This window comes from Pseudoalteromonas sp. NFXS39, assembly GCF_040148775.1.
In the GTDB taxonomy this organism is placed as follows: domain Bacteria; phylum Pseudomonadota; class Gammaproteobacteria; order Enterobacterales; family Alteromonadaceae; genus Pseudoalteromonas; species Pseudoalteromonas apostichopi.
Genome location: NZ_JAGDEC010000001.1, coordinates 230,687 through 288,357 on the forward strand (window position 1 = coordinate 230,687; position 57,671 = coordinate 288,357).

General features: G+C 40.0%; 55 protein-coding genes (1 of these 55 cut by a window edge). 16 read left to right on the plus strand and 39 right to left on the minus strand.

Annotated elements, in window-relative coordinates:
- The first annotated feature begins 66 nt into the window (after positions 1-66).
- Positions 67-1,011: a LysR family transcriptional regulator gene (locus tag J3455_RS00985; protein ID WP_130052466.1), complete on the plus strand. Its 945-nt coding sequence runs from the start codon at positions 67-69 to the stop codon at positions 1,009-1,011.
- A 12-nt stretch (positions 1,012-1,023) separates the two neighbouring features.
- On the opposite strand, the gene J3455_RS00990 is transcribed toward J3455_RS00985, so the two are convergent.
- From J3455_RS00990 to J3455_RS01000, 3 genes are all read right to left on the minus strand, one after another.
- Positions 1,024-2,067: a GGDEF domain-containing protein gene (locus J3455_RS00990; protein ID WP_349560785.1), complete on the minus strand. Its 1,044-nt coding sequence runs from the start codon at positions 2,065-2,067 to the stop codon at positions 1,024-1,026.
- A 118-nt stretch (positions 2,068-2,185) separates the two neighbouring features.
- Positions 2,186-4,021 (minus strand): serine hydrolase domain-containing protein, encoded by a 1,836-nt coding sequence (locus J3455_RS00995; protein WP_349560787.1) that lies wholly within the window; start codon positions 4,019-4,021, stop codon positions 2,186-2,188.
- Positions 4,022-4,132: 111 nt separating this feature from the next.
- Positions 4,133-4,984, minus strand: coding sequence for a DUF6279 family lipoprotein (locus tag J3455_RS01000; RefSeq protein ID WP_349560789.1), 852 nt, complete (start codon positions 4,982-4,984; stop codon positions 4,133-4,135).
- Positions 4,985-5,530: 546 nt separating this feature from the next.
- On the opposite strand from J3455_RS01000, the gene J3455_RS01005 reads away from it, so the two are divergent.
- Positions 5,531-6,253 (plus strand): tetratricopeptide repeat protein, encoded by a 723-nt coding sequence (locus J3455_RS01005; protein ID WP_130052469.1) that lies wholly within the window; start codon positions 5,531-5,533, stop codon positions 6,251-6,253.
- Positions 6,254-6,435: 182 nt separating this feature from the next.
- On the opposite strand, the gene J3455_RS01010 is transcribed toward J3455_RS01005, so the two are convergent.
- The 13 genes from J3455_RS01010 to J3455_RS01070 form a co-directional block, all read right to left on the minus strand.
- Positions 6,436-7,848: a coniferyl aldehyde dehydrogenase gene (locus tag J3455_RS01010; RefSeq protein ID WP_349560790.1), complete on the minus strand. Its 1,413-nt coding sequence runs from the start codon at positions 7,846-7,848 to the stop codon at positions 6,436-6,438.
- A gap of 134 nt (positions 7,849-7,982) precedes the next feature.
- The gene (locus J3455_RS01015; protein WP_256854163.1) at positions 7,983-9,413 is read right to left on the minus strand and encodes an SLC13 family permease; all 1,431 of its coding nucleotides are present in this window, start codon (positions 9,411-9,413) and stop codon (positions 7,983-7,985) included.
- A 57-nt stretch (positions 9,414-9,470) separates the two neighbouring features.
- The gene (locus J3455_RS01020; RefSeq protein ID WP_349560792.1) at positions 9,471-10,430 is read right to left on the minus strand and encodes a porin; all 960 of its coding nucleotides are present in this window, start codon (positions 10,428-10,430) and stop codon (positions 9,471-9,473) included.
- Positions 10,431-10,643: 213 nt separating this feature from the next.
- The gene (locus tag J3455_RS01025; RefSeq protein WP_130052473.1) at positions 10,644-12,014 is read right to left on the minus strand and encodes a sigma-54-dependent transcriptional regulator; all 1,371 of its coding nucleotides are present in this window, start codon (positions 12,012-12,014) and stop codon (positions 10,644-10,646) included.
- On the minus strand, positions 12,011-13,750 hold the full coding sequence (locus tag J3455_RS01030) for a sensor histidine kinase (RefSeq protein ID WP_349560793.1): 1,740 nt from the start codon (positions 13,748-13,750) through the stop codon (positions 12,011-12,013). The genes J3455_RS01025 and J3455_RS01030 overlap by 4 nt, the downstream gene beginning before the upstream one ends.
- A gap of 23 nt (positions 13,751-13,773) precedes the next feature.
- Positions 13,774-15,756, minus strand: a complete 1,983-nt coding sequence (locus J3455_RS01035; RefSeq protein ID WP_349560795.1) for a TonB-dependent receptor plug domain-containing protein — start codon at positions 15,754-15,756, stop codon at positions 13,774-13,776.
- 192 nt (positions 15,757-15,948) lie between these two features.
- Positions 15,949-16,218: a CBU_0592 family membrane protein gene (locus J3455_RS01040; RefSeq protein ID WP_054563978.1), complete on the minus strand. Its 270-nt coding sequence runs from the start codon at positions 16,216-16,218 to the stop codon at positions 15,949-15,951.
- Between the two features lie 148 nt (positions 16,219-16,366).
- Positions 16,367-16,618, minus strand: a complete 252-nt coding sequence (locus tag J3455_RS01045) for a hypothetical protein (protein ID WP_130052475.1) — start codon at positions 16,616-16,618, stop codon at positions 16,367-16,369.
- Between the two features lie 39 nt (positions 16,619-16,657).
- Positions 16,658-17,062 carry a DUF1761 domain-containing protein gene (locus tag J3455_RS01050; protein WP_130052476.1) on the minus strand — a complete coding sequence of 135 codons (405 nt, stop codon included), beginning with the start codon at positions 17,060-17,062 and terminating at the stop codon, positions 16,658-16,660.
- A 152-nt stretch (positions 17,063-17,214) separates the two neighbouring features.
- A complete protein-coding gene (locus J3455_RS01055) occupies positions 17,215-17,748 on the minus strand; it encodes a response regulator transcription factor (protein ID WP_130052477.1) in 534 nt (177 codons plus the stop codon).
- On the minus strand, positions 17,745-18,956 hold the full coding sequence (locus J3455_RS01060; protein WP_256853820.1) for an ATP-binding protein: 1,212 nt from the start codon (positions 18,954-18,956) through the stop codon (positions 17,745-17,747). The genes J3455_RS01055 and J3455_RS01060 overlap by 4 nt, the downstream gene beginning before the upstream one ends.
- Before the next feature lie 17 nt (positions 18,957-18,973).
- Positions 18,974-19,378, minus strand: coding sequence for a nuclear transport factor 2 family protein (locus J3455_RS01065; protein ID WP_348708432.1), 405 nt, complete (start codon positions 19,376-19,378; stop codon positions 18,974-18,976).
- Between the two features lie 8 nt (positions 19,379-19,386).
- The gene (locus tag J3455_RS01070; protein ID WP_502935084.1) at positions 19,387-20,697 is read right to left on the minus strand and encodes a metal-dependent hydrolase family protein; all 1,311 of its coding nucleotides are present in this window, start codon (positions 20,695-20,697) and stop codon (positions 19,387-19,389) included.
- Positions 20,698-20,848: 151 nt separating this feature from the next.
- On the opposite strand from J3455_RS01070, the gene J3455_RS01075 reads away from it, so the two are divergent.
- The gene (locus J3455_RS01075; protein ID WP_349560797.1) at positions 20,849-21,922 is read left to right on the plus strand and encodes a ketoacyl-ACP synthase III; all 1,074 of its coding nucleotides are present in this window, start codon (positions 20,849-20,851) and stop codon (positions 21,920-21,922) included.
- Positions 21,923-21,992: 70 nt separating this feature from the next.
- Positions 21,993-22,379 carry an SMU1112c/YaeR family gloxylase I-like metalloprotein gene (gene gloA2, locus J3455_RS01080; RefSeq protein ID WP_130052482.1) on the plus strand — a complete coding sequence of 129 codons (387 nt, stop codon included), beginning with the start codon at positions 21,993-21,995 and terminating at the stop codon, positions 22,377-22,379.
- A gap of 1 nt (position 22,380) precedes the next feature.
- Here the strand turns inward: gloA2 and J3455_RS01085 are convergent, their stop codons facing one another.
- Entirely contained in the window at positions 22,381-23,742 is a 1,362-nt protein-coding gene (locus tag J3455_RS01085; RefSeq protein WP_349560799.1) for a leucyl aminopeptidase family protein, read from the minus strand.
- Positions 23,743-23,830: 88 nt separating this feature from the next.
- The gene (locus J3455_RS01090) at positions 23,831-24,241 is read right to left on the minus strand and encodes a hypothetical protein (protein ID WP_167658935.1); all 411 of its coding nucleotides are present in this window, start codon (positions 24,239-24,241) and stop codon (positions 23,831-23,833) included.
- Positions 24,242-24,347: 106 nt separating this feature from the next.
- On the opposite strand from J3455_RS01090, the gene J3455_RS01095 reads away from it, so the two are divergent.
- The 3 genes from J3455_RS01095 to J3455_RS01105 all read left to right on the plus strand — a co-directional run bounded on the left by J3455_RS01095 (position 24,348) and on the right by J3455_RS01105 (position 29,012).
- On the plus strand, positions 24,348-24,503 hold the full coding sequence (locus tag J3455_RS01095) for an oxidoreductase-like domain-containing protein (RefSeq protein WP_130052485.1): 156 nt from the start codon (positions 24,348-24,350) through the stop codon (positions 24,501-24,503).
- Between the two features lie 294 nt (positions 24,504-24,797).
- The gene (locus tag J3455_RS01100; protein WP_167658937.1) at positions 24,798-27,383 is read left to right on the plus strand and encodes a TonB-dependent receptor plug domain-containing protein; all 2,586 of its coding nucleotides are present in this window, start codon (positions 24,798-24,800) and stop codon (positions 27,381-27,383) included.
- A gap of 144 nt (positions 27,384-27,527) precedes the next feature.
- Positions 27,528-29,012, plus strand: coding sequence for a tetratricopeptide repeat-containing sulfotransferase family protein (locus J3455_RS01105; protein ID WP_349560801.1), 1,485 nt, complete (start codon positions 27,528-27,530; stop codon positions 29,010-29,012).
- Here the strand turns inward: J3455_RS01105 and J3455_RS01110 are convergent.
- From J3455_RS01110 to J3455_RS01125, 4 genes are all read right to left on the minus strand, one after another.
- Positions 28,945-29,847 carry an alpha/beta fold hydrolase gene (locus J3455_RS01110; protein WP_130052488.1) on the minus strand — a complete coding sequence of 301 codons (903 nt, stop codon included), beginning with the start codon at positions 29,845-29,847 and terminating at the stop codon, positions 28,945-28,947. The genes J3455_RS01105 and J3455_RS01110 overlap by 68 nt on opposite strands.
- Before the next feature lie 265 nt (positions 29,848-30,112).
- Complete coding sequence (locus tag J3455_RS01115) at positions 30,113-30,496, minus strand: GFA family protein (RefSeq protein WP_349560803.1); 384 nt, start codon at positions 30,494-30,496, stop codon at positions 30,113-30,115.
- Positions 30,497-30,703: 207 nt separating this feature from the next.
- Entirely contained in the window at positions 30,704-31,255 is a 552-nt protein-coding gene (locus tag J3455_RS01120; protein ID WP_349560805.1) for a cytochrome b, read from the minus strand.
- Positions 31,256-31,519: 264 nt separating this feature from the next.
- Positions 31,520-31,957, minus strand: coding sequence for a GNAT family N-acetyltransferase (locus J3455_RS01125; protein WP_349561103.1), 438 nt, complete (start codon positions 31,955-31,957; stop codon positions 31,520-31,522).
- 443 nt (positions 31,958-32,400) lie between these two features.
- Here J3455_RS01125 and rlmF point away from each other — a divergent pair, with 443 nt between their 5' ends.
- Positions 32,401-33,306: a 23S rRNA (adenine(1618)-N(6))-methyltransferase RlmF gene (gene rlmF / locus J3455_RS01130; protein ID WP_349560806.1), complete on the plus strand. Its 906-nt coding sequence runs from the start codon at positions 32,401-32,403 to the stop codon at positions 33,304-33,306.
- Between the two features lie 10 nt (positions 33,307-33,316).
- Positions 33,317-34,324: a low-specificity L-threonine aldolase gene (ltaE, locus tag J3455_RS01135; RefSeq protein ID WP_349560808.1), complete on the plus strand. Its 1,008-nt coding sequence runs from the start codon at positions 33,317-33,319 to the stop codon at positions 34,322-34,324.
- Here the strand turns inward: ltaE and J3455_RS01140 are convergent.
- The 9 genes from J3455_RS01140 to J3455_RS01180 form a co-directional block, all read right to left on the minus strand.
- Positions 34,307-34,891 (minus strand): thymidine kinase, encoded by a 585-nt coding sequence (locus J3455_RS01140; RefSeq protein ID WP_058584247.1) that lies wholly within the window; start codon positions 34,889-34,891, stop codon positions 34,307-34,309. The two genes, ltaE and J3455_RS01140, sit on opposite strands and share 18 nt — an antisense overlap.
- 108 nt (positions 34,892-34,999) lie before the next feature.
- Positions 35,000-35,467 (minus strand): methylated-DNA--[protein]-cysteine S-methyltransferase, encoded by a 468-nt coding sequence (locus J3455_RS01145; RefSeq protein WP_167658914.1) that lies wholly within the window; start codon positions 35,465-35,467, stop codon positions 35,000-35,002.
- 2 nt (positions 35,468-35,469) lie between these two features.
- Entirely contained in the window at positions 35,470-36,819 is a 1,350-nt protein-coding gene (locus J3455_RS01150) for a DNA-3-methyladenine glycosylase 2 family protein (protein WP_349560810.1), read from the minus strand.
- An 87-nt stretch (positions 36,820-36,906) separates the two neighbouring features.
- Positions 36,907-37,518: a superoxide dismutase gene (locus tag J3455_RS01155; protein ID WP_286260565.1), complete on the minus strand. Its 612-nt coding sequence runs from the start codon at positions 37,516-37,518 to the stop codon at positions 36,907-36,909.
- Between the two features lie 15 nt (positions 37,519-37,533).
- A complete protein-coding gene (locus J3455_RS01160; RefSeq protein ID WP_167658906.1) occupies positions 37,534-38,040 on the minus strand; it encodes a DUF2753 family protein in 507 nt (168 codons plus the stop codon).
- Between the two features lie 120 nt (positions 38,041-38,160).
- Complete coding sequence (locus J3455_RS01165) at positions 38,161-38,646, minus strand: GNAT family N-acetyltransferase (protein WP_054552102.1); 486 nt, start codon at positions 38,644-38,646, stop codon at positions 38,161-38,163.
- A 132-nt stretch (positions 38,647-38,778) separates the two neighbouring features.
- Positions 38,779-41,889: an efflux RND transporter permease subunit gene (locus J3455_RS01170; RefSeq protein ID WP_349560813.1), complete on the minus strand. Its 3,111-nt coding sequence runs from the start codon at positions 41,887-41,889 to the stop codon at positions 38,779-38,781.
- A gap of 9 nt (positions 41,890-41,898) precedes the next feature.
- The gene (locus tag J3455_RS01175) at positions 41,899-43,026 is read right to left on the minus strand and encodes an efflux RND transporter periplasmic adaptor subunit (RefSeq protein WP_349560814.1); all 1,128 of its coding nucleotides are present in this window, start codon (positions 43,024-43,026) and stop codon (positions 41,899-41,901) included.
- Between the two features lie 58 nt (positions 43,027-43,084).
- Positions 43,085-43,462 carry a hypothetical protein gene (locus J3455_RS01180; protein ID WP_256853831.1) on the minus strand — a complete coding sequence of 126 codons (378 nt, stop codon included), beginning with the start codon at positions 43,460-43,462 and terminating at the stop codon, positions 43,085-43,087.
- Between the two features lie 157 nt (positions 43,463-43,619).
- Between J3455_RS01180 and J3455_RS01185 the strand changes: the two genes are divergently transcribed.
- The 5 genes from J3455_RS01185 to bfr (J3455_RS01205) all read left to right on the plus strand — a co-directional run bounded on the left by J3455_RS01185 (position 43,620) and on the right by bfr (J3455_RS01205) (position 49,348).
- On the plus strand, positions 43,620-44,480 hold the full coding sequence (locus J3455_RS01185) for a cation diffusion facilitator family transporter (protein ID WP_286260568.1): 861 nt from the start codon (positions 43,620-43,622) through the stop codon (positions 44,478-44,480).
- Positions 44,481-44,543: 63 nt separating this feature from the next.
- Positions 44,544-45,614, plus strand: coding sequence for a PepSY-associated TM helix domain-containing protein (locus tag J3455_RS01190; RefSeq protein WP_349561104.1), 1,071 nt, complete (start codon positions 44,544-44,546; stop codon positions 45,612-45,614).
- Between the two features lie 439 nt (positions 45,615-46,053).
- Entirely contained in the window at positions 46,054-48,189 is a 2,136-nt protein-coding gene (locus J3455_RS01195) for a TonB-dependent receptor (protein ID WP_349560816.1), read from the plus strand.
- Between the two features lie 209 nt (positions 48,190-48,398).
- Complete coding sequence (bfr, locus tag J3455_RS01200) at positions 48,399-48,872, plus strand: bacterioferritin (RefSeq protein ID WP_130052506.1); 474 nt, start codon at positions 48,399-48,401, stop codon at positions 48,870-48,872.
- Between the two features lie 11 nt (positions 48,873-48,883).
- Complete coding sequence (gene bfr, locus J3455_RS01205) at positions 48,884-49,348, plus strand: bacterioferritin (protein WP_167658899.1); 465 nt, start codon at positions 48,884-48,886, stop codon at positions 49,346-49,348.
- 57 nt (positions 49,349-49,405) lie between these two features.
- On the opposite strand, the gene J3455_RS01210 is transcribed toward bfr (J3455_RS01205), so the two are convergent.
- Entirely contained in the window at positions 49,406-49,879 is a 474-nt protein-coding gene (locus tag J3455_RS01210) for a mechanosensitive ion channel family protein (RefSeq protein WP_167658898.1), read from the minus strand.
- A gap of 59 nt (positions 49,880-49,938) precedes the next feature.
- Positions 49,939-50,394 (minus strand): hypothetical protein, encoded by a 456-nt coding sequence (locus tag J3455_RS01215; protein WP_130052511.1) that lies wholly within the window; start codon positions 50,392-50,394, stop codon positions 49,939-49,941.
- A gap of 184 nt (positions 50,395-50,578) precedes the next feature.
- Here J3455_RS01215 and J3455_RS01220 point away from each other — a divergent pair, with 184 nt between their 5' ends.
- Entirely contained in the window at positions 50,579-51,010 is a 432-nt protein-coding gene (locus tag J3455_RS01220) for a DUF2541 family protein (protein WP_256853834.1), read from the plus strand.
- A 277-nt stretch (positions 51,011-51,287) separates the two neighbouring features.
- On the opposite strand, the gene J3455_RS01225 is transcribed toward J3455_RS01220, so the two are convergent.
- The 4 genes from J3455_RS01225 to hutH form a co-directional block, all read right to left on the minus strand.
- Positions 51,288-51,674, minus strand: a complete 387-nt coding sequence (locus tag J3455_RS01225) for a hypothetical protein (RefSeq protein ID WP_349560819.1) — start codon at positions 51,672-51,674, stop codon at positions 51,288-51,290.
- Positions 51,675-51,764: 90 nt separating this feature from the next.
- Entirely contained in the window at positions 51,765-52,175 is a 411-nt protein-coding gene (locus tag J3455_RS01230) for a GFA family protein (RefSeq protein ID WP_349560820.1), read from the minus strand.
- Between the two features lie 121 nt (positions 52,176-52,296).
- Positions 52,297-54,297 carry a urocanate hydratase gene (gene hutU, locus J3455_RS01235; RefSeq protein WP_167658895.1) on the minus strand — a complete coding sequence of 667 codons (2,001 nt, stop codon included), beginning with the start codon at positions 54,295-54,297 and terminating at the stop codon, positions 52,297-52,299.
- 11 nt (positions 54,298-54,308) lie between these two features.
- Positions 54,309-55,802 (minus strand): histidine ammonia-lyase, encoded by a 1,494-nt coding sequence (gene hutH, locus J3455_RS01240; protein ID WP_130052518.1) that lies wholly within the window; start codon positions 55,800-55,802, stop codon positions 54,309-54,311.
- A gap of 119 nt (positions 55,803-55,921) precedes the next feature.
- Between hutH and J3455_RS01245 the strand changes: the two genes are divergently transcribed.
- Positions 55,922-56,818 (plus strand): LysR family transcriptional regulator, encoded by an 897-nt coding sequence (locus J3455_RS01245; RefSeq protein WP_349560821.1) that lies wholly within the window; start codon positions 55,922-55,924, stop codon positions 56,816-56,818.
- 6 nt (positions 56,819-56,824) lie between these two features.
- On the opposite strand, the gene J3455_RS01250 is transcribed toward J3455_RS01245, so the two are convergent.
- Together J3455_RS01250 and J3455_RS01255 are read right to left on the minus strand one after the other, a co-directional pair.
- The gene (locus tag J3455_RS01250) at positions 56,825-57,208 is read right to left on the minus strand and encodes a DoxX-like family protein (RefSeq protein WP_349560822.1); all 384 of its coding nucleotides are present in this window, start codon (positions 57,206-57,208) and stop codon (positions 56,825-56,827) included.
- A gap of 49 nt (positions 57,209-57,257) precedes the next feature.
- Positions 57,258-57,671, minus strand: the 3' portion of a protein-coding gene (locus J3455_RS01255) for a DUF805 domain-containing protein (protein ID WP_205987947.1). Its footprint extends 3 nt past the window's final position; only the last 414 of its 417 coding nucleotides appear in the window; the start codon falls outside the window, past its right edge; its stop codon occupies positions 57,258-57,260.

Below are 57,671 nucleotides of genomic sequence, written 5' to 3' on the forward strand. Positions count from 1 at the left end.
ATAAAAACGATAGATTTTTAAATTCATTAATGCCAGAATGGCACCAATAAATTTTAAGGAACTGCTATGGATACCACCAGCCGTTTATTAATGCTGCTTGAAGTGATTGAACGAGGCTCATTTGCTAAAGCTGCAGAGTCTAGAAATATAGACCGTTCTGTCATTTCGAAACAAATTAGCCGTCTTGAAGATGAGTTAGGGGTGCGCTTACTAAACCGTACAACTCGTTCTTTTTCGTTGACTGCTGCAGGCGCTGAAATGGTAAAAAAAGCAGCTGAACTCAGGGATTTATTATCAGATACTGTTAGACTGGCCGAGAACTATCACCAAGAACCTCGTGGCACGTTAAAAATTACCTCATCAAGTATTATCGGTAAAAGGTATATTCAACCAGTAATTAATGACTTTCAAAAACGTTTTCCGCAAGTTGAAGTTGAGCTTCGTTTAGACGACAGGCTGATTGACTTAGTATCAGAAGGCTATGATTTGGCTTTTCGTGTTGGCGAACCAAAAGACTCTTCATTTATTGCCCGTAAGATTGCCCGCAACCGTATGTTACTGTTGGCCTCACCAGAATTTATTAAAACTTACGGCATGCCAAAGCATGTTGAAGATTTAAAAGAGCTGCCTGCCGCTAGTTATTCAAGCCCAAGTAAACGCATTAGTGGTATTCGCTATCGTAATGCCGGTGGCGATATTATTGAGCAGGATATTAAAAGTGTCTTTCGTGCTAACGATGCGGAAGTACTTTTGATGAAGGCAATTTCAGGAAATGCCTATGTTCTTGCACCAGCATTTATTCTTGATGATGAGGTAAAACGCGGAGATTTAGTACCAATTTTAACCGATATGGAATTACTCGATTACAGCGCAGTGTACGCGGTTTACCCACATAGAGATTTACCAGTAAGAACACGTTTATTCTTTGATGCTATGCGTGAATACATTGGTAAAGATGTTCCTGTATGGGAGGCAAACATTCCTGATTTTGATACTATGTACAAAGGCTAAGTTTAAAAAGCACTAACTCGCTTTATTACGATGTGCAAATTGTTCGCTTAACTCATAAGCCGTTACAACTCTATTTCGACCTTGCTGTTTTGCTTGGTATAGCGCATCGTCTACACGCTTAATAAAGTTTTTAAGGGTTTGATTTGGCATGTAGCAGGCAACACCGATGCTAATAGTCAAATTTATCGCCTGCTCATCAATATTGTGGATAGTTGTTGATAAGTGCTCGCGCAGCATATCTGCAAATTCATATGCACTTTGCGGGTCGCTATCTGGTAAGAAGATAGCAAACTCTTCACCGCCAATTCGAAATACATAGCCTTTACTTATGCGTTGCCTAAAGAAACTGGTTACTTCAATTAGAATACGATCGCCAACATCATGGCCGTATTGATCATTTATATTCTTAAAGTAATCAAGGTCGAGCATTAAGATAAATAAGCCATTTTTGTTTTTCAGCTCAACTTCAAAATAATGGGTCATCGCCAACCGGTTACCTGCCCCTGTAAGTGGGTCAAGTAAAGCTAAGTTTTCGAGTCGCTTACCATATTCTGCACGACTATTCTCAAAGGTGTGAGACACCGCCCAAATACTGATGTATGTGAATGTAAAGTTGAGTAAAAAATTGATGCTATTAAGAGGCTCAAGACTTGATTTGGTGAATAGAATACCGCCTTGCAGTACCGCAACGACCAATGACAAGACTTTGCCGTACTGTTTACCTAACAATAGATAAAATAGAACCGGTAATGAGCATGTCCAAATGAACAGCAAGCTTTTAATATTACTGAGGTAAGTGCCCAAAGTGATAAGTAGGGTTAAAAACACGCATAAGGTGAGCGACTGCCATAGATGACCATTGCGTTTTCGGGTATAAAAAAAGATATAAAAACAAAAGGATGCAAAAACGACTTCTAATGCACCAAGAACCCAAAAGTCATTTATAAAGAGATTAAAAACGGCGAATATTCCAGCTAGCACGCCAAGACAAAAGCCCATCCATTTAAGAACGGTATTTCGTAACGCTTGAGTGCCCCTTAGCGCCCCAATATCCATCCAGTTTCTCGTTATTGTTATAATTGCCTAATTTTAACGCGAAATAATAGATATAGGAACAAGTTATTAATAAAAAGTGCATAAAAATGCACTTTTTTACCTACAATTGTTAAACATTTTAGCTCCAAAGCAATAAGGGAAATACACCCCAAAGTGCTAAAATGAGTGACCATTGCAAAGCAGCTACCATTGCTAAACTATTTAACAAATTCATTTTACTCAACTTTTCATGAGCAAATATACGCCATAACCCGTAAGTCATAGCAAACGGTAATATTGTCGTGGCTAATGCTAACAATGCACTGGCAAGTGTAAACTCACCAATATTTAAAAATGATTGAGTTAAAAATAAAGGCAGCGGTACAAAAAGAAATAACGTCGCCGTAAAAGGCAATAATAGAGGTGACGACAAGCGTAATTGCCCCTTAACCAAGCAAATAGCGCCATATACTAATATCCATAGTATGGCGATTACGCCGATGGCGAGGCTGAGCCACATCGGCAGTAACTTCCAAAGACTGGTTTGTTCATATGTTCGAAAACCATCACTGATCATATGTTGACCATTTTCAGAAATATACAGAGTGTGTGAAGGAAATCGCTTTGTTTTTTCACGAAACAAATTATCGCCTATAGCTAGCAAGGTTTTTTGCTGAGACTGAAATGGTGACAATGTTAGCGTTTCGCCATTTGAGCTCACTGTTGCAAAATGAAGTAGGCGATCAAAATAGGCAAATCTTTTCATTCTGTTTGGGGAAAGCGTGTAAAACCCTTGCCAATCATCAAGCGCTACTTGCGCTTTTGATGGAGCTATTGCATCGGCCTTATTTACACCAAGGTTTCTAATCAGCATGCTATCAAATTGTTTGTAATTTGCAGTTTCTACATCGGCATTAAAAGCGATAAAAAATGCTTTTTTTTGCTCAGGAAAAAAACAAAAGTTGGTGCGGTAACCTAAAGTAGAGCCACTGTGGCATTTGCCAACCACATTATGCCGGTCACGTGTAGTTACCCCTAGCGCATAGCCTATATCAGTTAAATTATTTAAGGCAGCTTCTGTTTTAAAAGGCTTTCCCATGCTTGTTAATAGTGTCGGTTCAATAAATATGCGGTCATTAATCTTGCCATCGCCCATTAAAAACTGCGCAAACAAAGCCATATCATAAGCAGTCGTTGTAAACTGCCCTGCCGGTCTTAAAAACATAGGTAACGTGGCTTGGCTAACGCCATTTTCAAAATGGCCCATAGCAAGCGCAGGATCGCTAAACTGTCCTACTTGAGAAACAAAATTAAATGTACTCATGTGCATACCCAGCGGCTCAAGCAAGTGTTTATCTAAGTAAGATTCATAGCGCTCTTTAACAACGGCTTCAATCACCATAGCTAAAATTGCATAACCAAGATTAGAATAGGATAAGCGGCTTCCGGGGCGATTTCTAATACGCAACTGGCTTTCAATAAAGGTTTCTTTTAGAGCCATATCAGGCTTTGCTTGTGTCGTTAATAATTGCCAAAGCCGAATGTCTTCAAGCCCTGACGTATGATCAAGTAAATGTCTAACCCGAACTGGTGTGTTCAAGGCCCAAGGATTTTGCAAGCCAATATCTGGTAATATTTCAGTAACTGGGGTATCCAAGGAGAGTTTGTTATCTGTTACAAGATGCAACACCCCTGTAGCAATAAGTGTTTTAACGATTGAGCCTGTTTGCACCTTATTTGCTGTCGTCATAGGTTTTAAATTCGTAAAGTCTGCATAGCCTTTTGCACCTTGCGCAATTTTATTTGCACTCACTGTTGACCAAACAACGCCTATTAGAGATTCGTTATGCAAAGAGTGTTCAATTTGATTACTTAACTCTATTTCTGACCCAAACTTTTCGTTAGCCAAGGTTACATGAGATACAAAAAATAATGCCGTTACAGCAATAACTAAAAATTTTACAAGGTGTTTCATGTTTTATTAAACCATTCCTTAGGCAGCAAGAAGTTGACCTGCGGCGTATTTAGTAACCGCAAGCTAGAAAGTTATTTGTAAAAATTACGACTATAAGCGAGGCGTGATTATTTAGTCATTCATTAAATCTGTAACATCATCGATTAGATCATCAAGCTCTTCACGAACATTTCGACGCTGTTTGTCTGTAAGAGTTGGTTTTAAGGCAAGCAGTAAGGTTACGTAGTCATCTAGATTTTTATCGTCAGCTTTGATTAATTCATCACTCATAAAAGCCAAACGATTATTAATGATCACCGCTAACTGTTGATCAAAATCCGCAGGCTTAGTTTTTTGTATAAACAAGGATTTTAAAGCATCTAAGCGCTTTTGTTTGTACTGCATCCAAAGTAAAAATGTACTAATGCGAGTGTTAGATGCCGATTCGATCAGTGCTTTTTGTTCAGCTGATAACTTTGTGCCAAACCACTCTTTATAGTTCTCAAGATTTTCATCTAGACGTTCTTGTTTGTGCTGCTCAGCAGATTTTTCTTGATGCTCTAAATATTCTTCATTGATTTTATCTTGCAGTGCCGCTACAAATTCAACTCGTTGTTCATAACTCAATGCGTTTGCTAAATCGATCAATTCTGGTTCTAGCTTATCAACTAGTGTTTGCCAATGTTGCTTTGCTTGGCTGAAATGCTGTTTTAATTGAGCGTGATTAACGTCAGTTTCTAACATTAGTTTTAAACTTTCTAAGTCATGTTTATAAAGAGGTAGTTGAGTCTCTCGATGCCAATCACGGCTGGTTTTAACTATATGTTCAAACTTTTCAGCTTGCTCATTGTTTAAGTCAACATAATCATCAATCCAAAATCCTGACAGCCAACCTAAATTGTTATAAGTGAAGCTAGGAGAACAACCAGCAACTGCCAAAAGTAAACTCAATGTGATTAAACACTTTGCTATTTTTTTCATCATACTCAATTTATTAATCTAATTTTAATTAGTACCTTATTAAGTTAACACTGAGAATAAATAATCAGCAAGATCCTCTAAATGAAATTAATTATCATTTAAGTGTTGACGCCCACGTTAATCTAAGTAATAATCGTTATCAACAAGTTCAGGTAGGTTATTAATCTCACAACAATATCAATGTCTATAAGGCTTTGATGGTGTTTTTCTGGATTTGTTCAAGATTTAACACTTGATTGTTTGCGGCTTCTTCGACCCAAGCAGCGACATAAAACGTTACACTTTACTTGCTACATTGCTCATATCGGTGACGGTAGATATGACACTAAAAAGCCCATCATGGGCTTTTTTTATTTCTTTAATTTTTCTGTAAAATCTGTATCTTAAGCCTACTTGTTAATTACAACGCTTGCCGCTGTCTATAAATTAGGCATTTACAGCTGTTGGGTCTAAACTATAAGAGATGTTTTGCTCAGTGACTGTTTGGCAATGCATTTTATCAATAGCTGATTGCCTATTATTGATACATAACACATTTGGAGGCAGACTATGATCAAGCCTAATTTTAAATCACTACTGTTCGCTAGTACGTTAATCCTCTCACCTTTTGCAAATGCCAGTCTTGAAGATGCCCAATTAGCGGCTAATGAAGGTCGTTTTGAAGAAGCACTTCATGAATTTAATTACCTTGCTGATAGAGGTTATGCCCCTGCAATCTATGAACTTGCTAAAATGTACGAAGGTGGTTTTGGTGTGCAACGAGACTATCGAAAAGCGGCAGAGTTGTATGAAAAGGCTGTAAAGAAAGTACATGCTGATTCAATGTTTGCATTGGGTGTGCTTTATCAAGAAGGTAAAGGTGTTAAACTTGATAAAGAAAAAGCGATTTCACTTTTTGAAATGGCATCAAAAAAGAATCACCCTGCAGCTCAATATAATTTAGGCGTTATGTACGCTAATGGCGAAGGTGTTATTCAAGATTATCGCACCGCGCTTAGCTGGTACCAAAAAGCTGCAGCGAATAACTTTACTCTTGCTCAGTTTAATATGGCCTTGATGTACTACGAAGGTTTAGGAGTACCCAAGAACCTTGAGAAATCATACATTTGGAATACAATTGCTGAGTACAATGGCAATATGAATGCAAGTCATAGTCGTAAACTAGATGAGCGCAATATGATGCCTGCAGAAATTGAAGCTGCTAAAGAAAAAGCAGACGCAATTTATGCAAAAATACAGGCAGGCCTTTACGCCCCTGACGGACGTTTGTAAACAAGTAATACCAATTCGCTTAATTAAGTGATCTATTTTGAGGCAAGGAAACCTCGTTGATAGCAAGGCAAAAATTTCGTTATTTAGTTGTTCTAAATCAGAAATTTTTAACGCAGATAGCGACAGGTTTAATCCCTCAGAATGATTAAGTATTATTGCGGATTGGTATAATATACTTGCGCTTAACGGCGCAAGTACATCCATTTTAACAGTTTAATTAATAGCTTATTTTGTTTTAACAATAGGCTTGTGCGTGGATTAAACTTTCCTGATACTAGGGTATTTCTTGCGTGGCTAAAGGTTTTAAATCCCTCAACACCATGATAGTGCCCCATTCCTGATTCACCAATGCCACCAAACGGTAACTGATCTGCTGTAACCTGCATAAGTACATCGTTAATCGCTAATGTACCGCTTCTGATTGATGAACTTAGCTTACTAATTTTCTCTTTGTCATGGCCCAATATATATAATGCAAGTGGTGAGGAGTCACCATTGATGGTGTCAATCACTTGTTGCTCTGATTCATAACTTTTAATAGGTAGTAAAGGGCCAAAGATCTCATCTTGCATTACACGCATATCATCATTAACTTGCGTTAAAATATGTAACCCCATGCGATGTTTAAGTTCATCAACTTGGTGCCCTTCAATAGGCTCAAACACTTGTGCACCTTTGTCTTTTGCATCAAGCAGTGTTGCGCTTAAACGTTGGTACTGCGCATCAGAGACGATTGAAGTTAGGTTTTTACCTTCAACACCTTGTTTATAATACTTCTTATAAAGCTCACTCAACTGTAAGACTAACTGATGTTCAAGCTTTTTAGGCACAAACACATAATCTGGCGCGACACATATTTGCCCCGCGTTGTTTAATTTACCAAATAATAGTGTTTTTGCAGCTTCTTTAATATTCACATCTTCTAAAATCACTACCGGTGACTTGCCGCCTAACTCAAGAGTCACAGGGGTTAGGTTTTTACTGGCAGCTTGCATTACTTTGCGCCCTACTGATGTCGAGCCTGTAAAAAGTAAGTGGGCAAACGGTAGGTCACAAAAGCATGCTGCGGTATCGGCTTCACCTTCAACAATGATGCAGTGTTCTTCAACTGTATCTGCCATCAGCTGTTTGATAACATTATTGGTATGCGGCGTAAATTCGCTTAGCTTTAACATCACTCTGTTACCAGCCGCTATTGCGCTTATAACTGGCACTAAAGCCAATTGAATTGGGTAGTTCCAAGGTGCGATAACGCCTACTACACCCTTAGGTTGGTAATGAATATGCGCTGATGAAGGCCACAAACTAATACCGACGCTGCGCGATTCGTTACGGGCCCATTTAGGTAAACGTTTTATTGTATCACTAATCGATTTCACAGTTGGCAGCAGATCGCCTAACACCGTATCAAACTCAGTACGATAACCAAAGTCTTTACTGGTTGCTGCAACTAAGGCCTGTTCATTTTCAATGAGGCGAGTTTTGATGGTTTTTAAAAGCTTAATACGCTTATCAAGCGCTAAATAAGGCTCAGCCAAAAAGGCGTCATTAAGTTTTAAAAATTTGCTGTGTAATTGTGCGTATATATCAGTCAAAAGGTCATCTCTTGATAAACGATTTTAGCCACTATAACCAGCTATAATTATCTGAGCAACTTTATAAATGTAAAAACAGCGCTCATAGTGAGCGCTGTTGATGGTTGGATTAGGTTGAAAACTTTTAAACTTATCTAAAAGCCAAACACAACTGCTGCAATGGTCATAGTTACTAAAGTGATCATCGCAATAGCAATAATGTTTAGTGCAAAACCAGATCGGATCATATCGCGCATTTGAATTTGTCCTGAGCCAAATACAATCGCATTTGGCGGTGTTGCAACTGGCATCATAAACGCACAACTACACGCGATTGCCGCAGGAATGACCCACACAAGAGGTGTACCAAATACAGATTCAGCAACCGGGCCTAAAAGTGGAAGGAAGCCTGCGGCTGTTGCTGTATTACTCGTGATCTCAGTTAAGAACGTAATTAAAGTAGCAACTGCTAGAACACTTAGTACCAAAGGTATAGCACTTGCACCCTCTATCATGTGCGCAATGTATTCAGCTAGACCTGATGATTTAATTTGCGCAGCAAGTGTTAAACCACCACCGAATAGTAATAACACACCCCATGGCACCTTAGCAGCGCTTTCCCAGTCAAGAATACGCTCACCATCACCTTTGTTTGCAGGTAAGACAAATAACAATAGTGCCGCAGCAATCGCAATACCAGTGTCAGAGATTTTTAAACCCGACAGATCGGCAAGTACTGGTCTAAAGATCCAACAAACAGCTGCTAAGACAAAGACTGCTGCTACGCCTTTTTCAGCGCGCTGCATTTTACCAAGCTCTTGTAACTGCGATAAGAATAACGATTTCGTATCTTTACTTGCTGCTTTTGCACATTGTGTATCTACTTTGTAAGCAAACTTAGTTAACCAAACCCAGCATAAAATCAGCATAACTGTTGCAAGTGGTACACCTACTTTCATCCACTGTGCAAAACCTATTTCGATTTTGTAGCTATCTGATAAATACGCAGCCATTAACGCATTTGGCGGCGTACCAATTAACGTTGCAATACCACCGATACTCGCACCATAAGCAATCGACAGTAACATTGATTTACCAAACTGGTCATTATCAGGGTTAGATTGCTTGACCAACATGGTTATCGACATAGCAATCGGTAACATCATCACAGCGGTAGCTGTATTTGACATCCACATTGATAAAAATGCCGTTACTAACATCATGGCTAAAATTTGTAGGCTTGGCTTAGTCCCTGCTCGAAGCATAGTATTAAGCGCAATACGTCTATGTAAACCCCAACGCTCCATCGCAATTGAGATTAAAAAACCGCCCAAGAATAAAAAGATTAAAGGATGTGCATAAGGCGACGCGACCCCTTTGATTGCAGCAATGCCAGCAAGAGGTGATATAACCAGTGGCAATAATGAAGTAGCAGGAATTGGCACAACTTCGCTTACCCACCAAGAAGCCATCCAAAAAGCAAGGCCCGCAGTGCGAAGTGCAGACACACTCATTCCCGCTGGTGGATCAATTAAGCAAGTTAATAGCATTACTAATGGGCCAAGCAGTAACATGACTGTGCTCATTAATGGACGTGGCTGAGAGCCATCTTTTGTTTGATTTACTAATGACATACCTACTCCTTAGAACTTGTATTTAAGGCCAATTGCAATGCTGTTGTCAGATTCAAGTTCTAAATCTAAATCAGTATAGAATAAGTAGGCTGTGGTTTGTTTATCAAAAACATAATCAACACCTGCTGTCCATTGTTTACCTTCTTCAGCATGGCGAATTTTTGAGTCATCTTTAACGTACTGAAGCTTAGGTACCCATTTATCGATAGCATAGCTTGCACTGAGTGCATAGCCATTACCTTCTTTACTGCCATCTGTTGATTCACTGCGTTGGAATAAGCCCGCAAGTTGTAGGTTTTCATGTTTCCATGCTGCAACCACACGGCTTGCAGTCAACTTGTTAAGTGCATCAACATGGCTGATAGCTAAATAGTAGTCTTTTGATTTTAATGCACGGTCACCATAAATAACGGTTGCAGCAAAACCATCTTCATCGTTGCTACTGTCATCTTTTGGTGCATAAGTTAGCGCAAGCGATGCGCCACCATAGGTTTTTGAGCTATAGGTAATTGTATCACCAATACGGTCTTGACCAGGGATCAACTGGGCAATGTCAGCTTGCGTTTCGTTAAAACCGTCAACTTTACCTTCTGAGTATTTAAAACGAGTATCGTTACGACCCACAACGACTTCACCAAAATCACCTGCTAGACCTAAGTAGGTATTACGAGCAGAAAATGGTTCACTGGTATCGTCATGCTCGAAGCCTTTTACTTGCACTTCGTATTTGAATACCGCTTTTAGCGATTCAGTTAGTTTATGACTACCTTTAATACCAATACGAGAAAAAGGTGCTTCAATTTGAGTGCCTTCATCTGCATAGCGCATAACGCCAGTATCTGTGTTTGCTATTTGAACTTCTGCTTTACCATATACAGCGTAATCTGCTGCCATTGCTGAGCCCGCTGTGCTCGCTAAAATCACAGCCGCTGCTACGCGTGTTTTGTTATGAGTGAATATTGTTGTCATTATGCGCCCCTTATTAGGTTCAAATTGTTGTTCCTAACTGTTAAGGCAAGTAGGTTGCCAACTTAGTTAATTTATAAAAAAACTATAAATAACAAAACCTTAACTTCATTGGCTTAGTGGAGACTGAGTTTTATGGGTGGATCTCCACACATTTTTAAGATTGTGTTGTCACCTGTTCCACCCATTATCTTTAATTAACTGTAGATGTACTGGTTAGTCTTTAAACATTTCCCGATTAATACCGTATTTAGTCATCTTGTCGTAAAGGGTTTTACGAGCAATTTGCAAAGTGACCATAGTATCTTTAATGCTACCGTTGTTACGCTCTAACGCTTCTTCAATCAGTGATTGCTCATAAAAGCTGATTTTCTCAGCTAGGCTTAGGTCCTGAGCAAGTTCGTTTTCATTGTTTGCGTCGTTGTATGAAGCAAATGCTAAATCAGAGCCTAGCAATACTGCACGTTCGGCCTGATTTCTAAGTTCTCGCACATTACCTGGCCAATCATAAGCAAGTAGGCGCTGTTTTGCTTCACTACTAAGTGGTGCAGGTGGCTTATGAAAGCGTGTTGCAGCAATTGAGCTAAAGTGTTTAAAAAGTAATGGGATATCGGCTTTTCTATCGCGTAATGCAGGAATACTCACTTTAACTAAGTTTAATCGATAATAAAGATCGGCTCTAAACTCACCTGCTTCTACCAAGGTCATCAAATCAACTTTTGTAGCAGCAACAATGCGTACATCTAAATCAATGGCGTGGTTGTCGCCTACAGGCGTGACTTTTCTCTCTTCAAGCACCCTAAGTAACTTGACTTGTAAACTTGCAGGAGTTGACTCTATTTCATCTAAAAAAACGGTACCTCCTTTAGCAAATTCAAATTTACCTTGGCGAGATTGCGTTGCACCGGTGTAAGCCCCACTTGCCGCCCCAAATAACTCACTTTCAATTAATTGCTCAGGAATTGCACCACAGTTTATCGCTACGAAATTAGCCGCTGATCTGTTACTTTGATCGTGCAAGTAACGAGCGACTAACTCTTTACCTGTACCTGTTTCACCTTCTATAAGCACATCGGCGGGAGTATCAATTACCGCATTAAGTAAATGCATCATTTGTTGCATTTGCTCTGTTTCACCTAAAATACGCACACCGGGCGCAGAAGTTTTTTCTACCGCAATTTTCAAGGCGCGGTTTTCCATCACTAAAGCCCGTTTTTCTGAAGCACGCGCAATACAATCTAACAATTGCTCAGTAAGCGGCTTTTCAAATAAATCATAAGCCCCTAACTGCATAGCTTTAACCGCAACAGATACATCAGCAAAACCGGTAAGAAATATAACCGGCAGTTCACTATCAAACGCTTTTACTTGCTCTAAAAACTCCAAACCATCCATTTTTGGCATATTTATGTCGCTAAGCACAATTCCCTCAAAACGACGACCCAGTTTTGAAAGTGCAGCTGTAGGTTCGCTAAAACACTGAACTTGATAACCCTCAATTTCAAGCAGTTGCTTTAATGAATCGCGGATCACCGCTTCGTCATCAATAACAATTACCTGATTACAGGTAGTTGCAACTACACTCATGATTGTTCCTTATTAGTTTGTAAGGTTATTATAAATTGTGCCCCGCCTTCAGGACGGTTGTGAGCCGATAGTCGACCATTAAATGAGTCTATAATTTGTCGTGAAATAGATAAACCAAGCCCTAAACCATTACTGGTTTTAGTACTATAAAAAGGCTCAAAAATATTACCTAATGCATGTTGATCAATGCCTGGACCCGTATCAAGAATCGATAGCTTCACTCGGTCGTCAAATAGTTCAAGTTCAAAACTCAATTCACGCTTTTCAGATTCACTCATCGCTTGGCTCGCATTGGTAATAACATTCACTAATACCTGTTCAAACTTAACACTGTCGACCCAGACTGTTATCTGTGAATCAATATCAGCTGCTTTTACCACGATATCGTCTTGTTTTAGCTGGGCGCTGGCGATCATTAGGGCATTTTTTAACATACTCGCTAAGCTTTGTTGCCTTAGTTGAGTTTGCGCCGGTTTACTAAAATGCTTTAACTGAGCAACAATTTTATGAACACGCTCTATTAACGACTGTACTAGCACTAAATTTTCGCCAGCTTGTTCAATATTGCCTTTCATAAGTAACCTTTTCGCACTTACTAAGTAGGTATTCATGGCACTCAAAGGTTGGTTTATTTCATGGTTAATGCCTGCACTTAATTGGCCTATCGTGGCCAATTTAGCTGTTTGGATCAGTGCTTTTTGAGCTTTTTCGAGCGCTTGGGTTCGTTCAATCACTTCTTGCTCAAGACTATGCCTTGAAAAAAGTAGTTTTTTATAACCAGCAAATCGTACCATTGCCATATGAATAAGCACCACAGCAATGGCATAAAACACACTAAACCAAAGAAGCCTTGGAATTTGTGCAAGCTCCACATTTGTCACATCCACCAACACACTGGCTTTAGCGTTTATAATGTCTATTGTTTCGGTGGCACTAATAAAGCGCGCTTGTTTGCCATCAAGCTGAATGTTTTGCTGCGCGGTTTGTTTACTTAAAGGCTTGTGATTATGGGCAAGTAAGCTCGGTTTATGAGACAAGTATCGGCGTGACTTAATTAAAGCAGCCATTTGTGCATCATTGAGGGGCTTAAGAGATTTTAAACGCCAGTCAGCAACATCTGACATCACAATTACACTGTCTTCTAAAGTGATATAAAAATGGGTGCTATCTGATGCATTAAGTAGTTGGCGGTCTTGCTCAAACTTTTTAGCATTAACCTTTAATGTTACAACGGCAATGACTTTCCCTTTATCTATAACCGGCTCTGAGAAATAAATACCGCGCTCACTTGAGCGCATGCCTAAAGCAAAATAGGCAACTTTCCCACCTTGCTTTGCTAAATAAAAATAAGGCCGAAAAGCAAAATTACTTCCCAAAAAGGTGTAATCAACTTGCCAGTTACTACTTGCCACGACCGAACCTGATAAATCCATTACATAGACATCTGATGCACCACTGGCACGTTGAATATCTTCTAAATAATAATTAACGGCTTGTTCGCCTATACCTTGCTTAATCACAAAGGATTTAACTAAATCATTAGCACTCACTAAGGTAGGAATTGTTTTAAATCGGGCTAATTCACTGGAGAAGTAATGACTTAACTGAGTCGCTTGAACACGGCTTTGTTGCTCTGCCTGCTGATAATCATGGGCTCGCCCAACGTAAAAAACTAACACAAGCAACAATAAAAGCATTGCACCTGCAATAACTAACTTTTTACTTAATGACGACATTCAAACCTTTGTGAGCAGCACAACTAGAAATTAAACTGGTAGTGTAACGATAATTCTTCTGTTGTACCAGCGACAGCGCCATTGTCCATACGTGGGTCAAACACGATATATTTCTTGCCTAACAGATTTTCTGCTTTTAACGTTAACTGGCTCTTTGCGTTTACTTGCCATTTTAAACTGCCACCTAATAAGCTATAGGCAGACTGTTTGAAGTGAGCACCAGTTACTGAACTTACCTCAACTTTATCACGCCATAATAAGTTTAAACTTACTTGCCAGCTGTCAGATAAGTTGTAGCTGCTAACTAAGCTTGCGAAACGCTTAAAGCTCGCATTAATTGGATCTTCAAAGTATTGCGTGTAAGTGCCCGTTACAGAGAACTCTTTACTTGATTGCCAAGTGCCATCAAGCTCGATACCACTGTTTTGAGTATTAAATGAGTTTGCAAAAGTAAATAAGGCATCATTAGATTGCGTTGGCTCAATGTTTATAAAGTCATTGAGTTCATTATAAAAAAATACGGCATTAGCTTGTAACTCTGAAGTTTGATAATGCCAAACAAGCTCAGTGGTTTTTACTGATTCAGAGCGAAGTGATGGGTTACCTACGGTGACATCATCATTTGAAAAAAGCTCATTAGTAACCGGGGTTCTAAACGATTCGCCATATTGCACTTTAACGGTATGCTCTGGGTTTATAACATAAACACCCGCAAGACGAGGCGAAAGTTTACTGTCGATGTCTTTCACATCGTCATAGCGTGCCCCTATAAATAAAGTAAGTGCCTCTGAATAAGGTATTTTTAACTGGCCATACGCACTATATGTTTCGAAAGTATATTTAAGTGGCGCAAATTCAGGAAAGTCCATCACAGTCACGATACCTTGCTGATAATAAGCGGGGTCAATAATGACTAACATAGACTCATCATCATAGTAATTGGTACGTACCCCTGCTTTTACTTGCTTAGCCTCTGCATATTCAACACCTGCGGCAAGCTGCCATTGATTATCAAATTGATAACTCAATTCCGTTTCAAATTTACTATCGGTTGTTTGCCATGCTGGACCGAGGAAAAAGTCAGGTATATCGTCAAATGCAGCGATTAGACCAGCGCTAGAGATATTATGCTTTGTGTATGAGTAACTAGAATCTAGCTTTAGCTTATCGTTGTTAACCCAGTTATATTTAATGCCAACAAAGGTGTTATCACTGCTATGTTGGTTCTGCGTTGAATAGCCAGCAAGGTTTAAAAACTCATCAAGGGATGTTTCGTTGTAACGAGCACGTAATTTAAGCTTTTTATAATCAACACCCGCTTCTAGATATATCGCTTCAAGAGGATCTTTTACTCCTTGCGGATAGCTTTCGCCGTCTTTTTGATCATAAGAAAAACTCGCAAAGAGTGCGGCGTCATCACTAAAAGAGCTATTAAACTGCCCTGTTGCGCCATAGCGACCATTATTACCAACCACAAGTTGCATAGTATTTCGCTCTTTAGAGGTAACAATATTCATGACCCCTAAAAACGCATTACTGCCATACAGCGCCGAGCCAGGGCCGCGAATAAACTCAATTTTTTCGATGACTTCAATGGGAATATAAGGCATGTAAACAGAGGCTTTACCGAATGATGATTCATTGACTCGTTCACCATTGATCATCACCAGTACATTGCCACTATCTAGATAAACACCCCGAGCATGATCTTTAGGCACTGCACCGACCCAATCACCTCGGGTTGATTGCATACCAGGCACAAAGTTCATTACTTCATAGGCGTTATCAACACCAAGTGCTTGAATTTGTTTACGACTAAATACACTCATGGTTGAGGGAACAGAGGACAAGGTTTCGTTGGTTTTGCTAGCAATATCAACTTGAACGTCAAGCAAGTCTTCAAAACTTAAAGAGAATAAGTCTTGCTCTTCAGTCGCGTTTGCAACCAATGGAATGGTTGAGGCAACTGCAATTGAAAAAAGTGCTGAACATCTTAAAAACTTCACGTTGCGACATACCTGTACTAATAGTCTATGCTGCAATAGCAACACATTGTTTACACTATTAATACAAAAGATTGGCAAGCTTGCAATGTTTTTATAGCTTTAGTTGAAGAGTTCTCGGAAGTAGATGCAAAAAAACCCATTTTCAACTGTAAATGGGTTTTAAGAAAATCTGTATTGGTGCACCAAACTTAATTATGCTGTTTCAACATTAGCAGTGCGCTTTGCTTTGATGTACTTATATAAACCAATAAGTGACGCCGCTATCCAGAAAATTTCGATAACAAAACTAGCAAGGTTAAAGTTATAACAAAGACTAATCAGTAACAGAATTGCACCGGTTAAGTTCATCATGTTATACACAAGGCCGGTTGGCGATGCTTTATTCAGTTGCAATAAAAAGAAAGCACCAACCACTAAGAATGTGCCTGTCATGCCAATAATATCAAATAAAAGTGCTATCACGTGCGTGAGTCCATTTTGTTCATGTGTTTATACCCATACAACTGGCCCAATCCATGGGGAGGGTTGTTTTCATTCATTGAAACAGCAAACCGGCTAATAGTATCAGAGCATGAGGAATAAACGAGGATAAATGTCCGTATTTTAAATGCTACTTATGCGTCACCTTACCACCAATAATTTTTAGAGCAGGTGTGCCACGGATCATGGTCTGGCGGGCGAATTGACGTTGGCAGTCAGGACAAATACCGGTTTCGTTGGTAAAGTCTTGGCTAATACGTTCGACAAAACATTTAACCAACGCCCCTTTTCCACCTTTGCGGTATTTAAACAATTGGCTTTTACATTGTGAGCAAAAAATATCGACAGTTTTAGTCGGGCCTTTTTTGTTTGGTTTTGCCATTACAACTACATTACTAAACTAAAAGCATACTTTAACATGTTAAGGCCAGAGCCCCAAAACTAAGCCAATAACAGAAAACTGTAATATTGAATAACTTGCATTAACTAAAAACAACTTTAATGGTCGCTGTTCAAAGATATAACCAATTCCCAAAGCACAGCTGACCCAACATAAACCAATAATAAAGCCAGTGCCAACAGCCACCCCTACATTGACATTTGCACCAATAAATAACGATAAACTAAAAGCAATTAAACAACATAAAACAAAGCTGCCACCAAACACCATAAACGGGTTAATGCTCTGTAGGTCAAGTTCAGTTAAGCCACAGCTTTCCATCCAAATTCGTTTAAAAAGCCAAGGAGAATACCACACAGCGCCCAATAGGAAAGATGCAAGGGCAGCAAAAAATATCGCGAAGAAATTAAGTTCTGAAAAATGCATACGCCAGACTCATACAACTAACAGGGTTATTTTGACTTTAGTTAACGATCAGCAATGCAGCAAATCAAAGAGGTCGAGTTTTGTACCTATTTGCATTGAATTAATACTTTATCATTAACTTTCTCATTATTTCAGTTTATTAAACAATCACTTTATTGTTGTACGGGTTTTTTCTGTAATTTACGTTGTAAAGTTCTTCGATGCATATTGAGTTGGCGTGCTGTCTCGGAGATATTGCCATTATTGCTATGCAATACATGCTGAATATGCTCCCACTCAAGTCGCTCTGGTGACATAATCTGATTTGGCTTTGTGTCATCCAGTGATTGACTCGTCTCTGTATTACCTAAAATGGTTCTTATTAATGCATTAAAATCAACAGGTTTTGGTAAGTAATCATTAGCTCCTAAACGTATTGCTTCAACCGCACTGGCGATACTGGCAAAACCTGTGAGCAATACAATGCGTGCTGTTGGAAATTGAGCTCTAATTGGTTTAATTAATGCGAGGCCATTATCATCGCCAAGTTTCAAGTCCACTAAAAAGTGACTTGCTTCAAAAGTGGCTAATTTTTGTAATGCTTGTTCACTGTTATGAGCCAGTTCACATGTAAAGCCTTGCTTTGTAAAGCGCCTTGCAAGTGTGGTGGCAAGATTTACATCGTCTTCAATAATTAAAAGTTTCATACAATTTTTAAACTAACCATTGCAATTGCACCTTGCTGCGGGTGATTGCAGAGTGTTAATGAGCCATTTAAGCGCTCTAAAGTCGCATTAGATAACATAACTGCCATCCCCATTCCGCCGCTACTTGGCATTAGCTGACCACCTAATGATGCCATTTGTTGCTCGCTAAAGCCTTGACCGAAATCACGCAATGATAAAGAAAGTTGTTGGTTATCTATTTGCCAATCAGCTTCTATGATGTTTTGTTGGCTCTGATTATTCGCTGAAACAGCATTTTGTAGTAAATTCAAAATAGCTGGTAACAGCATGGCGTCACTTAAAATAGAGCATTCTGGTGCATCATTTTGCCAATGTATGCTTTGCTCAGGAAAATGCAGGGTCATAGCATCTTGAATGGTATTTTGTAATGTATCCGCGCTGATCACCTGCTGTGTTTGACCGGTTCTTAATGCATTTGATAGTGCTCTAAAGTGCTCAAGCTGTTCTTTACATTGTGCTAATGGTTTAGCCATTTCTTGGACAATAGGATCATCAGCTTGTTGCTCTTGCAACTCTTCAAATAAAAGCTGTAAGTTTGCGATTGGTGTCGCTAGTTGGTGTGTCACTTGTGCTGCAGCGCCATCGAGAGTTAATAACTGCTCATGCCTTAACTGCTGTTCACGGGTTCGTGCAATGGTGGCTTCTCTAGCTCGTAAGGTACTATTTAATGTGCCAATTACAAACGCGATTACAATTGCACTAATAACAAAGTTAATCCACATACCAATAAAATGGTGTGTCATTTGCATTTGATGCATGGTGTGCTCAGGCATTCGTATCAGTAAAAAACTGTAAGCTGCGATTGCCAACACAGCGGTATAAGCAAGTCCTTTGGCATTAACAGACACTGCAGCTATCATTATTGGCAACAGCAATAATGAAACAAACGCATTGGTTGCCCCGCCGCTTAACGAGAGTAAAATAGTTAAAAACAGCAAATCAGCAGTTAATTGCATCAACACAGCAGCAGGTTTAGCTTTTGTTACTTTTCGATAAGCTAATATACTTAACAGCTGAAAAATTGCTTCAACACAAATAACAGCAAGTAACGGCAGTAAAGGTATTTGGTATTCAAATAGAAAATACACTGCAATCACAGCAACAAACTGCACTGCTATTGCGGCGCTTCTCAAAATTAGTAGGCGACTAATCGCCGGATCGGTTTGCATAGCGGACTCTTTAAGGCTTAATCATCGTCCATTGAAATTGTAAAAACAGCACAAGGCGTTCCCTGATGAAACACCATTTGCCATTGTTTACCATTAAAACGCCACAGTGACATGCGAACTGAATAGTTAAATTCAGAGCGGGCAGAGCGTCTAAAGGCCGCTTGATAGCTTAGTTGTGCAATATCCTCACTGAGCATACGACCTTTAAAATGTTGATTGTAAAATTGCGGCACCACCTCAGTTGGCAGACGGGTTAATACTTGGAACTTATTAAAAGACGTGCCATCGGCGGCTATTTCAATAAAATCATCATCAAGTAATGCATCAAGCGCTTCAGTGGATTGCCGCACTTCTGGTTCAAGCAATTGTCGCTCTGCATCAATCAAATGATTAAATAACGTCTCTTTAATTTTACCGCCCATAGTAACCCTTACTGTTTGAGCACTTTACCGTCCTTCATAACAAACTGAACCTGACTAAGTTCACTAATGTTATCAAGTACATTCATATTAACGCTGATAATATCTGCTTGTTTACCAACACTCAAGTCACCAAGGCTATCACTTTGACCTAATAGTTTAGCAGCTTCAACGGTGGCTGATTTAATTGCCTGCTTTGGTGTCATGCCATATTTTACTAATAAATCAAACTCTTTGGCATTATCACCATGCTTAGATACCCCTGAGTCTGTACCAAAGGCTATTTTAACTTTGTTTTTTAAAGCTAATTTAAAAGACGCTTCCATTTTTGGCGCTACGATTTCTACTTTATCAGCAATGGCTTTTGGCATATTCGGGTTGTTTAGCACTTCTTCTTTTACTGTTGCACCAGCTAACAAAGTAGGGACTAAATACGCGTCTTGCTTTTTAAATAATTTAACTGTGTCTTTATCTAAAAAAGAGCCATGTTCGATTGAGTCGACACCCGCTCTAAGTGCAGCTTTTATACCTTCCGTACCATGAGCATGAGCGGTGACTTTACGACCTAAATGATGGGCGGTGTTGACAATGGCACTGAGCTCTTCATCAGTAAATTGCTGATTAACCCCTGCAGCTGTATTACTTAAAACACCACCTGTCGCAGTAATTTTAATCACATCAGCACCACTTTTTATTACATCGCGCACTGCACGAGTACAGTCGTCAGCACCATCACAGACACCCAAACCACCCCCTTCTGTTGCTTTGGTAATATCACGGCGATAACCATGCATGTCACCGTGGCCACCGGTCGGTGTGATCATATCGCCTGCAGCAAAAATGCGCGGACCAACAATATCGCCACGTTCAACCGCTCGCTTTAATGGAAAGATAACTTGATAACTGCTGCCAAGGTCGCGCACAGAGGTAAAACCCGCTTCTACCGTGCGTTGTAAGTACTTTAAAGAACGCAGTGCATAATCTGCTTCGTATTCAGTTGCCCATTGGTGTGGGTTACGCTTTGCATCTCGTTCAAAGGTAACATGAACGTGCATATCAATCAGACCCGGCAATACCATCTGATTTTTTAAATCAATAACGTCTGCGTCACTGAGCTTTAACTGTTGTTTTGTTAGAAAACCAGCTTTTATTGCTGCAATTTTACTGTCTTCAATAACCAGTGTTTGCTGCTCTTTGACATCTTGATCAGTGCCAACTAGCATTTTCCCAGCATGGATTATGGTGGTTTGAGCATGAACCGTAAACGCAGATAATAAAGTCAGTACCGATAATGTGCTTATTTTTAGGTTTATTTTTTTCATAATCGCCTCTTTTTTATACTAGGTTTAACTTAAATGCTGAGTAAATGCCATTATTTACGACGTAGCGCAGCAATGAACTAGTGTTAACAAGTGATTTTTGATATAACTTCGGAAAAATTTAACAAGTCTGACCACATAAAGAGAACACATTATGTCTTATGCCCAAATTACTGGCTGGGGTAAATGTATACCACCAGCAAGCATCAGCAATGATGAAATTAGCAATATTGTTGATACCAATGATGAATGGATAACAACACGTACAGGCATCAAATCTCGCCGTGTCAGCCATGTTTCTACTGCCGATTTAGCAACTGTCGCAGCAAAACACGCGCTTGCATGTGCAGGTGTTGAAGGTAAAGACATTGACCTTGTGATTCTTGCGACTTGTACACCATCAACTATGGTGGCAAATACGGCGTCTTTAGTGCAAAAAAACATTGGTGCGGTAGGCGCAGCAGCAATGGACACTAATGCTGCATGTTCAGGCTTTTTATATGCATTACAAGCTGCTACAGCACAAATTCGTTCAGGTATGATCAAAAAAGCCGTAGTTATTGCAGCTGAACGCATGACTTGGTACATCAACTGGGCTCGTCGCGACAGTGCTGTATTATTTGGTGATGGTGCGGGTGCAGTTGTATTAGAAGCCTCAGATACACCATCAGGTTTACTCGCAACGAAAACAGGTTGTGACAGTGAAGATCGTGATATTTTGCATATCGAAAACTTTGGTAGCGACTTAAATAAATACGAACCAATTGGTCCGTCTAATTTATTATTCGAAGGACGTGAAATCTTCAAACGTGCAGTTAAAGGTATGAGTGAAGCCTGTGATGACGTGCTAAACCAAGCACAGTTAGATCTTGATGATATTGATGTATTAGTTCCTCACCAAGCTAATTTACGTATTATCCAAGCCATTCAGCAACGCTTGAAAGTAGCTGACGAAAAAGTAATGGTGAACATTGCCGACTATGGTAATACTTCTGCTGCTACAATTGCGATTGCAATTTGTGAAGCTGTTGAGCAAGGCCTAATCAAGCCAAACTCAAATATTATGTCAGCAGCATTTGGTGCAGGCTTAACGTGGGCGGCAAGTTACATTAAATGGGGCGAGCGCGTGACACCAATTGCGGTATCTGATGCAGCTCTACCTAAGTGTGATAAAACAGGTCTTGAACTTGTTGCACCGGCTGTTGCGGCATGTAAAGCGGCAGAATAAAAAGCTGCACTCATTAATAGAAAAGCGCGGCTTAGTCCGCGTTTTTTTATGAGCATAAAAGGAATCGACCATGGAACTATTAGGTATACACCACGCTGCAATCATCTGTAGCAACTACGAGAGGTCGAAGCACTTTTATAGTGAAATATTAAAACTTCCGGTAATTAACGAACTATACCGCGCTGAACGTGACTCTTATAAACTAGATCTAGCACTACCAGATGGCAGTCAACTGGAGCTATTTTCGTTTCCCGCAGCTCCTAAAAGACCAAGTTACCCAGAAGCACAAGGACTTCGCCATTTAGCGTTTAATGTTGCTGATATTACAAAATCTAAACTCTATTTAGAAGAAAAAGGTATCAAGGTTGAAGAAATAAGAGTGGATGAAATCACCGGGAAGCAATTTACGTTTTTTGCTGATCCCGATGATTTACCATTAGAGTTATATCAGCTCTAATTTATTGGAAACGGTCTTGTAGATAGTTAAATACAGCGCGAATACCCAGTGCCTCACCACCAGTAGGACGACCTGGTAATGCACGTAAGTTCCAAGCCATTACATCAAAGTGGACCCAAGGGGTGCTTGGCTCAATGAACTCTTTTAAATAAAGCGCTGCAGTGATCGCACCACCAAATGGAGTCGACGCACAGTTAGCAATATCTGCTACATCACTTTTTAATAATGCTTTGTATTGATCAAATAAAGGAAGTTGCCAAACAGGATCATGACAGCTTTCACCCGCATCCATCAATTTAGAAGCAACAGCACGGTCATTTGAGAAAAAGCCTGGTAATTCAGTACCTAGGGCTACACGACAAGCACCGGTAAGGGTTGCAAAATCAACAATAAGATCTGGGTTATCGTTTTGTGCTTCAGCAAGTGCATCACACAGCACTAAACGACCTTCAGCGTCAGTGTTATCAATTTCTACTGTGATCCCTTTACGAGTTTTGATCACATCACCAGGTCTAAATGCATTTCGAGAAACCGCATTTTCAACAGCAGGTACCAGTACACGTAAGCGAATTGGTAAGTTAGCAGCCATAATTAACTGCGCAAGACCAATAACATGCGCGGCACCGCCCATGTCTTTTTTCATATTACGCATACCTGAACTTGGTTTGAGATCTAAACCACCAGAATCAAAGCAAACCCCCTTACCAACTAAGGTAATTTGTGGAGCATCTTTTGCGCCCCAACGTAAATCAAGTAAACGAGGCTTATTCTCAGATGCACGTCCAACCATATGAATTGTTGGGTAATTTTGCTCTAATAATTCATCACCAACCCATTCGCTAAACTCACCATCAAAGGTGTCGGCTAAATCAGCCATCACTTGTGATAGGTGTTGCGGCATCATATCTGCAGCAGGCGTATTAACTAAATCACGCACTAAATTAATTGCACTTGCATGCTGCGATAAACGCTTAACTAAGCTTTCATCTTTAATAGCTAGTGTGGCACGTGGCGATGGTTTTTCTTTATATTCACTAAACTCGTAACCACCTAACACAAAACCCAGCGCTACTTGTTCTACAAATTTGTCATCGCCTTGAATTTGATAACAGCCTGCAGGCAGTTTAGTTGATAAGTCACCTGCCAACCAAAAGTCCTGCAAATCATTAACTAAGCAATACACATGCTCAAGTGAACCCGATTCACTATCAGCAATTAAGGCCATGCCTTTGTTTTTGAAATCACAATTTGTTAGCCAATTTTGTAAGGCTTGCGGCTGCTCGGTTAACCAGGTTGATAGGTCAGCTTTAGCGATAAATGACAGGGGAATTCCCGTAGAAGAATGGCGAATTAATGAACTCATTAAACGACTCGATATAAAGAAAAGGTATTTAAGCATACCAATATCTTGGTACAAAAGGTATAGGCAAAATTAGATAATCAAAACCTAATCAGTCTTTGTTTTGGTTCTCTTTTTCTTCTTTTTCTACTTGTTGATCAAGCTCTTTAATCGACTTATTGATATTAAAAGAGCTTGGTAGAACATCAACACCGACCCATTGTCCAAGTTTTACAACCAAAGGAATCGTAATAGGTGCAAAGGGCAATACAGCAAATACCCCTAAGCCAAGTCCTTTCAAAATATCTAAGAATTGATCATTAGCAGTATGCAATTCTTCTTTAGTAGCTTGCCCTTGGGTGTATCGTCTATAGATATGAAGCATCTCTTTTGTTTCTTGCTTTTCTTGGGCAAGTGCGATTTTAAGTGCTACCATAGCACGCTTAAAACGTAGGGTCTGACGCTTTTTGGTAATTTTAGCCACTCGGAACGGGGCTCTATGAATAACTTTATATAATCGCATTAGGTTATTTTCACACAGCAGGCGACGTTCACAAAGTATAATTTACTTATATTAGGTTTTGTTTTATTCTTAAAACTCTAGTCCTAATTATTTTTCAGTATTAAAAATGAACACACCTAAACAACAGGCTGAGCCCAAACCCCAAAAGCCAGCCCCAGATGAATGTTGTGGTGGTGGTAGCTGTTGTCCCTGTGTATGGGATGAATACCGAGAAAAATTAAAACAGTGGCAATTAAACAGCAATCCGCAACAAGCTCAATAGACTACTCCATACCCAAACCTGCTTAAAATTCACTCAAAAAATTCCTTTTTTAAAATATTTTTAGATATTTTATATATTTTCTTACATGAACAATAAAAATAAGGAATAAATTATCCCCATTGATTTCATAGACATAATCAAAAAACGAGCAATAAACAATCACAAAAAAACCAACAAACAACATAACATTAACAATTTGCAAAATAAATTTACAGGATGTATAAGAGATTTACACCAAGTTTAACATTTAGCTTCGGTGACATAATCACAAATATTCTAACTGGGGAAGTCAGAATGAAATTCAAAAATAATGCGCTACAACAAGCAATTAAATTTGCTTTAGCGACAACAACAGCAGGCCTGTTTGTGTCGGGTTCGGTTGTTGCTGCAGAACAAGCAGCTGAAGAAACTAAAGTTAACAAAAATGTAGAAAAAATTGCCGTAGTAGGTACTCGTTCAGCACCACGTTCAATTGGTGATTCACCTGTACCAATTGATATCATTGGTGGTGAAGAGCTAGATAAAGGTGGCAACACTGACATGCTAGAGCTTTTAAAAGGCTCTGTTCCTTCTTTTAACGTTCACCAAAACCCAATTAGTGATGCTGCGTCACTTGTACGTCCAGCTAACCTTCGTGGTCTTCCATCAGACAGCACTTTAGTGCTTGTTAATGGTAAACGTCGTCACCGTGCTTCTGTTATCGCATTCTTGGGTGGTGGTATCAACGATGGTGCTCAAGGTGCCGATATCTCAGTTATTCCAAGTATTGCTCTAAAACAAGTAGAAGTACTTCGTGACGGTGCTGCAGCTCAGTACGGCTCTGATGCAATCGCAGGTGTAATGAACTTTGTTTTAAAAGATGCCTCTGAAGGCGGTTCTTTCGAAATCCGTAAGGGTGAATACTACGAAGGTGATGGCGACACAACACAAATTTCAGGTAATGTGGGTCTTCCATTTACTGATAGCGGTTTTGCTAACTTAAGCTTCCAATATAAAACTGCGGATGCTACAAGTCGCTCAGTGCAACGTCCTGATGCAGCAGCACTTAACGCTGCAGGCGTGCCAGAAGTTTCTTCTCTTGCTCAAGTTTGGGGTGCACCTGAAGTCGATGACGATATTTCAATCTTTGGTAACATTGGCCTTGAATTAAGCAATTCATCTGAATTCTATATGTTTGGTAACTACTCTGAGCGTGATGTACGAGGTGGTTTCTACTATCGTAACCCACACACTCGTCCAGGTGTTTACTCAAATGACGGCGGTGAAACACTCCTTGTTGGTGATTTAACAGGCGATATGAGCGGTAACTGTCCTACCGACATCATGATTGATGATAACGTCTTAGATAACCAAAGATACATTGATCTAGTTGCTAACAACCCAGACTGTTTTGCGTTCAACGAAATGCTACCTGGCGGTTTTACACCTAACTTCGGTGGTAATATTACAGATACTGCTTTAACAATTGGAACTAAAGGTGAAATCTCAGATGGTTTCCTTGCAGGTGCTTACTATGACTTAAGCGGTACAGTTGGTTACAACGAATCTCGTTACTTCATCTACGACACAATCAATGCATCATTAGGCCCAGAAAGCCCTCGTGACTTTAGCCCTGGTAAATATTCTCAGTTAGAGAAAAACTTCAACGCTGATTTATCAAAAGGTTTTGACTTTGGTTTAGCCTACGACGTTAACGTTGCTGGTGGTCTTGAATGGCATGAAGAAACCTTCACTGTTGTCGCTGGTGATGTGGCATCTTTTACAGCTGGTCCATTAACTCAACAAGGTTTTGGTATCGGCTCGAACGGTTTCCCTGGTTTCAAACCATCTGATGCTGGCGAATATACTCGCCGTAACTATGCAGCATATGTTGATGTTGAAGCACCATTTACAGAAGACTTCTTAATGGGCTTAGCACTGCGCTATGAAGACTACGACACATTTGGTTCGACAACTAACTACAAATTAACTGGTCAATATCACTTAACTGAAGACTTGAACATTCGTGGTTCAATCAGTACAGGTTTTCGTGCACCAACGGTTGGTCAAGCAAACGTAAGTAACGTTCAAACTAACTTAAGCAGCGGTGTTCTAGTTGACTCGGCACTTTTACCACCAACAAACCCAATTGCTGTGCAACTAGGTGGTACAGAGTTACAACCTGAAGAGTCGCAAAGCTACACATTTGGTGCAGTATGGACCCTTGGCGACTTATTCTTCACCATTGACTACTACAACATTCAAGTTGATGACCGTATCAGTCAATCAGATAAAATTGAGTTAAGCCAAGCAGACAAAGACACACTTGAAGCAGCTGGTGTACCTAATGTACAAAACTTAGCGCAAGTTAGCTTCTTCACAAATGACTTTGACACAACGACACAAGGTGTAGATGCGGTTGCTAACTATTCAACTGAATTGTTAGGTGGTAGCTCAACATTTAGCTTAGCGTACAACTGGAACGACACCGAAGTAACTAAGTCGAGCCCAATTACAGGTGAATTTAAAGTAAGCCGTCTAGAAAATGACTTACCAAACCACCGTGCAACGCTTAGCTGGGCACAACAATGGGAGAACTTCTCGGCGTTTACACGTGTTAACTACTATGGTGAATACCAAGGCGTTCACGTAGATTACGATGCAACAGCCAAAACAGCTGATGCTGCAGTAACAATTGATGCAGAAGTTACTTACTTCCTAACTGAAGAGCTTAGCTTCTCTGTTGGTGCGACAAACTTATTCGACCAAGAAGCAGAGAAACTTGATTTCTTCGATAGTACAGGTATCCCAAACAACAACTGGGGTGGTAAATACTACGAGACTTCACCATATGGTATTAACGGTGGCTTCTATTACGTGAAAGCGACATATACTTTCTAATAGAAGTGCTTTCTAGGTTGAGCAATCAACCTAGAAAGTCGATACCCCGGATTTATTCTGGATATTTATAGTTAACCAAGGCGAAAGACATTTCGCCTTTTTCGTTTTATAGTAAATAAAAATAACAAATAACCCGCTATTACTATGCTGTTACAGAAAGCGAATCAACTACTAAATGAAAACAAGCTAAAAGAGGCTGAGTTTCATTTTAAAACCATTCTCGATTCAGATCCTGAAAATGGCGAAGCGTTATTTGGATTAGGCCGCATTGCGCTGCGATTAGAGCGTTATGATGCCGCGGTTTACCTTTTACAAAGAGCCTGTGAGCGCCTACCTCATATGCTTGAACCTTTACATGCTCTTGCGGATGCCTTCAATGGTGTGCATTCACCGCAAGATGCGTTAACTGTACTTGAATATGCTAAATCAATTGCTAGCCATAATCCTGAACCGCATTATTACCTCGCCCAGCATTATTTAACCTATGGTGAGTTAGACAAAGCTTATCGCATTTTAAAGCATGCTCTCAGTATGGGAAATTACCCAGTTACGGCGTACATATTATTTGAATTAGTACAGTTTGGCCGCTTTAATAACGAACAGAATTACATAAATGAGCTACATCAATTTTTAACATTGACTAATAACCTACGTTTAAAAATGGTGTGTTATTATGCGCTAGGTAAAAGTTATGACCAGCTTAATGATACAGAGCAAGCCTTTAACTACTTCAGCCTAGCAAATAGATTACAAACTAAACTTACTCAGTTTAAAACCAGTGACTTAGTGCCTTTTTATCAGCGTATAATAGAGCAAAATACCGAAGAGCTAATAGGTGCTAGAGACAAATCATTCACAGGCACCATTACACCCATATTTATTATTGGTATGCCAAGAAGTGGCTCAACGCTAGTAGAACAAATGTTGGCAAGCAATGATGATTTTGCAAGCTTAGGTGAAGATGCCAGTATCAGTAATCAGGTTGTTGCATATCTTGAACAACAAACACAGCTCCCCTACCCAGATTGCTTAGCAGAGCTAAACCAAGGGCTAATTAACAATGCCCGTAATATTTATATTGAACGAATAAAACAAGCGCCAGTTGTGCGGCCCTTTATGATCAATAAGCTGCCTGCGAACTATCAGTCACTTGGTTTGATTTACTTACTCTTTCCTAATGCCAAATTTATTAATATGCAGCGAGAGTATGATGCAATTGCTTGGTCGGTGTTTAGCAACTATTTTGCTGAAAACGAACCTTACTTTTGTTCTCTCCCAGAGTTTAAACAGTATTTTGATTTGTATCAGCAGTTAATGGAACATTGGCAAAACGTAATGCCAGAATCAATTTTTGATTTAAGCTATGAAGCACTTGTCAGCGACAGCGAACAAACACTAACAGCGCTGTGTAAATTCTTAAACATTGAGTACAGCAAGCAGTTTTTAAATTTTTATAAGTCAAAAAAACCGGTGGCAACGCTCAGTAAAACGGCTGTAAGGCAGCCGTTAAGTGATAAAGCATTAGAGAAATACAAACGCTACGAGAGCGCAATGCACACGCTTATGCGTGAGTCTCAAACCAATTCAACAAATCAACAAACTGATCAAAACGCGCCTGTGGGTGAGTAAGCATATTTATGTGATCATAATCGACCTTATGGCCAAATTTACGGCCATAAATGGTCATCGTTTGCTTGCCGATGCCCGACTCTTCCATAAACTTTTCAATATCAATAGGCTGACATAGCGCTTTATCTTTAATACCCGCCACATGCATAATGGGTGGCAGTGCCTTATCAGCTAATGCGTTGGCGTAATCAAAGCCATCGTCAGTATCGACCCAAGGTTTACGCTTAGCCCATTGCATACTTTGATAATGTGATTTACGGGTTTCATCATCACTGCCCCACTTCAGCTTTTTAGCCGGAACAAAGCCATGCTTACGGGCAACTAAGGGTGCCAAGCCATACCAAATTAAATTACCTTGAATATACTTACTCGGATGATGATTATACAAAGACCGTTTAGAACCAAAATAGCCGCAGGCTTTCACATCATCAATCAACTCAGGAAAACGGGCAAAAACACTGTTCATTAACACCCCGCCCCATGAGTGAGCAACCCAATAACGAGCAGGCTCGCCTTCAAGTTGTTTAATTTTATCTAGAAATGCGGGGATATCTTCTAAAATAGCCTCAGTTTGTCCATAGTTTGCATGCTTTGAAATCGCAGGTTTACTTTCACCACGACCACGTAAATCAGCCACATAGCAAGTATAACCATGCTCAGCTAAAAAAGGGGCTAAGCCTTTATTGCTGTGAGTGTAAAAGATTTTGCCATTTTCAACGGCACCATGCATAAAAAACACCGCAGGGCCCTTCGCATCAGTTTTGCTAATACGGCGTAAATGTAAAGTTTGGTTCTCAGCGAGTTTGATAAATACTGATTCTTGTTTAATCGTCACGTTTGACCTTTTTATTCTTATAGACTCATCGTACCAGTATCAAATTACGCCAGTCTATCCAGCAAAGCAAGCATTATGAAATGATAATCAAGGAACCGTTTTGACGTATGAAAGGGCTAAAGTAACCATTTTTGTTAAAACTTACGGCGCTTTTCTAAAGCGCCGATATCAAGCCTAACTCAATGTGCCGCCATCACTAAATTTGAAGCAATCCAAATGGCAAACCGAGCATAACGCTTTATAAAATACTCGCTAATATTTTAATTTATAAGATAACTTCATCCTTTGGATGATGGATTCCATCGTATATTTTAACTGGCTCTAAATCATAGGGGTTAACACCAACAAGACAAGCAACATTGATTGCAAATTGATGAGGGTTAGAACGCCTTTGATGATGAGTATATATTCCACATGTTTTACAAAAATAGTGTTTTGCTGCCATGGTGTTAAATTGATAGAGGGTTAAGTTATCTTCGCCTTTAATAATTTTCAGGTTTTCAAGCAAAACAGAAGCAGCAATTGCTCCACGCTTACGACACATGGAACATGAACAACGACGCGGGTCTTCTAAACCATGAGGCATAATCAGCTCTAACTCAACGGTGCCACAATGACATTTAGCATTGTGTACTCTTTTTATTTCCATATTGCTACCTCCCTTCTGACACTACAAAATTTAGAGTTGGGAATTAAATTTGATATGCTTTATTTCACCCTTATTCGCATATTTTAAGTATGGTAAAAATAATCTGTTCGGCCCCGTCACCTATCTCATTTACCAATAAAATTCTCTTCAATTCATTTTATGAACTTTTCCCGAGTTTATTTTGGGTTAGAAGCTTTTTTCTTGTATCTACTTTTTAGGACGTAACATACGTTTAAAGGTGTTATCTGCCAAAATATAATGGTGAAACAATGCAGCCGCGGCATGAAAGCCGATTAAGTAATAACCTAACTCGCCGACTGTTTCATGTATTTCTTTTATAGACTTACCCAACTCTTTGTTTTCACTTGCTAATGCAGGAAGCTCTATACCGAAAAATGGCACTGGTTTTCCTGACATACTCAATATTAACCAGCCTGCTATTGGCATCGCCAACATAAACACATAAAGCGCAATGTGTACTAATTTAGCTAAAGCATCTTGCCATTTAGCAGGCGTAGGCTGTATTGCGGGTATCGGACCTGCCAATACACGCATAACTATCCTCACAACGACTAAAGCTAAAACTGATAAGCCCAACATAAAGTGCCACATTTTAAAAGCATCGCGGGTTTCAGTACCTTTATCAAATAATTCACGTAGCTCAATACTAGCGAAAACCGTCACAATTAAAATAAACATAAGCCAGTGTAAGGCAATTGAAATAGTACTGTAATGAGTTGTTGTATTTTTAAGATTCATAATGCCTCGTTTGTACAGAAACGCATTCACAGTAGTACATAGTTTATATGCGTTTGAAATTCGTGGATTTAGTGTAGCGTTCAATCATTGTTACTTTAATGATCTGAAACATAAACAAGTTATAAATTATCTTGTTTATTTTTTACCTAGTGTCTCACTCTACTTTGCTAACCTTAAAAAAAACTTATGTATTTTTTAAAAAATAAATAACAGAAATGAAAAACGGCAAGCTGAACTTACCGTTAAATTTTTTGTAGTTAAAATTCAAAGTCTAATAATAGCTAACATATCATCATCTTCTTCGTCCAAGCCAACCTCTTGAAAACCAAAACTTGAATAGAATTCTTTAGCTACAGGGTTTTTTGGGTCATAACATATTTCGATTTCTTTAACAGTGGGACTCTGTTTAATAGCATCTATTGCTTGCGTTAATGCTTTCCTACCAATCCCTTTGTTCTGATAGCTCTTATCAACCATAAACCGCCAAATTGAAATTTTGTAAGGAGATTCTTGAACCCACATCAAAAAGCCGACGGGTAGATTGTCGCTATAAATAGCCCTGCACGTATAACCTGTATTATAAAATGACTCAACTAATGACCACATATTACAAGCAACATACTCTTCTTGAGAGTCTGCCACATCCAGATCACAAACAGATTCGTAATTCGCTTTGTCTATTTCTTCCAATGAAATATTCATATTTACCTTAGATTCTAATACCATATATAGAACAAATATATGATGTTCATCTGAAAAAACAAAGAGTAAATGCCACTCAAGCATTTGGTTCTTCGTCCATACATGGCATTTTAAATACTCTATTTCAATCATTTATGAAGTACTCAAGTATCACTATCGGTTAATAATTTATTGCAAGCATAAAATTGAACTTAACTAATTACGCCATAAAAACAAAACACTCTTTGAACTAACCATTTTATCGTTATAAATATCAATTAAATATTTAGTTAGCACCTGATCAGGTGTAATTGCTTAGTAAATACATAACTTCAAAACCGAAGCTATTAACACACTAAAATCTATCTGATTCTGCAGAAAAATATCCACCGCAAACTAACTCAGAGCAAAGATTTATTTGGTACAATCAGCCTTTGATATGGCTAACAGATAGGTTTTCCTTAATGCATCCGCGAAATCGCCACTTAAATGGCTACGACTTTACTTTGCTATGCAAAGATACTCCTGCCCTTACATCTTATATAACGCAAACGCCAACGGGCACTGATACGATTGATTTCAGCAATTCATTAGCGGTTAAAACCCTCAACCAAGCGTTATTAAAAAGCCATTATAAAATCGATTTTTGGGATTTACCCGACAACTACCTTTGCCCACCGGTCCCTGGCAGAGTGGATTACATTCATCACTTAGCCGACTTATTAGCAAGCGATAACCAAGGTCATATTCCTACGGGTAAGCAAGTAAAAGTACTTGATGTAGGCACGGGTGCAAATGTGATTTACCCGCTTACTGGTAATCACGAATATGGCTGGCACTTCACAGGCTCAGATATTGATACCTTGTCTGTTAAAATTGCTAAACAAATTGTGCAATTTAACCGCCTGAAAATTAATGTTAAGCAGCAAAACAACGCCGATAAAATGTTTAAGGGCGTGATATCGAATAAAGATGTCTTCCACCTAACTTTATGCAACCCGCCGTTTCATGCCAGCGAGCAAAAGGCCAAAGCGGGTACTGAGCGTAAATGGAAAAACCTAAACAAAGCACCACAAAAAGTACTTAATTTTGGTGGCCGCCAAAACGAGCTATGGTGTGAAGGCGGTGAGCGCGAATTTATCAGTAAAATGTGTATTGAGAGCCAAGAGTTTGCAGAGCAATGCATTTGGTTTACATCGCTCGTTTCTAAATCTGACACTTTACCGCATATAAAAAAGTTACTTAGCACACTTGATGTGAAAGAGGTAAAAGTTATAAAAATGGCACAAGGCCAAAAAATTAGTCGCTTTATTGCTTGGAGCTATTTTGACCAAGCCGACCGCGAAGCCATTCTTAACGAACTAGTATAAGGATAATAAGATGATCGACTTTCGTTCAGACACAGTTACAAAACCAACAGCAGCCATGCGCGCGGTCATGAATGACGCCCAAGTAGGTGACGACGTTTATGGTGACGACCCAAGCGTTAATCAGCTTGAACAATTTGCTGTTGAGCGTCATGGCTTCGAAAGCGCCCTTTATTGTAGCTCAGGCACGCAAGCCAATTTACTGGCATTGATGGCACATTGTGAACGTGGTGATGAATACATTTGTGGTCAACAAGCGCATAACTACAAATTTGAGGGTGGCGGTGCCGCTGTATTAGGTTCTATTCAGCCGCAACCAATTGAAAATAATGCCGATGGCAGCATAGATTTAAACAAAGTTGTGGCTGCAATTAAAGCTGATGACTTTCATTTTGCTAAAACCAAACTACTTAGCTTAGAAAACACCATTGGCGGCAAAGTTCTCCCGCTAAGTTATCTTAAACAAGCCAGAGAATGTGTTGATAAACATAACCTTGCTCTGCACTTAGACGGTGCCCGTGTGTATAACGCGGCGGTTAAGTTAGGTGTTGATATCACTGAAATCACCCAGTATTTTGATTCAGTGTCTATTTGCTTATCAAAAGGATTAGGCGCGCCGGTTGGCTCACTATTATTAGGTAGCAAGGCACTGATTGATAAAGCGCGCCGCTGGCGTAAAGTACTCGGCGGTGGTATGCGTCAAGCAGGTATGCTTGCAGCCGCTGGTCAGTATGCACTTGAGCATCACGTAGCAAGGCTTGCTGAGGATCACGATAATGCGGCGTATTTGGCAGAGCAGTTAAACTCGTTGGCTGGTTTTGATACGTCAGCTTTTCAAATCGATACCAACATTGTTTACGCAAATGTTGCCGAACATATCGATTTAAAGGCAGTGGCACATGCGCTAAAAGAACAAAATATGCTATTTTCGCCAGGTAAACCACTGCGCTTAGTGACCCATTTAGGCGTCACTAAGCAAGATATTGATAGCTTTATCTCGGCATTAGCGGCCGAGATTTAACGATTCTTTATAATGTTTGCGGCACACCGATACATATCGGTCGTTGCCGCCAATTTCTACCTGATTACCGTCTGCAATCGCATTACCATGCTCATCGGTACGCAGTACATGGTTAGCTTTACGACCGCAATGACACACGGTTTTCAACTCAATTAGTTTGTCAGCCCAGGCAAGTAGGTATTGTGAACCACTAAATAGCTCACCTCTAAAATCGTTACGTAAGCCATAACACAGTACCGGAATACCAAGTTCATCAACCACATCTGTTAATTGCATTACTTGGTCTTTTGATAAAAACTGGCACTCATCGACTAAAATACAATGGCGCTTTTGCTCTGCATTTAATGATTTGATCAATTCAAATACATCTTTATCTGCATCAAAAATATGCGCATCAGCCTGTAAACCAATCCGTGAAGACACCTTGCCAACACCTGCTCTATCATCAATAGCCGCTGTTAAAATAACCGGTTCCATACCACGTTCGCGGTAGTTAAATGCAGATTGTAAAAGTGTGGTAGATTTGCCTGCATTCATTGCAGAATAATAAAAGTACAGCTGTGCCATGATGTTGCCCAAATTTTAAAGTCGCAATATGCTACCTTAATCGCGCGACAACATCATCTATTACCTTACTCTTATTATCTCAATCGTTGTCCCAGTAAAAGTGCTGTTTTATAACAAGCCTTCGTGTTTCAGTAACCATTCTTTTCTTTTAAGGCCACCCGCATAGCCTGTGAGCTTGCCGTTTGCGCCAATAATTCGATGACATGGCACAATAATGCTAATCGGGTTTTTACCATTTGCAGCGCCCACTGCACGCACCGCTTTTGGGTTATTAATGGCAAGTGCTATCTCTTGATAACTCTTGCTTTGGCCAAACTCAACATCCATCAGCGCACGCCATACTTGCCTTTGAAACTCTGTACCTTGCGTATCAAGGGGAACAGTAAAACGCGTACGCTGACCATTAAAATATTCATTAAGCTCACTTATACATATTAAAATAGGTGTTAGGGTGTGCTCATCAACAGCCTCTGTTTGCATCGCAACTACTGGGTAAAAGCCAACATAACTGACGCCTTTTGATGTACTTTGAATGGTAATATCTCCAATGGGGCTTGGCATTATAACTTGTTGCATACTCATAATTGTTGCCATAGTTGAAAAGTTAAATAAGAGCGAAATGGCGCACAGTGCTCGCTATTAAATTCGCTGATTCCAGCGAGGGCTTTTTTAACCCCTAAGTCGCCCGCCAGTAAAATATCGGGGTGGCTTTGACCGCGTAGTTTGGCGTAATTAACTGTCCATGGGCCAATACCTTTGAGCTCTAACCAATTATCAAGCTCTTGATTATCTGGGTTTTGCTGACAATAAGCACTTAAACGCCTTAGCGCATCTTTGCGTGATTGTGGCATTTTAAAAAAATCGAGTTCAGAATTGGCAACCCAATCAGGAGTTGGAAAATAGTGGTTATTACTTTGCTGATTAAACTCACTCACAAGCTGTGACACTAGGTTATGAGCCGCTGTAACACTAACCTGCTGACCAAGGACCGCTCGTATGCCCGCTTCATAATCTGACCAAATCCCCGGTAAACGCAGGCCAACACAAAGCGGCATTGAACCTTTAAGCTCTGCATCTAAATGCTGTTCTATGGTATGCGTATCGGCGTCTAAATCAAGCACACGACGAATGTTATGGATCACTTGCTGTAAATAGCGGGTGTTATCAATATCAATCGCCACTTTAAAGTGGTTTTTATGCTCAACAAAATGCGCAGTGAATTGCCCTTGGCAATATTTATCTTTAAAAGTGCGACCATAGCTTGTTGTGCTCAACCATTCTAACCCACTGATTAAACGGCGCTGCAAAAAGTCATGGAGTGCTTGCCAGTTATAAGGCGGCCTAAATGCCAGTGTTAGAGTTAATGTTGAGGCTGGTTTTTTATCTGACTTACGTAACTTTGAAGGAGCGATATTTAACTGCTTTAAAAAAGCATCGTTAAAGCGACGAATACTATTAAAGCCAGAAGCAAATGCGATATCTGCCACCGACAAATCTGTTTCTTGTAATAGCTGCTTGGCGAAATTGCATTGGTTAAATAATCTATATTGGGTGATCGAGAGTCCAAAATGTTGGTTAAACAAACGGCGTAAATAGCGGCTCGACACCCCGAGTCTGTCTGCTAAAACCTCACAGTCGTAAGCCTCACCTTTATCTATCAATTGTTTTGCGCGTAATGCTGTGGTTTTAGTACCTAGCCAAGCTGGGCTATTTGGTGCACTATCTGGGCGACAGCGAATACATGGCCGAAAACCATCTTGCGCAGCTAAGTGCGCGTATTGGTAATATTCAACGTTCTTTTCTTGTGCCGTTGGTGCGGGGCAAATTGGTCTGCAATAAATACCAGTACTTTTTACCGCCACAAAAAACACCCCATCAAATCGTGGATCGCGGCTTTGCCTTGCAGTCTGCCATTGTTGGCTAGTCATAATTATTCTCGTTACACGCTAATACCGTTAGCTTAACTGAATATTATTTTTTGACTAGCCAGTTTCGGACCTTAACTATTTAAACAGCTATTTAAGTGCGGCTAAATATCGGCGCTCTACTTCCGGCCAATTAATCACTTCGTAAAATGCCGCAATATAGTCAGGGCGACGATTTTGATATTTCAAGTAATACGCATGCTCCCACACATCAAGACCTAAAATAGGCGTATGATTATGCATCAGTGGGCTATCTTGATTGAGGCTACTTTCAACTAGCAACTGGTTATTTTCATCAACACATAACCAAGCCCAGCCACTGCCAAAGCGGCTTACCGCTGCATTAGTAAATTGCTTTTTAAATGCGTCAAAGCTGCCAAATGTATCAACAATGGCGGTATTTAACTCTTCACTTGGCTCACCACCGCCATTAGGTGACATAACTTGCCAAAATAATGAGTGATTATAATGGCCACCTACATGCTCTTGCACTGCCTTTTGTAATGACTCAGGCATTGATGAAATGGTGCGTAGTAATGTTTCAGCATCTTGCTCAGAGTAATGGCTGCCCTCTAATGCAACATTCGCTTTATTGATATAGGTTTGATGATGCAAGGTATGATGAATTTCCATAGTTTTCGCATCAATGTGCGGTTCAAGTGCATCATAGTCATACGCTAAATCGGGTAATGTAAAAGACATACTGATTCCTTATCGTTAATGTAATAACTGCGTTTTGTGGGGATGGTCAGCTAATAGCTGATTGATTCGGTTAATGAGTGTCGGAAATGCTGATGCCATGCTGGCAAACTTAACCAGCTCAAAGTAGGTTTTGTGATGATGATGCAGGACCAAGGTGCGAACTTGCAGCTCTGGGTGACTTAAAAGCATACTTAATTGTTGATGAGCATGGCAAAGCCAAGTGCAAGCTTTTTCGGGTTTTTGCATCACTTTAAAGGTATCTGCAAGATTCAAAGTTGCAACAACAAATGCTGCAATACAATGCTCTAACGAGCGAGTAACCAACTGGTTGATTGGGATATTAGAAAGTTGTGCGAGTAAAGATTCTGCGCAGCTGCTTGCAACCGTGTAATGATCACGCGCAGTAATAAGTTCGCCAGATTCAAATGCTAAATTGCCTTTATAAATAGCACGTTGCCAAGGGACAAGCGCATCATCAATGGCGTTTGAAGTTAAAGGTGTGTGGCGTGTTGTTTGAGTCATAAAAATCACCTGCACTTATACCAGTCTCAGTATGTGTTTAAACTACACACTGATGCACACAAATGCAAATGATTTTTATTTATGTTTTTATTTGTTGATTTTAAACTACATCAACATTGCTTATTGATGAGCAAAGTCGATAAGCTCTTGGCCTGTCAGGCGGTAAATAATCCACTCATTTTGCGGTTTAGCACCAATGCTGTCGTAAAAATCAATGGCTGGTTTATTCCAATCAAGTACCACCCACTCAAAACGACCACAGTCTTTTTCAAGTGCTTGCTTAGCAAGATATTGCATAATTTGCTTACCGGCACCTTTACCACGGCTATCTGCGCTTACGTAAAGGTCTTCTAAATACAACCCATTTTTGCCAAGCCACGTTGAGTAATTATAAAAATACACAGCAAAACCAATTGGTGTGTCGCCCTCTAAACAAATAACACTATGAGCCGTTGCGCCTTCACTGAATAACGTTTTTAAAATAGCTTGCTCGTCTGTTTTAACTGCGTCAGGTTCTTTTTCGTATATAGCAAGTTCGGTAATAAAATGTAGGATTGTTGCAGCATCACTTGCGACTGCCGGACGAATTGTAATTGCGTTACTCACTCTGTATTCCTTTTTTACATCATTATTGTAATGTCCAGTTTATAAGGGCTTTAGCGTGGTGTAAACGCCCTTTACAGAAATACATTGCATTAAAAAAAGGGGCTACTAAACGTTAGCCCCATTTTGCTTTATTTACTTACTCATCGACTTATAAAGTACCGGCAGTACAAATAAAGTTAAGAAGGTTGCACTGACCAACCCGCCAACAATAACCGTGGCAAGGGGCTTTTGTATTTCAGCCCCTATTCCTGTGCTAAGCAGCATCGGAATTAGCCCAAGCATTGAGGTTAGCGCAGTCATTAGTACGGGTCTTAACCTAGAAATAGCTCCTTCAAATACCGCTTTGTCTTTGCTATCTCCGGCACTAATCCTTTGATTAATGCTTTCGACCATCACCACACCATTCAATACCGCAACACCAAATAGCGTGATAAACCCTACAGAGCTGGGTACAGATAAGTATTGATCAGAGACATATAATGCAATCACCCCACCAATCACAGCCAAAGGTACATTGACAAGAATAAGCACCACTTGCGATAGGTTACTAAAAGCAAAATAAAGCAATAACGCAATGAGTAACAAGGCCACAGGCACTACAATCATCAGCCGCTGTTGTGCCCGTTGCTGGTTTTCGAACTGGCCGCCAATGGCAACACTGTAACCACTTGGTAGCTGCATTTTATCGGCAATGGTAGCGCGTATATCTGCAACTACAGAGCCCATATCTCGCCCCTGCACATTCGCTTGAATAACCACCCGCCTTTGAACATCATCGCGACGAACTTGAGGAGCGCCTGACTCAATCTGTACATCGGCTACATCCCCCAGCCTAACAATGGCACCCGCGGGGGTTCGCAGTCGAAGATCTGCAATCACATTCGGGTTTTGGCGAAATCTTTGGGCTATGCGCACATAAATATCATAGCGCTCATTAGCATTAATGATTTGCCCTGCCGATTGCCCGCCAATACCGTGCTGAACTACATCCATCAAATCAGCCACCGATAAGCCAAAGCGCGACAACGCCAAACGGTTAGGTTTAACTATAAGCTGTGCTTCGCCGCCTATTTGCTCCATCGCGACATCTTTAGCGCCAGGTATTTGCTGAACAAGCTGCTCAATTTGTTGGCCTTTTTCAGTTAAAACGCCTAGGTCACTACCAAATAACTTAATGGCCAATTGCGCTTTAACACCCGATAAAAGCTCATCTACTCGGGTTGCTATAGGCTGTGAAAAGTTAAACAAAAGCCCTGGGAATTGCTCAAGCTTGGCTTCCATTAGTTTTTGCAATTCGACACGTGTTTTCGCGTTAACCCATTGCTCATGAGGTTTTAAGCCTAAATAGATTTCAATGTTGTTAACCGGTTCAGGATCGCCCCCTACTTCAGCCCGACCGATTCGGCTCAGCGCATATTCCACCTCACTAAATTCAAGCAACATAGCTTCAAGCTTTGGTGCAACTGAGATTGCTGTATCGAGACTTGCAGAGGGAGCAAGTGTCACACGTAGATTGATAGTGCCTTCTTCAAGCTCTGGCACAAATTCAGTACCCAGCCTTGGTAACATAACGGCAGCTACAATCAGTAATAACCCTGCTATAACTAAAACGGCGCGTTTAGCCTGCAATGCTTTTTGTAAAGCCCTTTGATAAAGCATATCGATAGGTTTTAACAAAATACTTTGCTTTACTGTCACGCCCTTAGCAAATAAGTACACACACAGAGCTGGCACTACAACCAAGGCAACGATCACTGCACTAATAATTGCCAGCATAATGCTCACAGCCATTGGCTGAAATAGCTTAGCCTCAACGCCTTCAAAACTAAACAATGGTAAAAATACCGTTAGAATAATCAAAGAAGCAAAAAAGATAGGCCGCGCAACTTCTTTTGCAGCAATTGCAACCAGCTCCGAAGAAGGCTTATGTTGATTATGCTTAAACCCTAAGTGCCTAAATACATTCTCAACCATCACTACAGAGCCATCCACCAGCATACCAATGGCAACAGCAATCCCACCCAACGACATTAAGTTTGCTGATAATCCCAGCCATGCCATTACACTCAGTGCTAAACCAATCGAGATAGGGATCGACAATAACACCAAAAATGTTGCTCTTAAATCAAGCAAAAATAACGCTAATACTATGATAATAAAGACAAAAGCTAAAAGCAGTGCATCAATAACCGTTTGTACCGCTTGGCTGATAAGCTCTGCTTGGTCGTAAATGGCTTTAAATTCAACCCCATTTGGCAGTGCTTGATTTATCATCTCGATACGCGCGTTAATGCCATCTATCGTTTGCTTGGTATTTGCACCCATCCGTTTGAGCACGATACCAGTAACCACTTCACCACGATTAACTATTTCGCCTTTATCATTGCGTTTAGACAAGGTAACAGCACCTTGGCGAATCTCACTGCCAAGCTCAATAGTCGCAACATCAGCCACTTTAACGACCGTACCATCAATGGTTTTGATAGGCGTTTGCGCAATCTCAGCAAGCCCTTTGTCTCCTGGCGTAAACCAACCTGTACCACGAATAACAAGCTGCTCTTGGCCTCGGTTCATATACCAGCCACCCACATTACTGTTGTTAGCATCTAGGGCGTTACTAACATCTTGCTGTGTTAAGTCATAAGCAAGTAGCTTATTGGGGTTTATGTTCACTTGATACTGCTTAACCTCACCGCCAAATGACAGAATATCGGTCACACCATCAATAGGTAAAATAAGTAATTTAACCACCCAATCATTTAAACTACGCAGTGCCATACTATCAATGTTTGCACCCGGCTTTGCTTCAAGTAAATACTGATAGACTTGCCCAAGCCCTGATGTATTAGGGCCCATGGTTGGCATACCCACACCAGATGGGATCAACTCTTTAGCAGACTGCAAACGTTCAAAAACCAGTTGCCTAGCAAAGTAAATATCAACCCCTTCTTTAAACACAACAGTAACACCCGATAAACCCGTTTTAGAAATAGAACGAACCTGCTCTACATCAGGCAGTGCATACATAACAGCTTCTATCGGGTATGTGATCAGTTGCTCGACTTCTTCAGCCGCAAGCCCTGGCGCTTCGGTATTTACCGCCACTTGCACATTCGTAACATCAGGAAAGGCATCTAAATTGAGTTTTGGGATCATAAATGCACTCACCGCAATCGCCGTAAGTAAGGCCAAAAGCACAAGTAGACGGTTCTTTATCACCGCCTCAATTAATAAATTAAACATGCGTCACCTCTAGTGGTTATGCGGATCAAATCCGCCTTTAGCTAGTTGTGATGCAATAAAAAATGCACCTTGGGTGACAACTTCAAGCCCGGCTTGAATATCCAGCACTTCACGATAATCGCCAAAACGTCTGCCGAGGTTCACTTCTTGGGCGACAAAGCCGCCATCGTCATCAACGACAAACAATTGCCAGTCACCATCTGCGCTGCGAGTTAATGCATTTTCAGGTACAGCAAGTACTGCTTTATCCGTTTCAAAATGAAAATACACATCGGCAAACATGCCTGGATGCAAACTATGCTGAGTGTTTTTTACCTCGAGCCTAACGGTGCGTGAGCGTGTTTGTTCATCAATGGTATGTGCTTCTTGAATAACTGTTGCTGGATAGCGATTACCGTTAACTTCTAACAGCGCCGTAGAGCCATTACTGATAGTACGGTCTTGATTAGCTGAAAGCTGAGCAGCAACCCAAAGCGCTGATTCATCGGCTATTAGCATCAACTCAATCCCCGAATCGACTCGCTGACCTTGGGCAAAGTTATCGGTTAAAACAGCCCCCGATGTTTGTGCAAACAAGGTGTATTCACCGAGTTTTTCTGGGTTTATGGTGAGTGTTTTTGCAATAGCTTGTTTTGATAAACCAAAGGCAACTAATCGGCTATAAGCCACTTCATATTCAGCTTTAGCAGTTAAAATTTGCTTTTTGCTTACCGTGCCAGCTGTCATTTTAGTTAGCCGTTTTAACTCGGCTTCAGCTAACCTAAATTCAGTTTGCTGGCTGGCCACTTCGCCACTAAATAAAGTGACTAAAGAGTCTCCTTTATTTACATGCTGCCCTAATAAGGCATGGCGCTTTACAACAATTGAATCAACACGCGGTGACACTAAATAACTGGCATAGCCATTGGCTTTGATTTCGCCCGGTGCATACAAGGTTTGCTTGTGTTTTTTCAGTACAAGGCGCTCAATCTTGATATTAGCTAGTTGCTGTTGCTGCTCAGTTAAACTGACTTCATTAGCATGTTCAGCTTGCTCATTTTCTTGGTGATTATGCGCTTGTTCTGTCGCATAAATATTTGTCACAGTCATGTAGCATACGCACAGCAATGCATAACGCATAAAATTTCTTAAATACATATATTGTCTCTTACTTAAAATGGGCTAAGCCCAAATAACATCTAAAAAGGGTTTGGGATTAAGTAAGAGCTAAAATAGGTGGGCGATGTAGCGGTGCTAAGTCAGGCGATTTGAAGTTGAAATCAAGTGATTCAATTTTAGTGAAATAGACACCAGTAGGTTCAGACAATTGCAGCGAATCTAAAAATGCAGGGCTGTGACAAACATGACAATGGCCTTTCTCGGCTGAGTCAGACAACTGTTTACTAAGCTCGTCATGCTCTGATTGATGTAGTTGATGATCGCCATTGGCAGCGCAATGAGCTTCAAGGTCAATTTCTTCTGATAGCAGTACCGAGGTGTGATTAAACGCAACATTATGATCGGCCACATCAAAGCTATCCAGCAGTGGCTGGAGCAATAATACGCTAATCAAAATAATAAATGCAGCTTTCACATTGAGCCTAAAAATTGGTACGTCGACGCTAAATTAACAAATCCACCCGCATTTGAACAGAAAATTATAATCTGTCAGCGAACAAACCAATACAAACATTTTATTACAAAGGCACGCATGGTATAAAAATAAAGCAAATCAATAACTAGGTATTTATATGGGACACGGACACCACCATCACCACGATACAAATAACCAAAGCACCCGCCAACTCATGCTGGCAATTGCAATTAATGTGTTATTAACTGTCGCTCAGGTGATTGGCGGCCTCGTTTCTGGCAGCTTATCGTTAATTGCTGATGCGCTGCACAATTTAAGCGATGCCTCGTCGTTATTCATTGCCCTAATTGCCCGAAAAATTGGTGCCAAACCTGCTAATGATCGTTATCAATACGGTTATAAACGTGCAGAAATTTTAGCCACGCTATTTAACAGTTTAAGTTTAATTGTGATTGGTGGTTACTTAATTTTTGAAGCGATCACCAACTATTTAAACCCCGACCCCATTGATGGCTGGATCATCATTTGGGTTGCGGGTCTTGCGCTGGTTGTTGATCTTGTCACCGCCCTATTAACTTACAAAGCAGGTGCAAAAGACAGTATGAATATTCGTGCTGCGTTTATACATAATGTGTCTGATGCACTAGCCTCAGTTGTGGTAATCATTGCGGGTACCTTAATCATTCTCTACCAGTGGTATATTGTTGATTTAATTGCCACTATGCTGATTTCAATGTATGTCATTTATCACGGCATTTTACTGTTAATTGCCAGTAGTAAAATTTTAATGCAAGCAGCCCCTGATAATTTTGCTGTAACAGACGCTATCAATAGGCTTAAAGCCCAATTTGCAATCACTGATGTTGATTACCTTAAAACATGGCAGATAGATGATCATCACGTTCATTGCGAGCTAAAGTTTCGTGCCAAGCAAAGCATCAGTAACGATGATATACGTCACTTTTTACATAACAACTTTGCAATTGAAAGCTGTACCATTGAACAAGTTTTAGTGTAAATGTTTCGCGTTATCATTTACTATTCAGTTTTGTGTTAAAGCAAACTGAAGGAACAAATCTTGTTGAAGTTGTGGTTACGTCGTACGCATTTATTACTTGCCTTAGTAAGCGGTTTATTTTTAATTTGTTTAAGTTTGACCGGTGCTTTGCTTATTTACGCAAAAGACATTCAAAATCTTACTCAAAGTGATAGATGGACAGTAACGCCAGCGGCTTCAGCACTTGATTTTGATAACCTCATCAATCACGTTTCAGCGTCAACTAAACAACCTGTTACTCTGGTAATGCCAGAGCAGCGCAGTGATCTAGCGTGGCAATTACAACTAGCAAATAACCGCTATGTGAGTGTTAATCCATACAATGGTCAGGTTTTACATGAATACGATTATTACAGTACGATTTATGGCTTTACCATGGCTTTGCACCGCTGGCTGCTTTATGAAGATGGCGATAAAAGCCGGCCTCTAAGAAACTGGGTCTCGGTGTGTGCGCTCATTCTTATTATTGAAATTCTGCTCGGCTTTTATATTTGGGTTAAGCCAAAAAATCGTATGAAACGTTTGGCTATTAAGCGTAAAGCAAAGTTTAGAGTACTGATGTATCAGCTACATACCGTTTTGGGTGTGTATTTTTTAATTCCACTCATTTTAATTGCTTACACAGGTATGGCGTTTAACTGGAAAGAACAAACCAAAGCCGTATTAGAATTTGTGATGCAAGGCACAGTTGAAGATAGACCTAAACCGCCAGCGGTTATTCCCCCTTTAGCGGATACGCCCTTTCAAGTGCAAAAAGCGTTTGATAACGCACAAACTGTATTTCCTGAGGGTAAGTTATTTAGAATTTATTTACCGAAAAAACCAAGTGACAACATAGGATTTAGAATAGAGAACCCAGGTGAAAGCCATGCCTATAGTTGGGTATGGGCAAACCCATATTCAGCCGATATTGTAGCAAGTTATGATGCCAGCGAAAGCTCTTTGACCACTCAAACTTGGAACTTCAAATATAAGTTTCATATTGGTGATTTTGCAGGCCCAATTGTGCAATTATTGTGGTTGATATTTGCTTTATCACCGTTATTTTTTACGATCTCAGGTGTTTACTTTTGGTACAAACGGCATTATAGATAGACACTTTATCTGACAGATTAATTATACAACGGCCTTTCATCATTAAACGAATTCATATTCTCGGCCAAAGCTATATTACTGCGTATATATAATCACATGAATGTGTAAAATTGGTGTCAAAACACTTGATGCTAAAGTGGCAATCAACCACATCGCTATATCAACTGTTTATTCACAAATTTGGGTGCTGCTAGCTAACATCAGAAATATCAGTAACACCTATGTTAGCGCTTTAAAACCAATACTCTGAACACGCAAAATTAGTAAGGGTTCAAATATAATACTCACCTATTAAGCATCCATTGAACATTCGTGGATGCTAAATTCATCGCTATATAACAGAACCAAAGAACTTATTGCAAATCATTATCATTAACCTTGCCTTTACTCTTCTTTACATTTAGACTGCCGCACAATCAAACAAGAATTAAGGACAAGCATGTTAAAAACTTCTCTGACTCTGGTCGCTATTGCAATTAGCAGCCAATCATTTGCTGATGATGCCATCAATAAAAACCTTACCGCAGAAGAAATGGAACACGTTGTTGTATCAGGCAGCCGTGTATTTGAAAGCATTGATGAAGTCCCAGCTTCTGTCACTATTATTAGCCAACAGCAAATTGAAGAACATTTAAAAGTTAATCCAGAATTACAAAGCTTACTTGCGCAAATGGTACCAGGCCTTGCACCAGATACCGGCAGTTCGAGTAATACAGGTCAGAGTTTACGTGGTCGTGCACCACTTGTAATGATCGATGGAGTGCCACAATCGACACCACTCAGAAACGGCTCATTAGGAGTTAAAACTCTCGATCCAAGCGCCATTGCGCGTATCGAAGTGATCAAAGGCGCTACCTCTGTTTATGGTAATGGTGCATCGGGCGGTATCATTAACTACATCACAAAGCAGGCAACAAGTGATGGTCAGCCAGAAGGTGAGATCAGCCTATCGTCACGTTTTAGTGCAGTTAAATTAGAAGAAAGCGCCGGTGCGCGAGTCTCTGCAGCAATTAATGGTCGTGCTGATAAAATTAGCTATTTATTTACCGCAAGTTACGAAGAAAATGGTGTTCAACGTGACGCCGAAGGCGATATTCTTGGCTTGCAGTATGGTTTATCTGATGCAGTAACAGAAAACTACTTTACCAAACTCGGCTATGATTTTGATGATGAGAAGCAGCTGCAATTTAGCTATAACTACTTTAGCTCTCAACAAAAAACCGATTTAGGTGACGTTGTTGGCAACCTGAACGATGGCGATAAAACTTATGCGATTCATGTACCTAAAGAGCTTCAAAAGCAAGGTAAACCACAAGGCCCAGACGGTAACGAAAACATAACCTTAAAATATACAGACTACGCCCTATTTACTAATACACAAACGACGCTCGATCTGTATATGCAAGACATCGAGAATGTGTTTTTCTTTTCAACAAACTTAGCTAACCCAGACGAAGGTTACGAAGGCGGCCAATCAATTATTCGCTCAGAAAAGAAAGGGGCGCGCGCTACCTTTAATACCCTTGTTGATTTTGACAATGTTGAAGCCACCTTTATTTATGGCCTAGATGCACTGAATGATGTGACTTCTCAACCGCTTGTTGATGGCCGTGTTTGGGTACCAGAGATGGATATGGAAAGCCTTGCTGGCTTTTTACAAACAAAGTGGGTTATCGATAATGATTTAATCATTAAAGCGGGTGTGCGCCAAGAGAGTATTGATTTAACCGTTGATGACTACAACACCTTAAAGCTTTGTCGCTCAGAAACACAGTGCTCAGTGCCACTTAGTGTAAAGGGTGACACTATTGATTACGATGCAACCACCTATAACGTAGGTGTTAAATACAATTTGCTTGATGCCTTCAGCCCGTTTGCCAATTATTCACAAGGTTCTGATATCTCAGATATTGGCCGCTTATTACGTTCTGCAACAGTAAATGATATTGGCCTAATTCAAACAGAAGCATCAATCATCGATAACTATGAAATTGGCTTTACATCACAGTTTGATGACTTACGTTTTGAATTTGCAGCTTACCGCAGTACATCTGAGTTTGGCACCACTAATAGCTTTAATGAGGTAACGGGTGTCTATGAGCCAGTAAGAGCGCCACAAGAGATCTGGGGTTACGAAACACTAATCGATTATAAAATTAATCCAACCCTCAAACTTGTTGCAACCTACAGCTATGTTGAAGGTAAGAACACCGAAGACGACATTTACTTAGGCTCTCGCCAAATAAGCCCACCAAAAGGTACTGCTAATTTAAACTGGCAACCAAATGATGAATTATCACTCACTGTGAGTTATTTATATGTTGGTTCACGCAAACGCTTTGAGCCAAATGCAGAGGGTGACTTTGTTGGTGATCAAGGTCCAATTAGCAGTTACAACCTATTTAACCTAAGCGGTCGTTATAACTTTAGCAACAACTGGCAAGCGTTTATGGGTGTAGAAAACCTATTTAATAATGATTACTACCCTGCCCGTGCGCAGTCTTATACTTATGGTGGCTATAACATTAAAGGTTTAGGTACGACCATGACACTCGGTGCAACTTATAGCTTCTAAAGCAGTTTTTGTTTGGAGCAACAAGCCCTTCTTAGTAAGGGCTTTTTCATTTAAGAATAGAAACGATAAATTGTTCATTTATCAACCATTAACGCAAACTTAAACGAGAATCACACTCAATAGTAAACAACTGATTTACAAAGGAAAATGTTTGCAATCTTATTTTTATATACTACAATTATCGCAACTTGGAATTCGAGGACAGCATTATGAAAGGTAACCAAAAAGTCATCGATAGTTTTAATAAACTACTCGCAAACGAATTAGCTGCTATAGATCAATACTTTATTCATTCTCGTATGTATGACGATTGGGGCCTAAATAAGCTGTATGAGCGTCTTAACCACGAAATGGAAGAAGAAAAAGACCACGCTGATTGGTTGATAAAACGTATTCTATTTTTAGAAGGCGTACCAAACATGACTAAACGTCGTGATTTATTAATTGGCTCAGACGTTAAAAGCATGATGCAAAATGACTTAACACTTGAGCTAGAAGTTGTTGACTGCGTTAAAGAAGCTATTTCAATTTGTGAACAAGAAAAAGACTATCAATCACGCGAAGTGCTTGAAAAGCTATTATTTGATACAGAAGAAGATCATGTTTACTGGTTAGAACAACAGCTGGGTCTAATCGACAAAATTGGTAGCCAAAACTACCATCAATCTCAAATGGGCGAATAGAGGCTAATTGTATGAAAGGCGATAAAAGCGTCATTGCTGCACTTAATAAAGTATTAGCAAATGAATTAGTGGGTATTAACCAATACTTTTTACACGCTCGTATGTTTAAAGATTTTGGTTTTTCAAAATTAGACAAAGCTGATTACAAAGTATCTATTCAAAAAATGAAAAACGCCGACCGTTTAATTGAGCGTATTTTGTTTTTAGAAGGTTTACCAAACTTACAAGATTTAGGTCGCCTACGTATTGGTGAAAACTCAGAAGAAATGATCGAAGCTAACATGAGCTTTGAACTTGATTCATTAGTCGATCTTAAAGCGGGAATTAAACTTGCTGAAGAGAAAAAAGATTACATCAGCCGTGAAGCGTTAGATAACATCTTAAATGAGCAAGAAGAACAGATTGATTGGCTTGAAACACAGCAACAGTTAATCAAAACCGCAGGGCTTGAGAATTACCTGCAATCTCAAATGTAATTTGCTAAAACTTAAAAAAGCAGCCTAGGCTGCTTTTTTTATGGCAAAAATTTGTGCTTAATCGTCTTCGCGATCAATGATTGACACTTTATTACTTAAAATTAAAGAGTTAGGAATTAAATGCACCGCTCCCTCGCCTTTAATTGTGATATAGCGCAAATTAAGGTCAATCACTGTGCCCTTTGAATTGCTCACTTCAATGTAATTACCAAGCTTAATGGGCTTATAAAGCACAATCATGACACCTGCTACTAGATTCGAAATAGCATCCTTCAACGCAAAACCCAAAGCAAAGCCTGTTAGGCCTAAGCCGGCAACTAAAGCGGCAACGTCAAAACCCAGTTTCGATAACGCAAGCACAATACCAATGAATAATAAAATAGCGCGCTGCGAGTTAGAAATAAGCCGAAAAGTTTCAAGAGCGGTTGAATCAAAGCGTCGTTGAAATTGTTTAATAGCATGGTCTATAAGCAGGCTTGCAATGTAAAAGGCAGCGATAACTAAAAGTGCTTGAATAAATTGGCTAGTCATAGAATTTTCAATTAAAAATAAAAGCCCATAATAGGCTTGAATTTGCGTGAGACAAACATTTATTGCTTTTCAAACACACATGAAACTTCAGGTTTATTCAGTGTGTAAGTGATATTGCCATTATCTTTAAAACGCAGATCTTCAGTTGTTGAACCGTTATCGTCTTCATTTTCACAGCGAAAGTAGCGTTTAGTTCTGACAATCCCATTTACAAAGTATTTTAACTTCGAACTGACAACACAAAAATTTGGGATCTTCTTTACCTGCGTACCGTTATGTAAGTCACTAAAGTCGATTAATGTTCCTAAGCTAAATCCTTGAGTTGTTTCTTTTATCAATGAAAAGGAGGCGTTTTGACAAACCACATCACTGCCTGCTTTCACTTTGTAATCACCTTGTTTATCTTTAATCAGAGCCAAAAACTGCGTTTTATTGCTCGGCTTCACATCAAGTAGAGCACTAGCAATTGACGAGGTTGATAGTAAAAAAGCCACTAAACAAAAGTAATATCTCATTGAAAATCCATAAACTTATAGACACTTTACTAGCATAGCATGCTGATTAAGGTTGGTGAATTTATAACGCATTAGTTAATACGATAAAAAAATGCTTTTGGTTCTATTTTATGAACTTTGCATAAGCAACCAATCTGTTTATGTGCTATAAATTTTAATGATGAAAATTTTTGGAGGGAATCAAATGAAAATAATCAAACTCATCGCTTTAACAACATTTTTAACCCTAGCTAGCACACAAAGCCTAGCCAGTGATGACGACTGGAAGTCCATCGCCGAGAAAAAAGTCAGCTACAAAAGCGAAACCGATACCGTTAATCCTATCACCAGCAGCAACTACAGCCATATTAAAATTAAATGTACCCATGGCACTGTGAATCTTAAGAAAATTAAAGTTGTTATGAATAACGGTGAAGAAAAAGTGTTTGATAACCTAGGGGTTTTAACCAAAGGGATGTCGTCACGTAGTTTAAGCTTACCAGACAAAAACGACGCTAAACTCGATAAAATCAAACTTGAATATGAATCGGTAGGCAGCACAGCCCTTAGTATGGCAGGTGTAACCGAAAAAGCAGAAGTTGAGATTCTCGCGAAAAAAGCAAAGAAAGAAGATTAAAGTTGCGAGTTGCGAGTTGCGAGTTGCGAGTTGCGAGTTGCGAGTTGCGAGTCAGGATGTTAGAGCCTATACAGTTTCACAAGCAGCGGCGTCTTTCCGCCGCGACCATTTAAAAACAAACGCGCGAAACAAGTTTCACGCCTACGATAGTGCCCTTGTAGATCGCCCATTTATGGCGACAAAAACCGTGGTAATTTTCAAGTAGGAACGGCTTCAGCAGTGAACCTTCGATGTTCGGCGTTGAAACGCCTCCTACAAACTTTACTCTAGTATCTCGCTAACTCTTTACTGATTTGTCTAATTTAGTTACATAAGCTTTAAGCTCTGCAAGCTGACTTTTTTCGCCTTGGTGAACATTCATTGCTTTTGCAAAGTAGCTATTGGCTTGCTGCTGCTCACCAGCTTGCTCATGAATAAGTCCAATCCGAAGATAAGTAAACGCAAGATTATTAGGGCCTAACTCTGTTTGCAGCTTTTTAGCGCTATCAAGCTCAAGAATTCTTGCGAGTGCATTTAATGCATAAAGCGCACTATCGCTTGAACCTTTGATGTACTGAGAATGAGCGATTTCTAGCTCATTTTTAAGAAACTCGGCTGTCATTTCATTTGCGTTTGTAGGTACTGCTAACGAGACTAAAGCAGCTAAGGTTAAAACTTTAAACATATTAAACCTCCTTTTAAAATGTATCTTAAAGATTAATCAAACTCGATTAGCTGGTCAAACTTTATTCATAAAAGCAAATTATCAAAGCGCTTAATCGCGACCCAAGCCAATCAAATTTTTGCCATTTAAACCTTTTTTATGCCATTCTGTTTGTTCTTCACAGAATATTTGCGCGTCTAATTCTTTACTTGGCTCTTCGTTTAAACTACCTGCAGGTACGAGTAGGTATTTACTGTCTTGTGATTCAAATGGCAGCGCAGAGCCACAGGTTTTACAAAACGCTCTAGATAATGCACGACCAGGATAATTAAACCGCGTTATATGCTGCTGACCTTTTACCCATTCGATAGCATCTGGTGAGGTAAACAAATTTGCAGCGTGAGCTGTTCCGCTCAGTTTTCGACATTGTTCACAATGACAGAAGTAAAAACGCCTAAATTTATCAGCAACTTTAAAACTCACTGCACCGCAGCAACATTCACCCGTCAGTGTTTTAGTCATCTCTATCTCCTCATTAGCTAAGCCAAAAATTTATTACCTAAACAATGCGCTATTTAAAAATTTTAGGCAATAAAAAAGGCCATGTTGCGTGTACAACATAGCCTTTTTGCATTGACACAACTTAGAAATCTAAGTTTGATAAAACTTCATCATCAACGTTATTAGACAAGGTCACTTTAAGTTTAGGCGTACGAGCCATTTCACGTTTAATTGCAAAATTAGCTTCTTCGTTACGAGCCCAACTACGACGAGCAATACCGTTGTTTACATCAAATAATAGCATAGATTTCAGACGACGCTCGGCAGCTTCACTACCATCTAGTAGCATACCAAAACCACCGTTGATCACTTCGCCCCAGCCTACACCACCACCATTATGGATAGATACCCATGTTGCACCACGGAAACCATCACCAATTACGTTATGAATAGCCATATCTGCTGTAAAGCGGCTACCGTCATAAATGTTTGATGTTTCGCGGAAAGGTGAATCAGTACCACTTACATCATGGTGGTCACGACCAAGTACAACTGGACCAATTTCACCACGATTAATGGCATCATTAAAGGCTTTAGCAATTTCAGCGCGGCCTTGTGCGTCTGCATAAAGAATACGAGCTTGAGAACCTACAACAAGTTTGTTTTGCTTCGCATCTTTGATCCACGTGATGTTGTCTTGCATTTGCTGTTGGATCTCTTCTGGCGAGTCCGCCATGATTTTATTTAAAACGTCTGCAGCAATCGCATCTGTTTTATCTAGATCTTCTGGCTTACCTGAGGTACATACCCAGCGGAACGGGCCAAAGCCGTAATCAAAACACATTGGGCCAAGAATATCTTGTACGTACGATGGGTATTTAAAATCAATACCATTATCAGCCATTACATCGCCACCAGCGCGTGATGCTTCTAACAAAAACGCATTACCGTAATCAAAGAAGTAAGTACCTTTTGCCGTGTGCTTGTTAACAGCATCGGCGTGGCGCTTAAGCGTCGCTTGTACTTTTTCTTTAAATACTTCTGGCTCTTCACGAATTAATCGATTTGACTCTTCATAGCTGATATCAACCGGGTAGTAACCGCCTGACCATGGGTTATGAAGTGAAGTTTGGTCAGAACCTAAGTGAATGAAAATATCTTCAGCTAAGAAGCTTTCCCATACATCAACTACGTTACCAATAAAGGCAATCGAAACCACTTCTTCATTTTGCTGAGCAGTACGTACACGCTCAACAAGCTCTGGCATGTTATCGATTAGCTCATCTACCCAACCTTGTTGATGACGCTTAATAGCCGCCTTAGGGTTAACCTCGGCACACACGGTAATACAGTTAGCAATGTTACCCGCTTTTGGCTGAGCACCACTCATACCGCCTAAACCAGCAGTTAAGAAGATCTTACCTTTTGGTGATTCGCCTTTTGCAAGTACTTTACGGAACGCATTCATTACCGTAATGGTTGTACCGTGAACGATACCTTGCGGGCCAATGTACATAAATGAACCCGCAGTCATTTGACCATATTGAGTTACACCTAGTGCATTGAATTTTTCCCAGTCATCCGGTTTTGAATAGTTCGGGATCATCATACCGTTTGTCACAACCACTCGCGGTGCTTCAACTGATGATGGAAATAACCCCATAGGGTGACCCGAATACATGTGTAGCGTTTGGTCTTCTTCCATTTCGCTTAAGTACTTCATGGTTAATAAATACTGCGCCCAATTTTGGAATACCGCACCGTTACCACCGTAAGTGATTAGCTCTTCTGGGTGCTGTGCTACAGCAGGGTCAAGGTTATTGTCGATCATTAACATGATAGCGGCAGCTTGTTCGCATTTAGCTGGATAATCACTGATCGAGCGCGCTTTAAGCTCATAGTTAGGTTTAAAGCGATACATGTAAATACGGCCAAATTGTTTGAGCTCAGCAGCAAATTCAGCAGCTAATTCTTGATGCCATTCTTTAGGGAAATAGCGCAATGCGTTACGAATAGCCAATTGCTTTTCGTCGGCCGATAAAATGTCTTTACGTTTTGGAGCTCGGTTTGCATCGCTTGGATACGGTTTTGGCTCTGGCAATACGCTTGGGATACCTTGCTTAATTTGTTCTTGAAAAGTCATTATTTGCTCCCTTAGTTAACTTTAAACGCTTGCGATTTAACAAGTTCTACCATGGCATCAATATCAGGCTTAAGTAAGCGGTCTTCTTCTAATTTGGCAACTTTGCTGCGAATTAATGCAAAGTTTTCTTCAATGATGTCAGAACACTTATTAGGACGTCTAAATTCAATTGCTTGTGCTGCATACATAAGCTCAATTGCAAAGATTTTATCAAGATTACCTAAAATCTGGTTTAACTTACGACCAGAAATACTACCCATAGATACGTGATCTTCTTGACCCATTGATGTTGGTACACTGTCCGCTGATGGTGGGAAACACAAAGATTTGTTTTCTGTTACCAATGCCGCAGTCACGTATTGTGGGATCATCATGCCAGAGTTTAAGCCACCCGATGACGTTAATAAACGCGGTAAACCATGTAAGCCCTCAAGTAGCAAGTAACAACGACGATCAGCAATGTTACCAAGCTCTGCTGCTGCAATTGAAGCATAATCTAATACCATAGCAAGTGGTTGACCGTGGAAACCACCACCCGAAATTGCTTCTTCTTCGCTGATCACAATTGGGTTATCTGTAACTGAATTCATTTCTGTTTCAGCAAGTTCTTTTAAGTGGTAATACGCATTACGTGATGCACCATGAACTTGAGGAATACAACGCAGTGAGTAAGGGTCTTGAACACGGTCACAATCAGTATGTGAAGCCATGTTTTCAGAGCCTGCAAAAAAGCTGCGCATACGCGCTGCAACTTCGATGTTACCTTTAAAAGCACGGATAGCATGTAACTCTTCACGGAATGGTGATTCGCTACCTTGCATACCTTCAATACTCATAGCACCTGCGATGTCTGCAAGGTCTAATAGGTAACGCATTTTAGTAAGCGCAGTAATGGCATGAGATAAAATAAACTGAGTACCATTAATTAACGCTAAACCTTCTTTAGCATGTAAATCTAGAGGCGCTAAACCGTGCTCTTTTAATACTTCTGCTGCTGGCTTGATTGTGTCGTTTACCCAAAACTCACCTTCACCTAGAAGAGGTAAAAATAAGTGCGATAACGGTGCTAAGTCGCCCGATGCGCCAACTGAACCTTGCTCTGGTACAACAGGAATGATATCAAGTTCAATAAACTTAAGCATACGCTCAACAACGGTTAAACGAATACCTGAAAAACCTTGGCTTAATGCATGTACTTTGGTGATTAGCATCAGCTTTGAAATAGGTTTAGCGATTGGCTCACCCACACCTACAGCGTGTGTGATCAATAAGTTCTTTTGTAATAAGTTGGTTTCTTCTGGAGAAATTTGTGTATCACATAATGGGCCAAAGCCCGTATTGATACCATAGATGGCTTTATCTGAGGCAGCCATTTTATCTACGTTTTGGCGGCTTTTATTAATTTTATCAATTGCTTCTTGGCAAAGCTCTGCCTGTAACGTACCGGCTGCAATAGCATTAACGCTATCTAATGTTAATTGGTCAACACCATACTTAAATGTCATTTATAACTCCTAAAGAACAGGATTAGTTTTATTTAGAGGGAGTCTAGCTTGCTCTAGTTGTTTTACAAATGCATAATTATCGTTATTCATTCCAGATTTATCGAACTAAAAGAAGAGCTATGCAAGTTCATGACGTAGACCTGCGCTTATTGCGCGTTTTTGTAGCAATTGTTGAGTGTGGCGGGCTTTCAGCCGCAGAGTCACGTTTAAATATTGGCCGTTCAACCATCAGTGCACATTTATCTGATTTAGAGGTAAGGCTTGGCATTAAATTATGTAAACGTGGCCGTAGTGGCTTTGAAATTACAGATGCAGGAGCTATCACCTATCAGGGATCGATTGAACTGCTTCAGCAATGCGAAGCGTTTGCTAATACTGTAGCAAGCTCTAAAAATGAGTTATCTGGACGTTTAAGTATCGCTATGATAGATACCATGGTTAGCGATCCACGCTGTGCCGTTCCCCGTGCTATTGCAAGGTTAAAAGGAAAAGGTAAAAACATTCAGTTCGATATTAACGTATGTGAAGCACGAGAGGTAGAAACCGCAGTAGCCAATGGCCGCTCGTTAGTGGGGATTGGTGTTAGCCGCCATCATATTCGCGGATTAGATTACACCGCCCTACATAACGAAACCAACTTTCTGTATTGCGCAGTCGGTCACCCGTTATTTAATTGTGAAGACAAGAAAATAAATGAGCTGCTCAAAGAAGCTGAAGTGATTACCAGTAACTACATGCGTGATAAAGAAAGCCGAAATGATGGCTTAAACTATCAAAATAGTGCCGTTGCCTACCATGATGAAGGGATTGCACATTTAATTTTATCTGGTGAGTTTATTGGTTATTTACCTGATCACTATGCACAGTTCTGGGTCGATAAAGGCATTTTTAAGGCTGTTCAGCCAAACAAATATCACTACGATATTCCTGTGGTATTAATCACCTCAAAAACAAACGCCAGCTCGCCTTTAGCAAATGCTATGATTGACGAAATTAAGCGCTGTTACGCGGTTTAGGCTTTATTACTTTTTTGACGCTTTTTGCTCATTTATAAGCACTAGACTAAACGCGATTATGGCAAGGTTTGTAGTTACAGGATTAAACGCTTCGATTAAAAGTGCGGGCTGTAAAACAGCAACAAACAGCATTAGCCCAACTAAAGCAGCTATATTGAGAATATTGATTAAGATGGAACGGTAGAAAATAAAAAACAGCACGGCAAATATAATTTCACCTATGCCAGCTGCTCGGGTGATGAGCGTTGAGATTTCGGGATTAAAACCAAAACTGGCTGTCATTTTTAGCTCTAGGGGGGCAATGTGAATAAGCTTTGGCATCAGCCCATGATAAAGCCAACTAAAGCTAATTATAAATCGAGCTATTTGAATCGTATTTAAATGCTTCATTAGACAAGTTGGCTTTGTGTGCTCTGTTATTCAGAGCACACAGTATAGCTTATAAGCTAGTAGGTTGACCAAAACGGTTCTCAGCTTCATCACCAGCTAAAAAACCATTTTCAATTAAAGCCCAGATAGGACCAATTAATGGCACAAAACTAATTAGTACCCACCAACCTGATTTATTACGGTCATGCCAGCGTTTCACTTGAATCGCAAGCGAAACCCATATTAGCGGAATATAGAGAATAAGCATGATTACAGAAATAGCAGACTCATTACCACCTGTTAATAGTGCTACTAAAAACATAAGAACAAATGAAGCTAAAATCATACCTAATGCTGAATACCAATAAGTCTTACGAGGAATACGTCCTTTAAAAGAAAACAAAATTTCTTTTATGCTTAAAGTGGTTGTTTCTGTTGATGCTGTAGCGAGGTTTGCTTCTGGGGCTTGATATACATTTTCTGA

What these genes read in the sequence shown, in the direction of transcription:
- J3455_RS00985 (WP_130052466.1), top strand. Translation starts at nt 67, where the DNA reads ATGGATACCACCAGCCGTTTATTAATGCTGCTTGAAGTGATTGAACGA.
- J3455_RS00990 (WP_349560785.1), bottom strand. Translation starts at nt 2,067, where the DNA reads ATGGATATTGGGGCGCTAAGGGGCACTCAAGCGTTACGAAATACCGTT.
- J3455_RS00995 (WP_349560787.1), bottom strand. Translation starts at nt 4,021, where the DNA reads ATGAAACACCTTGTAAAATTTTTAGTTATTGCTGTAACGGCATTATTT.
- J3455_RS01000 (WP_349560789.1), bottom strand. Translation starts at nt 4,984, where the DNA reads ATGATGAAAAAAATAGCAAAGTGTTTAATCACATTGAGTTTACTTTTG.
- J3455_RS01005 (WP_130052469.1), top strand. Translation starts at nt 5,531, where the DNA reads ATGATCAAGCCTAATTTTAAATCACTACTGTTCGCTAGTACGTTAATC.
- J3455_RS01015 (WP_256854163.1), bottom strand. Translation starts at nt 9,413, where the DNA reads ATGAGCACAGTCATGTTACTGCTTGGCCCATTAGTAATGCTATTAACT.
- J3455_RS01020 (WP_349560792.1), bottom strand. Translation starts at nt 10,430, where the DNA reads ATGACAACAATATTCACTCATAACAAAACACGCGTAGCAGCGGCTGTG.
- J3455_RS01025 (WP_130052473.1), bottom strand. Translation starts at nt 12,014, where the DNA reads ATGAGTGTAGTTGCAACTACCTGTAATCAGGTAATTGTTATTGATGAC.
- J3455_RS01030 (WP_349560793.1), bottom strand. Translation starts at nt 13,750, where the DNA reads ATGTCGTCATTAAGTAAAAAGTTAGTTATTGCAGGTGCAATGCTTTTA.
- J3455_RS01045 (WP_130052475.1), bottom strand. Translation starts at nt 16,618, where the DNA reads ATGGCAAAACCAAACAAAAAAGGCCCGACTAAAACTGTCGATATTTTT.
- J3455_RS01050 (WP_130052476.1), bottom strand. Translation starts at nt 17,062, where the DNA reads ATGCATTTTTCAGAACTTAATTTCTTCGCGATATTTTTTGCTGCCCTT.
- J3455_RS01055 (WP_130052477.1), bottom strand. Translation starts at nt 17,748, where the DNA reads ATGAAACTTTTAATTATTGAAGACGATGTAAATCTTGCCACCACACTT.
- J3455_RS01060 (WP_256853820.1), bottom strand. Translation starts at nt 18,956, where the DNA reads ATGCAAACCGATCCGGCGATTAGTCGCCTACTAATTTTGAGAAGCGCC.
- J3455_RS01065 (WP_348708432.1), bottom strand. Translation starts at nt 19,378, where the DNA reads ATGGGCGGTAAAATTAAAGAGACGTTATTTAATCATTTGATTGATGCA.
- J3455_RS01070 (WP_502935084.1), bottom strand. Translation starts at nt 20,697, where the DNA reads ATGAAAAAAATAAACCTAAAAATAAGCACATTATCGGTACTGACTTTA.
- J3455_RS01075 (WP_349560797.1), top strand. Translation starts at nt 20,849, where the DNA reads ATGTCTTATGCCCAAATTACTGGCTGGGGTAAATGTATACCACCAGCA.
- gloA2 (WP_130052482.1), top strand. Translation starts at nt 21,993, where the DNA reads ATGGAACTATTAGGTATACACCACGCTGCAATCATCTGTAGCAACTAC.
- J3455_RS01085 (WP_349560799.1), bottom strand. Translation starts at nt 23,742, where the DNA reads ATGAGTTCATTAATTCGCCATTCTTCTACGGGAATTCCCCTGTCATTT.
- J3455_RS01090 (WP_167658935.1), bottom strand. Translation starts at nt 24,241, where the DNA reads ATGCGATTATATAAAGTTATTCATAGAGCCCCGTTCCGAGTGGCTAAA.
- J3455_RS01095 (WP_130052485.1), top strand. Translation starts at nt 24,348, where the DNA reads ATGAACACACCTAAACAACAGGCTGAGCCCAAACCCCAAAAGCCAGCC.
- J3455_RS01100 (WP_167658937.1), top strand. Translation starts at nt 24,798, where the DNA reads ATGAAATTCAAAAATAATGCGCTACAACAAGCAATTAAATTTGCTTTA.
- J3455_RS01105 (WP_349560801.1), top strand. Translation starts at nt 27,528, where the DNA reads ATGCTGTTACAGAAAGCGAATCAACTACTAAATGAAAACAAGCTAAAA.
- J3455_RS01115 (WP_349560803.1), bottom strand. Translation starts at nt 30,496, where the DNA reads ATGGAAATAAAAAGAGTACACAATGCTAAATGTCATTGTGGCACCGTT.
- J3455_RS01120 (WP_349560805.1), bottom strand. Translation starts at nt 31,255, where the DNA reads ATGAATCTTAAAAATACAACAACTCATTACAGTACTATTTCAATTGCC.
- J3455_RS01125 (WP_349561103.1), bottom strand. Translation starts at nt 31,957, where the DNA reads ATGAATATTTCATTGGAAGAAATAGACAAAGCGAATTACGAATCTGTT.
- rlmF (WP_349560806.1), top strand. Translation starts at nt 32,401, where the DNA reads ATGCATCCGCGAAATCGCCACTTAAATGGCTACGACTTTACTTTGCTA.
- ltaE (WP_349560808.1), top strand. Translation starts at nt 33,317, where the DNA reads ATGATCGACTTTCGTTCAGACACAGTTACAAAACCAACAGCAGCCATG.
- J3455_RS01140 (WP_058584247.1), bottom strand. Translation starts at nt 34,891, where the DNA reads ATGGCACAGCTGTACTTTTATTATTCTGCAATGAATGCAGGCAAATCT.
- J3455_RS01145 (WP_167658914.1), bottom strand. Translation starts at nt 35,467, where the DNA reads ATGCAACAAGTTATAATGCCAAGCCCCATTGGAGATATTACCATTCAA.
- J3455_RS01150 (WP_349560810.1), bottom strand. Translation starts at nt 36,819, where the DNA reads ATGACTAGCCAACAATGGCAGACTGCAAGGCAAAGCCGCGATCCACGA.
- J3455_RS01155 (WP_286260565.1), bottom strand. Translation starts at nt 37,518, where the DNA reads ATGTCTTTTACATTACCCGATTTAGCGTATGACTATGATGCACTTGAA.
- J3455_RS01160 (WP_167658906.1), bottom strand. Translation starts at nt 38,040, where the DNA reads ATGACTCAAACAACACGCCACACACCTTTAACTTCAAACGCCATTGAT.
- J3455_RS01170 (WP_349560813.1), bottom strand. Translation starts at nt 41,889, where the DNA reads ATGTTTAATTTATTAATTGAGGCGGTGATAAAGAACCGTCTACTTGTG.
- J3455_RS01175 (WP_349560814.1), bottom strand. Translation starts at nt 43,026, where the DNA reads ATGTATTTAAGAAATTTTATGCGTTATGCATTGCTGTGCGTATGCTAC.
- J3455_RS01185 (WP_286260568.1), top strand. Translation starts at nt 43,620, where the DNA reads ATGGGACACGGACACCACCATCACCACGATACAAATAACCAAAGCACC.
- J3455_RS01195 (WP_349560816.1), top strand. Translation starts at nt 46,054, where the DNA reads ATGTTAAAAACTTCTCTGACTCTGGTCGCTATTGCAATTAGCAGCCAA.
- bfr (WP_130052506.1), top strand. Translation starts at nt 48,399, where the DNA reads ATGAAAGGTAACCAAAAAGTCATCGATAGTTTTAATAAACTACTCGCA.
- bfr (WP_167658899.1), top strand. Translation starts at nt 48,884, where the DNA reads ATGAAAGGCGATAAAAGCGTCATTGCTGCACTTAATAAAGTATTAGCA.
- J3455_RS01210 (WP_167658898.1), bottom strand. Translation starts at nt 49,879, where the DNA reads ATGACTAGCCAATTTATTCAAGCACTTTTAGTTATCGCTGCCTTTTAC.
- J3455_RS01215 (WP_130052511.1), bottom strand. Translation starts at nt 50,394, where the DNA reads ATGAGATATTACTTTTGTTTAGTGGCTTTTTTACTATCAACCTCGTCA.
- J3455_RS01220 (WP_256853834.1), top strand. Translation starts at nt 50,579, where the DNA reads ATGAAAATAATCAAACTCATCGCTTTAACAACATTTTTAACCCTAGCT.
- J3455_RS01225 (WP_349560819.1), bottom strand. Translation starts at nt 51,674, where the DNA reads ATGTTTAAAGTTTTAACCTTAGCTGCTTTAGTCTCGTTAGCAGTACCT.
- J3455_RS01230 (WP_349560820.1), bottom strand. Translation starts at nt 52,175, where the DNA reads ATGACTAAAACACTGACGGGTGAATGTTGCTGCGGTGCAGTGAGTTTT.
- hutU (WP_167658895.1), bottom strand. Translation starts at nt 54,297, where the DNA reads ATGACTTTTCAAGAACAAATTAAGCAAGGTATCCCAAGCGTATTGCCA.
- hutH (WP_130052518.1), bottom strand. Translation starts at nt 55,802, where the DNA reads ATGACATTTAAGTATGGTGTTGACCAATTAACATTAGATAGCGTTAAT.
- J3455_RS01245 (WP_349560821.1), top strand. Translation starts at nt 55,922, where the DNA reads ATGCAAGTTCATGACGTAGACCTGCGCTTATTGCGCGTTTTTGTAGCA.
- J3455_RS01250 (WP_349560822.1), bottom strand. Translation starts at nt 57,208, where the DNA reads ATGAAGCATTTAAATACGATTCAAATAGCTCGATTTATAATTAGCTTT.